This is a genomic window from Pseudomonas sp. GM18 (assembly GCF_000282195.1).
Lineage (GTDB): Bacteria > Pseudomonadota > Gammaproteobacteria > Pseudomonadales > Pseudomonadaceae > Aquipseudomonas.
Genome location: NZ_AKJT01000075.1, coordinates 112104 through 169774 on the forward strand (window position 1 = coordinate 112104; position 57671 = coordinate 169774).

General features: G+C 59.7%; 47 protein-coding genes (2 of these 47 cut by a window edge). 19 read left to right on the forward strand and 28 right to left on the reverse strand.

What is annotated here, in order from left to right; all coding sequences use genetic code 11:
- Positions 1 to 116, forward strand: the end of a protein-coding gene (locus PMI21_RS08770; protein WP_007940014.1) for a thiopurine S-methyltransferase. Its footprint begins 541 nt before the window's first position; only the last 116 of its 657 coding nucleotides appear in the window; the start codon falls outside the window, past its left edge; the stop codon is at positions 114 to 116.
- Positions 117 to 227: 111 nt separating this feature from the next.
- On the opposite strand, the gene htpX is transcribed toward PMI21_RS08770, so the two are convergent.
- Positions 228 to 1115: a protease HtpX gene (htpX, locus tag PMI21_RS08765; protein ID WP_007940016.1), complete on the reverse strand. Its 888-nt coding sequence runs from the start codon at positions 1113 to 1115 to the stop codon at positions 228 to 230.
- Between the two features lie 317 nt (positions 1116 to 1432).
- Positions 1433 to 2644 (reverse strand): pyridoxal phosphate-dependent aminotransferase, encoded by a 1212-nt coding sequence (locus PMI21_RS08760; protein ID WP_007940017.1) that lies wholly within the window; start codon positions 2642 to 2644, stop codon positions 1433 to 1435.
- Between the two features lie 226 nt (positions 2645 to 2870).
- Between PMI21_RS08760 and msrB the strand changes: the two genes are divergently transcribed.
- The 3 genes from msrB (at position 2871) to PMI21_RS08745 (ending at position 4351) form a co-directional block, all read left to right on the forward strand.
- Entirely contained in the window at positions 2871 to 3266 is a 396-nt protein-coding gene (msrB, locus tag PMI21_RS08755) for a peptide-methionine (R)-S-oxide reductase MsrB (protein ID WP_007940018.1), read from the forward strand.
- A gap of 141 nt (positions 3267 to 3407) precedes the next feature.
- The gene (locus tag PMI21_RS08750) at positions 3408 to 3893 is read left to right on the forward strand and encodes a glutathione peroxidase (RefSeq protein ID WP_007940019.1); all 486 of its coding nucleotides are present in this window, start codon (positions 3408 to 3410) and stop codon (positions 3891 to 3893) included.
- Entirely contained in the window at positions 3890 to 4351 is a 462-nt protein-coding gene (locus PMI21_RS08745; RefSeq protein WP_007940020.1) for a MarR family winged helix-turn-helix transcriptional regulator, read from the forward strand. Before PMI21_RS08750 ends, PMI21_RS08745 begins: the two co-directional genes overlap by 4 nt.
- Here the strand turns inward: PMI21_RS08745 and PMI21_RS08740 are convergent.
- Positions 4335 to 6656 carry a hybrid sensor histidine kinase/response regulator gene (locus tag PMI21_RS08740; RefSeq protein WP_007940021.1) on the reverse strand — a complete coding sequence of 774 codons (2322 nt, stop codon included), beginning with the start codon at positions 6654 to 6656 and terminating at the stop codon, positions 4335 to 4337. The genes PMI21_RS08745 and PMI21_RS08740 overlap by 17 nt on opposite strands.
- Positions 6657 to 6822: 166 nt before the next feature.
- On the opposite strand from PMI21_RS08740, the gene PMI21_RS08735 reads away from it, so the two are divergent.
- Together PMI21_RS08735 and PMI21_RS08730 are read left to right on the forward strand one after the other, a co-directional pair.
- Complete coding sequence (locus PMI21_RS08735; RefSeq protein WP_007940022.1) at positions 6823 to 7713, forward strand: ATP-binding protein; 891 nt, start codon at positions 6823 to 6825, stop codon at positions 7711 to 7713.
- Positions 7710 to 8192, forward strand: a complete 483-nt coding sequence (locus tag PMI21_RS08730) for a GAF domain-containing protein (protein WP_007940023.1) — start codon at positions 7710 to 7712, stop codon at positions 8190 to 8192. Before PMI21_RS08735 ends, PMI21_RS08730 begins: the two co-directional genes overlap by 4 nt.
- Here the strand turns inward: PMI21_RS08730 and PMI21_RS08725 are convergent, their stop codons facing one another.
- From PMI21_RS08725 to PMI21_RS08685, 9 genes are all read right to left on the reverse strand, one after another.
- A complete protein-coding gene (locus PMI21_RS08725) occupies positions 8193 to 11138 on the reverse strand; it encodes an HD domain-containing phosphohydrolase (RefSeq protein WP_007940024.1) in 2946 nt (981 codons plus the stop codon).
- A gap of 32 nt (positions 11139 to 11170) precedes the next feature.
- A complete protein-coding gene (locus tag PMI21_RS08720; protein WP_007940026.1) occupies positions 11171 to 14431 on the reverse strand; it encodes a transporter substrate-binding domain-containing protein in 3261 nt (1086 codons plus the stop codon).
- Between the two features lie 8 nt (positions 14432 to 14439).
- Complete coding sequence (locus PMI21_RS08715; protein WP_007940027.1) at positions 14440 to 15066, reverse strand: response regulator transcription factor; 627 nt, start codon at positions 15064 to 15066, stop codon at positions 14440 to 14442.
- A gap of 254 nt (positions 15067 to 15320) precedes the next feature.
- The gene (locus PMI21_RS08710) at positions 15321 to 15725 is read right to left on the reverse strand and encodes a response regulator (RefSeq protein WP_007940028.1); all 405 of its coding nucleotides are present in this window, start codon (positions 15723 to 15725) and stop codon (positions 15321 to 15323) included.
- A gap of 171 nt (positions 15726 to 15896) precedes the next feature.
- A complete protein-coding gene (locus PMI21_RS08705) occupies positions 15897 to 17228 on the reverse strand; it encodes a deoxyguanosinetriphosphate triphosphohydrolase (RefSeq protein WP_007940029.1) in 1332 nt (443 codons plus the stop codon).
- 67 nt (positions 17229 to 17295) lie between these two features.
- Complete coding sequence (locus PMI21_RS08700) at positions 17296 to 18459, reverse strand: EAL domain-containing protein (RefSeq protein ID WP_007940030.1); 1164 nt, start codon at positions 18457 to 18459, stop codon at positions 17296 to 17298.
- Positions 18460 to 18583: 124 nt separating this feature from the next.
- Positions 18584 to 18925, reverse strand: coding sequence for a hypothetical protein (locus tag PMI21_RS08695; RefSeq protein ID WP_007940031.1), 342 nt, complete (start codon positions 18923 to 18925; stop codon positions 18584 to 18586).
- Positions 18922 to 19311 carry a phage holin family protein gene (locus PMI21_RS08690; protein ID WP_007940032.1) on the reverse strand — a complete coding sequence of 130 codons (390 nt, stop codon included), beginning with the start codon at positions 19309 to 19311 and terminating at the stop codon, positions 18922 to 18924. Before PMI21_RS08690 ends, PMI21_RS08695 begins: the two co-directional genes overlap by 4 nt.
- A gap of 1 nt (position 19312) precedes the next feature.
- Positions 19313 to 19627, reverse strand: a complete 315-nt coding sequence (locus PMI21_RS08685) for a DUF883 family protein (protein WP_007940034.1) — start codon at positions 19625 to 19627, stop codon at positions 19313 to 19315.
- A 305-nt stretch (positions 19628 to 19932) separates the two neighbouring features.
- Between PMI21_RS08685 and PMI21_RS08680 the strand changes: the two genes are divergently transcribed.
- On the forward strand, positions 19933 to 21141 hold the full coding sequence (locus PMI21_RS08680) for an ammonium transporter (protein ID WP_033064128.1): 1209 nt from the start codon (positions 19933 to 19935) through the stop codon (positions 21139 to 21141).
- Position 21142: 1 nt separating this feature from the next.
- Here the strand turns inward: PMI21_RS08680 and PMI21_RS08675 are convergent, their stop codons facing one another.
- Positions 21143 to 22855, reverse strand: coding sequence for a cation:proton antiporter (locus PMI21_RS08675; protein WP_007940037.1), 1713 nt, complete (start codon positions 22853 to 22855; stop codon positions 21143 to 21145).
- A gap of 198 nt (positions 22856 to 23053) precedes the next feature.
- On the opposite strand from PMI21_RS08675, the gene PMI21_RS08670 reads away from it, so the two are divergent.
- The 3 genes from PMI21_RS08670 to PMI21_RS08660 all read left to right on the forward strand — a co-directional run bounded on the left by PMI21_RS08670 (position 23054) and on the right by PMI21_RS08660 (position 24740).
- Positions 23054 to 23296, forward strand: coding sequence for a glutaredoxin family protein (locus tag PMI21_RS08670; RefSeq protein WP_033064119.1), 243 nt, complete (start codon positions 23054 to 23056; stop codon positions 23294 to 23296).
- Positions 23297 to 23456: 160 nt separating this feature from the next.
- Complete coding sequence (locus tag PMI21_RS08665; RefSeq protein WP_007940039.1) at positions 23457 to 23777, forward strand: hypothetical protein; 321 nt, start codon at positions 23457 to 23459, stop codon at positions 23775 to 23777.
- Positions 23778 to 23849: 72 nt separating this feature from the next.
- A complete protein-coding gene (locus PMI21_RS08660) occupies positions 23850 to 24740 on the forward strand; it encodes a pseudouridine synthase (RefSeq protein WP_007940040.1) in 891 nt (296 codons plus the stop codon).
- An 84-nt stretch (positions 24741 to 24824) separates the two neighbouring features.
- Here the strand turns inward: PMI21_RS08660 and PMI21_RS08655 are convergent, their stop codons facing one another.
- Both PMI21_RS08655 and mobA read right to left on the reverse strand, forming a co-directional pair.
- Positions 24825 to 25046, reverse strand: a complete 222-nt coding sequence (locus PMI21_RS08655; protein WP_007940041.1) for a YgdI/YgdR family lipoprotein — start codon at positions 25044 to 25046, stop codon at positions 24825 to 24827.
- A 76-nt stretch (positions 25047 to 25122) separates the two neighbouring features.
- A complete protein-coding gene (gene mobA, locus PMI21_RS08650) occupies positions 25123 to 25725 on the reverse strand; it encodes a molybdenum cofactor guanylyltransferase MobA (protein WP_007940043.1) in 603 nt (200 codons plus the stop codon).
- 81 nt (positions 25726 to 25806) lie between these two features.
- On the opposite strand from mobA, the gene moaB reads away from it, so the two are divergent.
- Positions 25807 to 26346, forward strand: a complete 540-nt coding sequence (gene moaB, locus PMI21_RS08645) for a molybdenum cofactor biosynthesis protein B (RefSeq protein WP_007940044.1) — start codon at positions 25807 to 25809, stop codon at positions 26344 to 26346.
- Positions 26330 to 27556 (forward strand): molybdopterin molybdotransferase MoeA, encoded by a 1227-nt coding sequence (locus PMI21_RS08640; RefSeq protein WP_007940045.1) that lies wholly within the window; start codon positions 26330 to 26332, stop codon positions 27554 to 27556. The genes moaB and PMI21_RS08640 overlap by 17 nt, the downstream gene beginning before the upstream one ends.
- Positions 27557 to 27623: 67 nt before the next feature.
- Here PMI21_RS08640 and PMI21_RS0128240 read toward each other — a convergent pair whose 3' ends face one another.
- From PMI21_RS0128240 to PMI21_RS08625, 4 genes are all read right to left on the reverse strand, one after another.
- Positions 27624 to 27932, reverse strand: a complete 309-nt coding sequence (locus tag PMI21_RS0128240) for a hypothetical protein (protein WP_033064121.1) — start codon at positions 27930 to 27932, stop codon at positions 27624 to 27626.
- Positions 27933 to 28330: 398 nt separating this feature from the next.
- Complete coding sequence (locus PMI21_RS08635; RefSeq protein ID WP_019582509.1) at positions 28331 to 28990, reverse strand: response regulator; 660 nt, start codon at positions 28988 to 28990, stop codon at positions 28331 to 28333.
- Complete coding sequence (locus PMI21_RS08630) at positions 28987 to 29880, reverse strand: sensor histidine kinase (protein ID WP_033064122.1); 894 nt, start codon at positions 29878 to 29880, stop codon at positions 28987 to 28989. The genes PMI21_RS08635 and PMI21_RS08630 overlap by 4 nt, the downstream gene beginning before the upstream one ends.
- Before the next feature lie 492 nt (positions 29881 to 30372).
- Positions 30373 to 30843, reverse strand: coding sequence for a hypothetical protein (locus PMI21_RS08625; protein ID WP_007940050.1), 471 nt, complete (start codon positions 30841 to 30843; stop codon positions 30373 to 30375).
- 462 nt (positions 30844 to 31305) lie between these two features.
- On the opposite strand from PMI21_RS08625, the gene PMI21_RS08620 reads away from it, so the two are divergent.
- On the forward strand, positions 31306 to 32241 hold the full coding sequence (locus tag PMI21_RS08620; protein WP_007940052.1) for a chemotaxis protein CheV: 936 nt from the start codon (positions 31306 to 31308) through the stop codon (positions 32239 to 32241).
- A 144-nt stretch (positions 32242 to 32385) separates the two neighbouring features.
- Positions 32386 to 33189 (forward strand): MOSC domain-containing protein, encoded by an 804-nt coding sequence (locus PMI21_RS08615; protein WP_007940053.1) that lies wholly within the window; start codon positions 32386 to 32388, stop codon positions 33187 to 33189.
- Between the two features lie 69 nt (positions 33190 to 33258).
- Here the strand turns inward: PMI21_RS08615 and ppnP are convergent, their stop codons facing one another.
- The 8 genes from ppnP to PMI21_RS08575 form a co-directional block, all read right to left on the reverse strand.
- Positions 33259 to 33543, reverse strand: a complete 285-nt coding sequence (gene ppnP / locus PMI21_RS08610; RefSeq protein ID WP_007940055.1) for a pyrimidine/purine nucleoside phosphorylase — start codon at positions 33541 to 33543, stop codon at positions 33259 to 33261.
- A 74-nt stretch (positions 33544 to 33617) separates the two neighbouring features.
- Positions 33618 to 34166, reverse strand: coding sequence for an exonuclease domain-containing protein (locus PMI21_RS08605; protein ID WP_007940056.1), 549 nt, complete (start codon positions 34164 to 34166; stop codon positions 33618 to 33620).
- A 71-nt stretch (positions 34167 to 34237) separates the two neighbouring features.
- Positions 34238 to 36199 (reverse strand): acetyl/propionyl/methylcrotonyl-CoA carboxylase subunit alpha, encoded by a 1962-nt coding sequence (locus tag PMI21_RS08600; RefSeq protein ID WP_007940057.1) that lies wholly within the window; start codon positions 36197 to 36199, stop codon positions 34238 to 34240.
- Between the two features lie 52 nt (positions 36200 to 36251).
- A complete protein-coding gene (locus PMI21_RS08595; RefSeq protein WP_007940058.1) occupies positions 36252 to 37049 on the reverse strand; it encodes an enoyl-CoA hydratase/isomerase family protein in 798 nt (265 codons plus the stop codon).
- Entirely contained in the window at positions 37046 to 38203 is a 1158-nt protein-coding gene (atuD, locus tag PMI21_RS08590) for a citronellyl-CoA dehydrogenase (RefSeq protein WP_007940059.1), read from the reverse strand. The genes PMI21_RS08595 and atuD overlap by 4 nt, the downstream gene beginning before the upstream one ends.
- Positions 38204 to 38338: 135 nt before the next feature.
- The gene (gene atuC / locus PMI21_RS08585) at positions 38339 to 39955 is read right to left on the reverse strand and encodes a geranyl-CoA carboxylase subunit beta (RefSeq protein ID WP_007940060.1); all 1617 of its coding nucleotides are present in this window, start codon (positions 39953 to 39955) and stop codon (positions 38339 to 38341) included.
- A gap of 3 nt (positions 39956 to 39958) precedes the next feature.
- Positions 39959 to 40858: an SDR family oxidoreductase gene (locus PMI21_RS08580; protein ID WP_007940063.1), complete on the reverse strand. Its 900-nt coding sequence runs from the start codon at positions 40856 to 40858 to the stop codon at positions 39959 to 39961.
- Between the two features lie 12 nt (positions 40859 to 40870).
- Complete coding sequence (locus PMI21_RS08575; protein ID WP_162130345.1) at positions 40871 to 42661, reverse strand: acyclic terpene utilization AtuA family protein; 1791 nt, start codon at positions 42659 to 42661, stop codon at positions 40871 to 40873.
- Positions 42662 to 42851: 190 nt separating this feature from the next.
- On the opposite strand from PMI21_RS08575, the gene PMI21_RS08570 reads away from it, so the two are divergent.
- The 4 genes from PMI21_RS08570 (at position 42852) to PMI21_RS08555 (ending at position 46539) form a co-directional block, all read left to right on the forward strand.
- Positions 42852 to 43475: a TetR/AcrR family transcriptional regulator gene (locus PMI21_RS08570; RefSeq protein ID WP_007940066.1), complete on the forward strand. Its 624-nt coding sequence runs from the start codon at positions 42852 to 42854 to the stop codon at positions 43473 to 43475.
- A gap of 95 nt (positions 43476 to 43570) precedes the next feature.
- Positions 43571 to 44365 carry a substrate-binding periplasmic protein gene (locus PMI21_RS08565; RefSeq protein ID WP_007940069.1) on the forward strand — a complete coding sequence of 265 codons (795 nt, stop codon included), beginning with the start codon at positions 43571 to 43573 and terminating at the stop codon, positions 44363 to 44365.
- A 171-nt stretch (positions 44366 to 44536) separates the two neighbouring features.
- Positions 44537 to 45376 (forward strand): hypothetical protein, encoded by an 840-nt coding sequence (locus PMI21_RS08560; RefSeq protein ID WP_007940070.1) that lies wholly within the window; start codon positions 44537 to 44539, stop codon positions 45374 to 45376.
- A 149-nt stretch (positions 45377 to 45525) separates the two neighbouring features.
- Complete coding sequence (locus PMI21_RS08555; RefSeq protein ID WP_007940071.1) at positions 45526 to 46539, forward strand: GNAT family N-acetyltransferase; 1014 nt, start codon at positions 45526 to 45528, stop codon at positions 46537 to 46539.
- A 98-nt stretch (positions 46540 to 46637) separates the two neighbouring features.
- On the opposite strand, the gene PMI21_RS08550 is transcribed toward PMI21_RS08555, so the two are convergent.
- Complete coding sequence (locus tag PMI21_RS08550; RefSeq protein ID WP_007940073.1) at positions 46638 to 47186, reverse strand: RNA polymerase factor sigma-70; 549 nt, start codon at positions 47184 to 47186, stop codon at positions 46638 to 46640.
- A gap of 380 nt (positions 47187 to 47566) precedes the next feature.
- Between PMI21_RS08550 and PMI21_RS08545 the strand changes: the two genes are divergently transcribed.
- Positions 47567 to 57671, forward strand: partial view of a non-ribosomal peptide synthetase gene (locus PMI21_RS08545; RefSeq protein ID WP_007940074.1) — the 5' portion only. Its footprint extends 2879 nt past the window's final position; the window shows 10105 of its 12984 coding nt (coding positions 1–10105); its start codon is at positions 47567 to 47569; its stop codon lies off the right edge, out of view.

A 57671-nucleotide genomic window follows, 5' to 3' on the forward strand; every position in this document is an offset into this window, starting at 1 on the left:
CTTCGTGGGGGCTGAAGATTTTGGAAGATCAGGACGTCCTGGGTGAGAGCTGGAAGTTTCTCGAGGCCGGTGTCACGCGGCTTGAGGAGCGTGTGTATCGGGTTTCCAGCCATTAAGGTGTGTTGAGCTTGCCCGCGAAGAGGGCCTGAAGAGCACCGCATTAATCAAATAGACAAAAAAAGGCCCGCATTTACTGCGGGCCTTTTCTTTTAGTGCTGCGGAACCTGTCAGCCCCGACGACGCAGTGCGTCGATGCGTTCTTCCAGTGGCGGGTGGCTCATGAACATGCGAGCGAACCCTTGTTTGAGACCACCGTTGATGCCGAAGGCATTCAGGGTGTCCGGCATGTGCACCGGCAGCCCTTGTTCTGCACGCAGGCGCTGCAGGGCGCCGATCATTGCGCTGGTACCCGCCAGGCTTGCGCCGGCCTCGTCGGCGCGGAATTCGCGCTTGCGCGAGAACCACATGACGATGGCGCTGGCCAGGATGCCCAGGACCAGTTCAGCGAAGATGGTCGCCACGTAGTAGGCGATGCCCTGGCCTTCTTCGTTCTTGAAGATCACCTTGTCGACAAAGTTGCCGATGATCCGGGCGAAGAACATCACGAAGGTGTTCACCACGCCCTGGATCAGCGCCAGGGTGACCATGTCGCCATTGGCCACGTGACCGATTTCGTGGGCCAGAACGGCTTTCACTTCATCGGGTGAAAAACGTTCGAGCAAGCCCTGGCTGACCGCGACCAGTGCGTCGTTCTTGTTCCAGCCGGTGGCGAAGGCGTTGGCTTCATAGGCCGGGAAAATCCCGACTTCGGGCATCTTGATCCCGGCTTCGCGGGACAGTTGCTCGACGGTTTGCAGCAGCCATTGCTCATGCCGGGTGCGCGGCTGGCTGATGATCTGGGTGCTGGTGCTCATTTTCGCCATCCACTTGGAGATGAATAGCGAGAACAGGGAACCGGCGAAACCAAAGACCGCACAGAAAATCAGCAGCTGATTGAGGTTGAGATCAACCCCGTTGGCCGCCATGAACCCGTTGAAGCCGAAAAGGCTCAGGGTGATGCTGGCAATCAGCACGACCGCCAGGTTAGTGGCCAAAAACAGCAAAATGCGCATCATGGTTGTAGAAATCTCCTCGTGCTAAAGATGTAGCGTACTGCGGGGTATATAAGGTGCTGCACCGGGCTATTCAACCGGGTGACTATTTCAAACTGTGTCCTACGGCAACAGTTTAGCTGCATGAAGGGCATTTCCGACGACGGCATGGGAAACGGTTGTCAGCCAATTAGCGTCGCAGGCCCCCGCCGTTGTTAGGCGTGGGCATGAAACGTGTCGTCAGTCAGCGCTTGAAACAACGATGCAGGGCAGGGCGCACAGATGTGTTGCTGAATTAATCACCGTGCGACTTTTATCCGCGTCGCACGGTGACAGGCCATTTACTGGCGATAGGACTTGAGGAAGTTGCCGATCCGGCCAATGGCCTGATCCAGGTCGTCGACCCGTGGCAGGGTGACCACGCGGAAATGGTCCGGCCATGGCCAGTTGAAGGCCGTGCCTTGTACCACCAGCAGCTTTTCCGAGAGCAGCAGGTCGAGTACGAATTTCTCGTCGTTGTGGATCGGGCAGACTTTCGGATCGATCCGCGGGAACGCATACAGCGCCCCCATTGGCTTGACGCAGCTCACGCCCGGAATGTCGTTGAGCAGTTCCCAGGTACGATTACGCTGTTCCAGCAGGCGCCCTTGGGGCAATACCAGGTCGTTGATGCTCTGATAGCCGCCGAGTGCGGTCTGGATCGCGTGCTGGCTCGGCACGTTGGCACACAGGCGCATGTTGGCCAGCATGTCGATGCCTTCGATGTAGCTCTGGGCGTGGTGTTTCGGGCCGGAAATGGCGATCCAGCCGGAGCGGAAGCCGGCCACGCGATAGGACTTGGACAGGCCGTTGAAGGTCAGGCAAAGCAGGTCCGGTGCCAGCGAGGCGGTGCAGATGTGCACGGCGTCGTCGTACAGGATCTTGTCGTAGATCTCGTCGGAGAACACCACCAGATTGTGCTGACGGGCCAGTTCCAGCATGCCCAGCAGGACTTCCTTCGAATACACAGCGCCAGTCGGGTTGTTCGGGTTGATGATGACCAGGGCCTTGGTGTTCGGGGTGATCTTGGCCTTGATGTCGGCCAGGTCCGGCCACCAGTTGGCCTGCTCGTCGCACAGGTAATGCACCGGGTTGCCGCCCGCCAGGCTTACTGCGGCGGTCCACAGCGGATAGTCGGGGGCTGGCACCAGCACTTCGTCGCCGTTGTTGAGCAGGGCCTGCATCGACATCACGATCAGCTCGGAAACGCCGTTGCCCAGGTAGATGTCTTCAATGCCGACGCCTTCCACCTGCTTTTGCTGGTAGTACTGCATCACGGCTTTACGGGCGCTGAACAGGCCTTTGGAGTCGCTGTAGCCCTGGGCGGTCGGCAGGTTGCGGATCACGTCCTGAAGGATTTCATCCGGCGCTTCGAAACCAAAGGGCGCCGGGTTGCCGATGTTCAGCTTGAGGATGCGATGGCCTTCCTCTTCCAGGCGTTTGGCGTGCTTGAGCACTGGGCCGCGAATGTCGTAGCAGACGTTGGCGAGCTTGTTCGATTTGCTGACCTGCATGGCGATGTGTTCCCGAAAATGAACGATCCAGGCGGCGTATGAACGACCGTGCTGGGAATCCTGCGTATTCACACAGGCCTGACGCCTTGAGTGGCGGCACTCATAAATCCGTTTGAATGCGCGTGGTCCGGCTGCCAGACTGGCGTTTGACGAGGCGCAATCATACGTGCCGCCCGATCCGTGGAAAAGGTACAGATCGGGCTTTTTCAGCTGCTGAGGTGTATCGATGGAAAAGTTGGAAAAAACCCTGGAAGAATGGCGGGCCATGCTTGATCCGGAGCAGTACAACGTTTGCCGCCTCAAGGGCACCGAGCGGCCGTTCTCCGGTAAATACAACGGCACCAAAACCGACGGTGTTTACCACTGCATCTGCTGCAACGCACCGCTGTTCGACTCCAAAACCAAGTTCGATTCCGGCTGCGGCTGGCCGAGCTTCTACGCGCCGATCGGCGACAGCGCGATGGTCGAGATCCGTGATATCAGCCACGGCATGATCCGCACCGAAGTGGTCTGCGCCAAGTGCGATGCACACCTTGGGCATGTGTTCCCGGACGGTCCGCCGCCAACCGGTTTGCGTTATTGCATCAACTCGGTGTGCCTGGACCTCGTTCCCCGCGAATAATCTGCTGATGTCGCGCGCGTAGGAGCTGCCGAAGGCTGCTCCTACAATGATGTTCGCGTGTGGGGCATCTATTGATTTATTAAATTGCACACAATTCAATTGCTCGCTATGTTTGATATTCCTTCATTCGGAGTTCGTGCCATGAGCGACAACCTGCTGAGCATCCCTTGCACCACCATCAAGGGGGAGCAAAAGACCCTGGCCGATTTCGCCGGTAAAGCGGTGCTGGTGGTCAACACCGCCAGCAAATGTGGTTTCACCCCGCAGTACAAAGGCCTCGAAGAGCTCTGGCAGAGCTACAAGGATCAAGGTTTGGTGGTGCTCGGGTTTCCCTGCAATCAATTCGGCCAGCAGGAGCCGGGCAACGAAGGGGCGATTTCCGAGTTCTGCGAGTTGAATTACGGGGTGAGTTTCCCGCTGTTCAAGAAGATCGAAGTCAACGGTGCCGGTGCTCACCCGCTATTCGTTCAGCTGAAAAAACGCGCGCCGGGTGTATTGGGTTCCCAGGGCATCAAGTGGAACTTCACCAAGTTCCTGATCGGCAAGGACGGTCAACTGATCAAGCGCTTTGCTCCGGCCACCAAGCCGCAAGCGCTGCGCCGCGAGATCGAAGCCCTGCTCAAATGAACACGTTGTCAGTCGATTCGCTGAAACTCGACAGTCAGCTCTGCTTCAAACTGTACGCCGCTTCCCGGGCGGTGATCCGTGCCTACAAGCCGATGCTCGATCAGCTGGGCCTGACCTACCCGCAATACCTGGCGATGCTGGTGCTGTGGGAATGGCAGGAGGCGGCACCGGAGCAGCCGACGGTCAAGGCGCTGGGTGAGCGCTTGGCGCTGGATTCCGGGACCCTGACGCCGCTGCTCAAGCGTCTTGAGCAACTGCAATTGGTGCAGCGCCAGCGTTCGGCGCGCGATGAGCGCGAGGTGCACTTGAGCCTGTCGTCCACCGGCAAGGCCTTGCGCGATCAGGTCGGGCCGCTCAAGGCCCGCCTGTTGTGCGATAGCGGGGTCGATCTGGATCGCCTGAATGAGCTGCGAGATGGTCTCGATCACCTGTTGGGGCAAATCAAATCGCTGTCGTAGTGGGTATCCACAAGTCGAGCAGGGCCGCCAGTTCTTCCCGGCGGAAGGGTTTGGCCAGGTAGTCGCTCATGCCCGCCGCACGGCAGCGTTCGCGTTCTTCGGACATGGCGTTGGCGGTCAGGGCGACGATGGGCAGTTGTGGCCAGCGCCCGCTGCGACGGATCTGCCGGCTGGCTTCGTAGCCGTCCATCACCGGCATGTTGCAGTCCATCAGCACCAGGTCGAATTCGCTGTGCTCGAGCTGATCCAGGGCTTCGGCGCCATGGGCCGCGACGCTCACCTCGCAGCCGAGTTTGCCGAGCATGCCCTTGGCCACCAACTGATTGACCGGGTTGTCCTCCACCAGCAGGATGCGCCCGCGTCGCAGGGGTGAGAGCACTTCGACCCGGGCACCGTTGATCGTGTTGAGTTCCGGCTGCAAGATCCGTCGCAATGTCTGGTAAAGCGCATTGCGCGCCAACGGTCGCGCCTGCTGCTGCAAAGGTGCCAGGGCGCTGGCTTGCTCGCTGGGCAGGAAACTGCCGTAAGCGGTCACCAGCAGAATCGGCGCGGTTAAAGTAGGGCGCAGGCCAAACAGGCATTCGGGGCAGTCGGTGATCAACACATCCGGATCCAGGCCGATCAATCGGTCATCGATGGAACGCTGTTGATAGCCGAGCCCCCATTCGGGCAATAGATTCTGTAGCAGTTCCGCCAGTCCGCTGCTGGCGGCCGTGATCGCGACGATGTTGCCTTGCAGAGCTGCTGGCGGGATGGCGCGAGTGTGGCAGGGCAGCGGCAGGTCGGCGCAGAACTGACTGCCGAAGCCAGCTTCGGAGCTGATTGTCAGGCGCCCCTGCATGGCTTCGCAGAGGTTATAAGTCAGCGCCAGGCCCAGCCCGGTACCGCCGAATTGCCGGGTAATGCCGGCACCGGCCTGGGTAAACGGCTGGAAGATTTTGACTTGCGCGTCCTGGGCGATGCCGATGCCGGTGTCGCAGACCTCGATTCGCACGCCGTCTTCGAACGTTGAAAGACGCACATCGACCCTCCCGAAGCGGGTGAACTTGAGGGCGTTGGACAACAGGTTGCTGACGATCTGCCGGACCCGGGTCGGATCGCCGAGCACCAGCGCGGGAAATTGCGGGTCGATCAGGCACGTCAGCTCGACGCTCGGCGCGGCGTTCTGGGACAGCAGGTTGGCGGTGTCTTCGATCAGCGAGCCGAGGTCGAATGGAATGTGTTCGAGTTCCAGCTGGCCGGCATCGAATTTCGACAGGTCGAGAATATCGTTGAGCAGTTCCACCAGCACTTTGCCCGAGTCATGGGCGATGGACAGCTGTTGCTGCTGCTCGGCATTGAGCGGGCCGTCCAGCGAGAGCGCGATCATCCCCAGCAGACCGTTGAGAGGCGTGCGGATTTCATGGCTCATGTTGGCCAGGAACACCGAGCGTGCCTCGGCCATGTCCAGGGCGGTGCGTCGGGCGACTTCCAGTTCCTCGTTGGACAGGCTGAGCCGCGAGTTGATGGCCTTGAGTTCCGCCGTACGGGCCGAGACGATATTTTCCAGTTGCGAGAGGTAGTCGGTCAGACGGTTTTCGGCATTGCGCCGCTGCTGGATCTCGGTGGCAATGTTATCGAACTGTTGATTGGCGACCTTGACCAAGACGCCGATTTCATCGTTTTCATGCCCCGCCGGATACTCCAGCCAGGTCGGCTCCGCGCTGCGCGGATCACGACCACTGAGTTCGCGGATGACCCGCACCAGCGGTTTGGTCAGCATCACGTAAAACAGCGCCAACAGAATGCCCGTGAGGATCAGGCTGCGCGCGAAGCCGTTGAGCAGGGTCACTTCGGCCCGGCGCAGGAAACGACTGCCGAAGGTGTAGGTATCGACATCCAGGTGCAAGGTTCCGAGGGACTCGTCCGGCAAGTGGTCGAGGTAAAGACGGTCTTCAAACTGTCGGTTGGCGCCGAACAGGAAGTCGCTGAGCATCCGGTAATTGTTTTCCAGGCCGGGGCGTTTGACGCTGGCCAGTACGGTATTGTTGTTGTCGGTCAATTTCGCGCCGATGATCGCCGGGGAGCGCAGCAGCCCCAGGATCAGTTCCTGGGCGAGTTCGGCGTCGATGTTGTAGGCGATGCGAGACGCGGGGTTATGGCTGATTTCCAGCAAAGACAGGATTTCGCGGTTGATGGAGGCGTCTTCGCTGGCATAATCGATGCCTATTTGCACAAGGCTGAGCAGCGTGCCCAGAATGAAGCCGACCAGCACCGTAAGCTTGGCTTGCTTGTACGACAGCCGCTGGCTGAACTTGATATCCATGGGATGTTGAACCACTTCCGTTTCCCTTCGCTGCTCAAGCATAGTCGATCATCAATGGATACCGATGTTCTCGCAAAACACCTGTACGGGTTGTTGGCCGGGCATCGGATGCTGTGTTTCGTCGCTGTACCGCCATCATCACTGTGAACGTGCCCGAGGAGAAGACGTGGATTCCCGATTGAATGCTTTTCTTGAACGCGCCGATGCCGTTCTGGCCCGTATCGAACCGCTGCTGCCGGCGCCTCGGCAAACGGTCGACTGGACACACTGCCTGGCCGCACGCTGGCAGCGCGAGGGTCGCAACGGTTTTCTGTTGCCGCTGCAAGTCAGCCTCGACATGCGCCTGTCCGACCTGATCGGCGTTGACCGGCAACTTGAGCAATTGGGCCGCAATACTCAACAGTTCCTCGACGGCATGCCCGCCAACCACGCCTTGCTCTGGGGCTCGCGGGGCACCGGTAAATCGTCGCTGGTGCGCGCCTTGCTGGCCGAACACGCCAGGAACGGCCTGCGGCTGATCGAGATCGAGCGCGATCACCTGGCGGACTTGCCGCGGGTGGTCGAGCAGATCGCCAAGTTGTCCCAACGGTTTGTGCTGTTCTGCGATGACCTGTCGTTCGAGTCGGGCGAGGGCGATTATCGCGTGCTCAAAAGCGTACTCGATGGTTCTCTCGAACAGGCGCCAGACAACGTTCTGCTGTACGCCACCTCCAACCGTCGCCATCTGGTGCCGGAGAAGGAAAGCGATAACGAAAACTGGAAACGGGTCGATGGCGAGCTCCATCCCAATGAGGCGGTGGAAGACAAGATCGCGCTGTCGGACCGTTTTGGCCTGTGGCTGTCGTTCTATCCGTTTACTCAGGAACATTTCCTCAACGTCGTCGAGCACTGGATCGGCCAATTGGCCGACAAGGCCGGTCTCAAGTGGCAGCGTGACGAAGAGTTGGACATCCTCGCGGTGCGCTGGGCCACGGGCCGGGGTAATCGCAACGGACGTTGCGCGTATCAATTTGCCCGCTATTGGGTCGGGCTGAAGCTGTTGGAGCAAAAGGCATGATCGATTTACAAAAGAGCGGCCAGGGCCTTGAGGGCTACGGCATGCTATGGGCACAGCTGGAATCGTTGCTGGCGGACGAGCGTGATTTTATCGCCAACGCCGCGCAATTTTCCGCGTTTCTGTTCAACCAGCTCGATGACCTGAACTGGGCCGGTTTCTACCTTAATCGCAACGAAGAACTGGTGCTTGGCCCGTTTCAGGGGCAGATCGCCTGCGTACGGATTCCATTCGGTCGCGGTGTGTGCGGGGCTGCCGCTGCCACCTTGCAGACCCAGCGGGTCGAAGACGTACACGCATTCCCCGGCCACATCGCTTGCGACAGCGCATCGAACAGTGAACTCGTCGTGCCGTTGGTCAAGGACGGTCGACTGATCGGCGTGCTGGACCTCGACAGCCCTAAGCTGGCGCGTTTTACCGCTGACGATCAGGCCGGTATCGAGCAACTGGCGGCGATTTTCCTGCGTTTGACCGACTGCTGATCAGGCTTTCAAGCCGGCCTTGATCAGCAGGCTTGTCGGGTCAACGGCATCGATCTGTTGTGGCTCCAGGAATTGACTGGCGTACTGCAAGTAGATTTCGTCGTTGATGAACAGCCCGAACAATTCAGCGTCGATGTGGGCGTCACGGCACATGGTGGCCATGATGCCCAGCGCTTCGCTCAACGACTTGGCTTTCTTGTAGGGGCGATCGGCGGCGGTCAGCGCTTCGAAAATGTCGGCAATCGCCATCATCCGCGCCGGCAGGCTCATGTCTTCGCGCTTCAACCGTTTGGGATAACCGGTGCCGTCCATTTTTTCGTGGTGGCCGCCGGCGATCTCCGTGACGTTATTGAGGTGGCCGGGGAAGGGCAGGTGACTGAGCATCAGGATCGTCTGCACCATGTGGTGATTGATGATGTAACGCTCCTCGCGGGTCAGGGTGCCTCGGGTGATGCTCAGGTTGTAGAGTTCGCCCCGGTTGTACTTGTAGCGCGGCACGTCGAGCTTGAATCCCCAGGGATTGTCGGCCGGGATCAGCTCGCTGTCGGCGCGTTCGAGCAGATGCTCGGGTTTATCCGCCAACAGCGGCTCGCTGACCGGCAGGGTCGGCGCCGGGGTCCGGGCCTGGCGCCGGTTCTCTTCCCACGAAACGCCCAGTCGATCATCCAGGGTTCGGGTCCAGGTGCGTTGGGCGATGGTGTTCAACCGTTGTAGATCGGCCTCGGCCATGGCCTCGCTGCCCAGGTTGCAGCGAGCCACAAACGCGAAATCATCGTCCAGCGCCGCCAGGCTCGCATCGCGCAATTGCGCCAGATGCGCCTCGTCGCCGCCCCCGGCGATGGCCTGCCAATAGTTGATCCAGGCATCACGCTTGAGGACTTCGAAACGGGTGCGGATTTCGTGGATGCGGTCGTACAAGGTCTCAAGTTTCGTGGCTTTGTCGACCACGTATTCAGGGGTGGTGACCTTGCCGCAATCATGCAGCCAGGCGGCGATGTGCAGCGCCTCCCATTCATCTTCGCTGGGCTGATAGCTGCTGAAGGCCGGGTCCTGACTGGCGGCGGCCGCCTGCGCCAACATCAGCGTCAGTGCCGGCACCCGCTGGCAGTGCCCACCGGTGTAGGGGCTCTTGGCATCGATTGCGCCGGCCAGCAATTGAATGAATGAGTCCAGCAGCTGCTTTTGCCTGGCTTGCAGGCGCTGACTTTCGATACTCACGGCGGCTGCGCCAGACACTGCCTGGAGAAACGCGATGCGATCCGGGCGCAGTTTTTCCAGGTCGTTTTGCGTGCCGGTGTCGGCCAGCAGCAGGACCAGCAGGCCCACGGTTTCGTTATGGCGATTGTGCAGCCGAATACCGATCAGATGAACCCGCGGACACTCCATCGCGAGCAAGACTTTCTGCAGATCCCCCGCCTGTTCGAAGCCCAGAGAGGTGACGACATTGTCGGCGGTCGACAGTGTTTGCATCCACTGAGGGCTCTGCGAATCCTGGGGTACATGCCCTTGAATGTCGAATGACGGCAAGGCCTGTGAACTGCCGTTGATGACCAGCGCATGAGGTTCCACGCGATTTTCATCACCTTCGCGAAGGTAGATCAGACCGGCCTGGGCCTGGCCGATCTGCACGGTTTCAAACAACACCCGTTGCAGCAAGGGGGCGAAACGGGTTTCGGCGCTCAGGCTGTCGGTGATCCGGAAAAAACTCGCCAGGGTGTCTTTCATCCGCGCCATCGACACGCTCAGTTGGTCGACTTCCAGCACCGGCGAGCGACGGCTGGCCGGAAAATTGAAATCGAAACTACGAATCGCATCGGCTTCCTGCACCAGGGCGCGCAAGGGTTTGACCAGGATTCTGGAGGTCAGCCAACCCATGGGCAGGCACAACAGCAGCGTTGCCAGGGTAATCAGCGCGCCTTGCCAGCGCATGCGGTAGGCATCGACGAGCAATTCGTCCTCTGGCACCAGCAGCGCCAGTTGCAGCCCCTGGGGCCCACCCTCTTGCATGCTGCTGCGCGCCACGATCCATTGACGACCCGCGGCGTTCAGGCGATTGATCTCAGGGGGACTGGTGAGCAGGGCCGCGAGGCTGGGGCTCAGGTCGGCGGCTTTGATCAGCCGGGCCGTCTGGTCATCGACGATCAGTTTGCTGCTGTCGGGGTAGGCGACGGCATTACCCTCGGCATCGAGCAGCACAATTTCAGTGCCGGGCGTCACCACATGTTTGGCCAGGGTCGCCGACAGTTCCGCCAGCGTAAGGTCGGCCCCCATCACCGCTTGCTCACCACTGCGCCGCGCCAGGGTCGTGCCGACATTGTGGGTGGAGAAAAACAGGTAGGGCTCGGTGGTGATCTGATCACGGTCGCTGCGGGCGCTGGAGAACCAGGTGCGGGTGCGTGGGTCGTAGATTTCGTCGGGGTTCTCCAGACGGCTGATGAGGGCCAGGTTCTGATCGAAAAACAAGGATTGGGAGCGGACCTGACCACTGCCTGGATGCTCGATACTCCATACCTGATACGCCGCGGTGTCCGGTGCCTTGAGCTGTGTTTTCAGGGCGACGCTGCGCAGGGGGCGAACCATGAAAAAGTCGCCATTGCCGTAGCCCAGGTACAGCGAGGCCAGGTCGGGGTTGTCCGTGAGCGATTGACTGAAGGGCTTGAGCAACGCCAGGCGTTGCTCAAGGTCGGGCGCCTGGGTTGCGGGATTGTCCGCCAGCAGACTCAGCAGATGACGAATCGGCTCATAGGTGCGATGCAGGTCCAGACGGACATCCTGCTCGATGCGGTTGAAGAGCTTTTCACTGCTGGAAAGAATGATCCGGGTGGTTTGCCGATAGTTGAAAATGCCCAGCACCATCCCGGTCAGCAACAGCAGGAACGTGAACATCACGCTGATATGGATGTGCAGGGGAAACCGGCGTTGGTCCGGGCGCAGTGGGCTGGGCATTGCAGCTTTCTCCATGACGATGAACACACTGCTCAGCCTTCCAGCATAGTTAACGCTCCGTCATTCTGCTTTTTGTCGTGGCATGCAAGCTGTTGTTGCAACGCGTGATCCAGTTCGAGCATGGCGCGCTCCATGGACTTGCTGCAATCGGCCACTTGATCGTGGTGGGGCCTGTTATTGCAGGCCTTTTCGAGCGCCTCGCAACTGTCGATCAGTCGGGAGGCCTGGACGATTCGCGCCGCTCCCTTGATTTTGTGGGCAATGTCGAGGAGTGACTGCCGGTCGTTTGACCGGGACAACGTCAGCAGCGTTTGCCGATCCAAGCGGTTGCTATTCAGCAGCTCAGTCAACAATCGCCGGTTCAGTGCCGGGTTGCCACCGGTCAACAGGTGCAGCCCCTCCAGACTGAACGCCGGGTCGCGGACCGTCGGTGCCATGCCTTCGATCCATTGGCTCAAGGCCGTCAGGCTGAGGGGTTTGAACAGGCAATCGTCCATCCCGGCTTGTTTGCAGCGTTGTCTTTCCTCCGGTTGTGCATTGGCGGTGAAACCCAGAACGGTACAGGCAGGGCGCTGCATGCGCCGTTCATGTTGGCGAATGGTACGGGCCATCTCATATCCGTTCATGATCGGCATGTTGCAATCGGCAATCACCAGGTCGAATGGCTGATCTTTCCACGCCTCCAATCCCGCCTCGCCATCCGCTGCGACCTTGAACCGATGCCCCAGAAACTCCAGTTGCTGGCACATGAGCAAGCGATTGGCCGGGTGATCGTCGACCACCAGAACGTTCAAGGGGGCAGCGCTCTGGTGAATCTGTGGCTCGGCAATTTCCGGCATCTGTAAAGGCGGCAGGGTCGGCAGGTTCAGCGAAACCCGAACCTGAGTGCCGACCCCCAGCTGGCTGCTCAATTGCAGGCTGCCGCCCATCATTTCGCACAGATTGCGGCTGATCACCAGGCCCAACCCCGCACCGCCCCTGGGTAACTGGCCGGAGTTATCGGCCTGGACGAAAGGCTCGAACAGTCGCTGCTGATCCTGCTCGCTGATCCCGGCGCCACTGTCCTCAACCAACAATTGCAGCTGCACACGGTCGGGCTCGTCGGTCGGTTGCAACTCGAGGCTGATCCTGACCTGACCCTGTTGCGTAAACTTGATTGCATTGCTGACCAGGTTGGACAGCACCTGTTTGAAACGCATCGGGTCCAACAGGACATCGGTCGCAGGTTTTGCAGGGTTGAGTGCCAGGTGCAGTCCGAGATTTTTTTGCCGGGCCAGCCCGTCGAAGATCCGCACCACCGAGGCTACGGTTTCAGCCAGATTGACGCGCTCCGGGCTCAGGCTCAGACGTCCGGATTCGATGCGCGCAATGTCGAGAATGTCCCCGATCAGTTCCAACAGGTCTTTTGCCGAGTGATACGCGACGTCGATGGCCGGTCGATCCGGGTGGTCGTGATCGATACGTTTGAGTGTCAGTTCGAGCATGCCGATGATCGCATTCATCGGCGTGCGGATCTCATGGCTCATGGTTGCCAGAAAGGTGCTTTTAGCCCGGTTGGCTTCATCGGCGCGTTCTTTCGCCGCCTGCCGCTGTTTTATCTGGCGTCTCATATAGGCATTCCAGGCAACGGATATCAGCAGCAGTACGCCAGCGCCGGTAACGATCTGATAGAACACTCGGTGATAGTTGCGCCAGGTACTTTGCGAGGCCGCCGAATAGCCACGCCAGCGGTTATTGATGATGCCCAGCTCTTCCGGTGCGATGCTCAATAGCGCCTTGTCGAGGATGGCATTCAGTTCTTTGGCGTCGCGCCCGGTCGCCAGGGAAAATGCCGCCTGTCGGGTGCCGATGGTGGCGGTGATCTGAAGTGTCTGTTCGAAGATCCGCGATGAGATGAAGTAATTGGCGATCACCAATGAGTTCACCGCACCTTCTGCTTTGCCCTCGGCGAGCAACTCCACGGCACTGAACGTGTCTGGAGTTTCAACCAGGTTGATTCGCGGAAACTCGCTACGCAGGTAATCCACCAGTGGATTGCCCTGGGCAATGGCCAGGCGTTTGTCCTGCAGCTGGTTGAGGTTTGTCGGGCTGTCGGCCGCTTTGCGTGTCAGCAGGACAAAGGAGTTTTCCAGATAAGGGCGGCTGAAGTTCAATATCATTTCACGCTGTGCGCTGGGGAGCAGGGCAGCGATCAGGTCGGCTTGCTGGTTAGCGATCTGCTCGACCATCTCGTCATCGCTTCGGCTGCGCTGGATCTCGAAGCGCAAACCGGTGCGCAATCTGATCAGTTCGAGCAGGTCAGCCGTGACACCCCGAAAGTTACCGTCGCTGTCAAAAAACGTCAGCGGCGCAAATGCTTCATTAACCACCACCCGCACAACCGGATGTTGCGCCAGCCAGCGTTCTTCGTGGTGGGTGAGTTGCAGTTTTTGATCGGTGAGAAGAATGTCGCTGCCGGCACTCCAGCGTTTAGCGATGTTTTCCCGTTCGCTGGTGGGGATGGCCTTGAGTACCGCGTTAATGATCCTGAGCAGGTCCGGGTTGCCCTTCTGTACGGCAAAGCTGAAGCCATGGGCTTCGTGTTTACCGAAGTTGGCCATGCGGATGTTGTTCAGATACCCCTTATTGATCATGTAATGAGTTGAAATGGTGTCGCCGAGAAAAACGTCGGCCTGGTCGAAGGCAACCGCGTTGATTGCATTTTGGTAGGACGGGTAGGAGGTGATGATTGCCTTCGGATACAGCGCCCTGACTTCGTCCAGAGGCAGATAGTGATACACCATGCTAAGCCGCAGGCCGGCAAGACCATCGGTCAGAGACCTGGTTTCTCCTTCCCGTGTCACCAGCACAGGTTGATCCACGGCGTAAGGTGTGGACAGCGTAATGTCGGCATTGTCGGCCTCGAACCCATTGGCGGTGCCGAGCATGTCGACCTGACCCTTTTCCAGCGCCTCGATCGCAGCTCCTCGGGACGCGAAGCGCTGAACCTTGATGGGCAACCCCGTAACCTTGCCGAGGATGCCGGCGTAGTCGGCGGTGAAACCTTCGTAGTCGTGGCCGCTAAGGGTCAGGTCGAAGGGCGGATAATCCGGGCCTGACGTGCCGAGGATCAATTCACGTTTGTCTTTGACCCATTGCCGTTGTGAGGTATCCAGCTGGACTTCCATGTGCCCGGTCGTTGAGCGACTGAGCAGGGTGTAGTTTTCGCTGGCCGTCTGCGCCGCGAGCACCGGGGTACTCAGGCATAAAGCCGCGACCATGAGTCTTGGATAATCCTTCAAACGACTGGGCATCCTGTTCCTCACACTAACGCGTTACGTTTTGCCATATCGATGAGTTCAACCAGTGATTTGGCTTTGAGTTTCTGCATCAGTCGTTTTTTATAGGTGCTGACTGTCTTGTTACTGAGGAACATGCCCTTGGCAATTTCCTTGTTGGTGCGACCTTGGGCAAAAAGTTGTAATACCATCAACTCTCGATCATTAACGGACTTGAACAAGTCCAGGTCTGCCCACTGTGCGTCGTCACAACGAACTGGGTTCAAGGCCTCGCTGGGGAAATAGTTGTAACCTGATAATACTGCTTTGATCGCACTCACCAGTTCACTGAGCTCTTCCTGTTTGCATACATATCCTGATGCACCTGACTGCATGCAGCGAATACCAAAAAGTTTTGGGCATTGTGCAGTTAACACCAGTGTTTTTAATGGCGTGCTCATTGCGTTGAAACGGGAGAGCACTTCCAGCCCGTCCAGTTTGGGAATGCTGATGTCGAGGATGATCAGGTCGGGCATGCATTCGCGCACCATCTGCATGGCATCGACGCCATTGTCAGTTTCGCCGACGACTTTGTAACCTTCATGTTCCAGCAGCATTCGAACAGCAAGGCGGATGACAGGGTGATCGTCGACAATAAAAACGGAGTTCATAATCAAATCCCATACGTGCACAAATAAAGCGCGCACCTTAGCTCAGTAGTTGAGGGGGTGCATGAACTGACAAGCCGATAGCAGCAATATAGGAAAAGTCCTACAATTGAAAAAGAAATGGACTACGTACCAACTAGGTTCTGAATGAGGAAGGGGTAAGGTTTGGATGGTGCAGTCAAGAGGGTAAAAGCGTTGGGTTATAAGTTTTAATCTGTGTTTTGGGTGTGGTTTTAGTGTGTGGGGATTGGTGTGTTTTATTGTGAGGCTAAGGTCAACAAGTTTCTAAAGTCTGATTGTTTCAATGGCTTGATCAAGTAACCCAACAAGGGAAGTCCATGTTCGTAGGCTACTGTTTTAAGTTTTTCCAGTTCGGCGGATGTCAGGCTGCTCAGCAGTATTGCCTGTCTGATCATTCCCCGGTGGCTGGCGAACTCGATCAAATCAAGACCGGGAAGGTCGGGCAGGCATTGGTCGCACAGAAGAATATCGAACGGTTGCGCAGCCTTGAGCATTTGTTGCAAGGCGCCTTCGGCACTGTCAGTGGTGGTCAGCTGGGTGAAGCCGTAACTCTCGAGCAGGTATTGAGTCGCTCTCAGCTGAAACGGATGATCTTCCACCAGCAATATGTGCCAATCGTGTTTGAGCGTAGGAGTTTTCATGCTTCATCTGTCGAGCAGTGGGTGTGCAATTGTTTCGCGAGATGGCCGAACAATCGATCAGTCAGCTCTGCACAAGGTGTAGGGCGATTCTGTCGATGTTGAAATACAGATGAATGTCGAGACATTCGATCAGCCGTTCAGACGTCGCTGAAGCGGCTGATCGATGTGCTGTTATCCGTGGCTTGAACGACCGGTCATTTCCAGCGCCATTTCACCGGCATAGCTGTCGGTCATGCCGGCGATGAAATCAATCATGCGCAAGAAAGAGGTGTGCAAAGGGCCATGGGGATCGGGTGCATTGTTGCCCAACAGGTCGAGTATGCGCCGGTTCTTGAAGGAGGGCGTACGACCGTTGTGCTGCTCCAGTGCTGCGCCGCAAAAAGCATTGAGCAGGATTTCCAGGGTGGTGTAGGCGCCGATTTCGTGGAGCGTCTTGCGCTTGTCCTGGAAGATTTTTTTGCGTGCCATGTCCTTGGCATTCAAGACGCAGCGTTTGGCCGGGCCATGCATGTGTTCGACAAGGTCGCCCGGCAGCGTGCCGGACAGCAACGCGTCCTGTTGCTCGACAAAGGCTCGGGCTGCTGCGTTGGTCAGGTGTTCGATGGCTTTGCCCCGCAGAATTGCCAGTTTGCGCCGCCGCGAATCCTGTGGACCGAGCTGGCGATAGGTTTCCGGGAGATCGTCGCCCACCAGGTCCAGCAGCAGGGACTCGACTTCGGCGTACTCCAGCAGCTCCATCTCCAGGCCATCTTCCAGATCGATCAGCGCGTAGCAGATGTCGTCAGCGGCCTCCATCAGATACACCAACGGATGGCGTGCCCAGCGCTGTTCTTCCAGTTGAGGCAGCCCGAGTTTATGCGCAATCTGTTCCAGCAGCGGCAGTTCGCTCTGGTAGCAGCCGAACTTGTGCTTCTTGTAGCCCAGTGAGTCGGCGTGCCGGGCCGTCCACGGGTATTTCAGGTAGGTGCCCAGGGTGGCATAGGTCAGCCGGGTGCCGCCTTCGAACTGATGGTATTCAAGCTGGGTGAGCACCCGGAAACCTTGGGCATTGCCTTCGAAGTTGAGGAAGTCGTTGCGTTCGGCTTCGCTCATGGCATCCAGCCAGCCACGGCCGGCGGCCTGCTGGAACCAGTGGCGGATCGCGTCTTCGCCAGAGTGGCCGAAGGGTGGATTGCCGATGTCATGGGCCAGGCAAGCCGATTGCACCACCATCCCCAGGTCGCTTGGTTCACACCAGTCGGGCAGCGCGCTGCGGATGGTTTCACCGACGCGCATCCCCAGCGAACGGCCGACGCAGCTGACTTCCAGCGAGTGGGTCAGGCGCGTATGAATGTGATCGTTGCTGGAGACCGGATGGACCTGGGTCTTGCGCCCGAGACGGCGAAACGCGCCCGAGAAAATGATCCGGTCGTGGTCTTTATGGAAAGGACTGCGGCCGAGTTCTTCCGGGCTGTGCACAGGTTTTCCGAGGCGTTCGCGGGTAAGCAGGGTGTGCCAATCCAAGGCTGGTTTCTCCGTCAGGTGACTGATCCCCTAGCTTCCCGTTTCGCGCCGGTACCTGCAAGGAGAACTACAACCCCGCAGCGTCGATATCGATGAGCAGTAGCCGTTCGCCGTTATCGAAAAACTGCCCTGCAGTGAGGCAGTACTGATTGCTGGTGGCATCGCGGTAAGTGTTGGAAAGCGTCAGACGGCGCTCATCCCAACCTTCGGCCAGCAAGTGATAAAAATAGGGGCGCCATGACCAGTTATGGCCCAGATAGCGGTTATCGGCTTCCCAGCCGTTGTTGCGCCATTCCAGGTTGGGGGTCAGTTGTGTGCCGTGGCGGTCGCACTGATAAAAACGCAGCAGCCAGGGAAACGCCTGCAATTGCGGCAAGGCGCTGAGGGGCGCGCCGGCTTGAGCCCAGGCTTGCAGGATGGTCATCAGTTCGCTGAGTTGCTGGCGCATGATCATCAAGCGAGCGCGTTCAGTCAGCTTTTGCTGAACGTAACGCTGGCGCAGTTGCGCGAAGCGCTCGACAAAGGCGTCGGTGGCGAAGAAATCCGCTTGCGCTCGGGCGAACAGAAAACCCTGTACGTAGCGTGAGCCGCACTCCAGGGCAAAATTCAGTTGCGCTTCGGTTTCCACGCCTTCGGCGATGATCCAGCAACCGGTTTTTTCCGCCATTTGTGCCAGTGCCTTGACCACATCGCTGCTGGGACCGCCCAACGCGGCGGCCTGGAACAGCCGCATGTCGAGCTTGAGAATGTCCGGTTGCAGGGCCAGCACGCGATCGAGTTGAGAGTAACCGGCACCGAAATCGTCGATGGCGATCCGCGCCCCGGCTTGCCGGTAGCGGGCCACGACTTCAGCCAGACGTTGGCTGTCGCCGCCCAGTTCGGTGATCTCGAAGACGATTCGCTGCGCATCGACACCATGCCTGCTCAGTTGCTTGAGGCTCGGCAGTACCTGGTCCCGGCGCAAGCGGCTGATCCAGCGGGGGGAGATGTTCAGGCTGAGAAACCAGTCCGCGGGCGCTTCATGCAGACGGCTCAGGGCGTTGTCGCGAATCTGGCGATCGAGACGTCGCAGGGCGATGGCCGGGGTTCGCGGATCGGCGAACAGCGCACCTACCGAGGTCAGTTGACCATCGGCCTGGCGCAGTCGGCCCAGCGCTTCGACACCAGCAATACGGCCTGTGGCGGTATCGATGAATGGCTGAAAACAGGCGAGCGGTTGCCCGTCGATCACGAGGCCTCCTTAGTAAGGTGTTGTTCTGGATAAAACCTGGTCGCCAGGTAGGCACGCAGGATCAACCTCTCGATAAAGAGGTTAATCCCGGTGGTATTGCAAGAATGCAGCCAGACAAGACTGCTTAGTCTTTGCGCGAAGCGCTCTGCATGACCAGCTTGATCAGTGGCCCCAATGCAGCGCCCAGGCTAACCAGCTTGGTCAGGCTGCCGATACCGCTGCCCTTGGCACCCTTGCCGGTCAGAAAGCCTAACCCGATCACGGCAGCGATGCCCCAGAGCGGGGCGTGTTTGATGCCGAAACTGTCTTGCAGGTTTTGCGTCATGCCACGTACCCGTTGCAGGGGCTGCAGCAGATGTTGGGATTCGTGGCGAATTTCCTGGCGATGCATTTCCATGCGCAGGCGGATCAGCGCCTTGCGCATTTCCGTGCGTGAACTGTTACTGGGAAGTTCAGGCAGGTTCATGGCAACAGGCGCTCCCGATCGTTGGCCAGCTCTTCCAGAGTGCCATGGAAGGGCGAGGATTCATCGAAAATCGCCGCCCTCAAGCGCATCGCGCAGAACAACGCAGCGAAGGTGTAGAACACACAGAGCCCGATGATCGCCGCCAGGCGATAGGTGTCCCAAAACAGGATCAACACCAGCGTCGACAACCCCACCAGCAACAACAAGGCAAAGACCAGCGTCAGGCCCGCAAACAGCAACAGGCTTACGGTGCGTGCTTTTTGCTCCTGCAGTTCGATGCCGAACAGTTCGACATGGCTGTGCAGCAATCCAAGAAACGCAGCACCCAGGCGCCGCGATGAAGAGCGGGTGCCCGTCGTGGACGAGCCGGATTCATCGATTGCCATATCAGCGCCGAGTGGCCAGCAGACCAATCAGGAAACCCACGCCGGCTGCAATCCCGACCGATTGCCATGGGTTGGCCTGGACGTAATCTTCCGTGGCGGCGACAGCCGCTTTGCCGCGCTCTTGCAGGGCGTCTTCGGTCAGCTTCAGGGTTTCCCGGGCACGCAGCAGGCTGTCGCGGATCTGTTCGCGCAGCTCATCGGCCTGATCACCGGCCAGGGAGGCGGTGTGTTCCAGCAACCGCTCGGTGTCGCTGACCAGTGTCTGAAAATCTTCCATCAGAATTTCTTGAGCAGTCTTTGCCTTGATGCGTGCCATTGGTGATCTCCGTAAGTGGCTTCTGAAGCGTTCGAGTATGAGCCTTGCGCGAAGGTTCAGTACAAATGAGTGGTACAACTTTTGCTACGTCGTGGTGCGTCAGCCGGCGCTATTGCGCTGTTGCCGGGCATGATTTCAGGAAACCCCTGACTCAAACAATTAAAACTCGCGCAGAGGCGGCGGTCTTGTGCGCCAAAGTGGTTCGTCCGAGTCAGCGTTGCGGTCCGGGTGAGCTGCAACTTGGTGCGCCGGCCATCTGCGCGAACTGCTTTGGTGCTTTTTTCAGCCTTCAGGTCTGCCAATCCATGGAAAATCTGCAAAGTGCTGTGGACAGTCTGGTCCATAGCTCCAACACGTTGTTCATCCTTATCGGTGCGGTCATGGTCCTGGCCATGCACGCCGGTTTCGCCTTTCTTGAGGTCGGTACGGTTCGCCAAAAGAACCAGGTCAACGCCTTGTCGAAGATCCTCAGCGACTTCGCCATTTCGACCCTGGCCTACTTCTTTATAGGCTATTGGATTTCCTACGGGGTCAGTTTCATGCAACCGGCGGCGGTGATCACCGCCGACCATGGCTATGGGCTGGTGAAGTTTTTCTTTCTGCTGACCTTTGCCGCAGCGATACCGGCGATCATTTCCGGAGGCATCGCCGAGCGCGCCCGGTTCGTCCCGCAGTTGTGCGCGACGGCGCTGATCGTGGCGTTTATCTACCCCTTCTTCGAAGGTGTGGTCTGGAACGGCAACTTCGGTCTGCAAGCCTGGTTGCTGGAACGTTTTGGCGCCAGTTTCCATGACTTCGCCGGCTCTGTGGTGGTTCACGCCATGGGCGGCTGGCTGGCACTCGCGGCGGTGTTGCTGCTGGGGCCGAGGCAAGGTCGTTATCGCGACGGACGACTGGTGGCATTCGCGCCGTCGAGCATTCCCTTTCTGGCGTTGGGGTCGTGGATCCTGATCGTCGGCTGGTTCGGCTTCAACGTGATGAGCGCCCAAACCCTGCAAGGGGTCAGCGGGTTGGTGGCGGTGAATTCGTTGATGGCCATGGTCGGCGGCACGGTGGCGGCATTGATCGTCGGGCGCAATGACCCGGGCTTTCTGCATAACGGCCCGTTGGCCGGGCTGGTGGCGATCTGCGCCGGCTCGGATCTGATGCACCCGGTGGGCGCATTGGTGACCGGCGCCATCGCCGGGGCACTGTTTGTCTGGTGCTTTACCGCGGCTCAAGGCAAATGGCGTATCGACGATGTGCTGGGTGTCTGGCCTTTGCATGGGCTGTGTGGTGTCTGGGGCGGGATCGCTTGCGGCATCTTCGGGCAAACCGCTTTGGGTGGTTTGGGGGGCGTGAGCCTGATCAGTCAGTTGATCGGCACTTCTTTGGGGGTAGTCGTGGCGCTGGCCGGTGGTTTTGCCGTGTATGGCGCGATCAAGGCGGTCCATGGTCTACGCCTGAGTCAGGAAGAAGAGTATTACGGCGCGGACTTGTCGGTGCACAAGATCGGCGCCGTGAGCCAGGATTGAATCAGCGTTCTTCATCGTCGGTGCCGGGGTAAAAATCGTGCAGCAGGCGATAGCGGTCATGCCGTACCTGGTCGACCCGGTCCTGTACCTGCTGGCCGGGTATGCCCAGCATGATCAGCGCATGGGAGGCGAGCATCAGGCTGGACTCCAGCAACTCGGGTACGACTTCGCTGGCACCGGCCGCCTTCAACTCGGCCAACTGGCTGTCATCCCGGGTGCGCACCAGGATCGGCACGGTCGGGTTGAACCGCCGTGCTTCCTTGAGTATCAGCAGGGCGATGTCCGTTTTGTCCACGGCGACTACCAGCAGCCTGGCGCGCTCCAGCCCTATCGCGATCAGCAGCTCGCCGCGGCGTGAGTCGCCGTAATGCACACTGCTTTCATTGATGACGGCTTCCTGGACCCGCACCGGGTCGGTGTCCAGCGCAATGTACGGTTGCTGTACATGACGCAGGAAGCGCCCGATGGACTGACCGACGCGGCCGTAGCCACAGATCACTACGTGATTGTGCAAGCCGGCGTTGAGCGCGCTGATTTCTTCGAGCTCGGCTGCTTTGTTGGGTTTGCGGTGCAGACGCATGGCGATGCGGGGAGCGGCGCGCAGCAGTAAAGGCGTTACCAGCATCGAGCAGAACGTGGCGGCCAGCAGCAGGCCGCCGAGGTCGGCGGGCATCAGTTTGTTCTGTTGCATCTGCGCCATCAGGGCAAAGCAGAATTCGCCGCCCTGAGCCAATGCCAGGCCGCTGCGCCAAGCGGTTTCACCATCGCTGCCGCGCCATTTGACCAGCAGCGCAACCACGGTGCCTTTGATTAGCAGCAACCCCAGCGTCAGACCGAGAATCAGCAGGCCGTGGCTGGCAAACAGGCGCAAGTCGATCAGCATGCCGATACTGACAAAGAACACCCCGAGCAGGATGTCGCGGAATGGACGGATGTCGGCCTCGATCTGATGTCGGTAGTGGCTTTCGCCCAGCAGCATGCCGGCGAGAAAGGCGCCCAGGGCAGGGGAGAGGCCGAGCAAGTGAGTCAGCCAGGCCGTCAGCAGAACAATCACCAGCGCCAACAGCACGAACAGCTCCGCGGACCGGGCCGCGGCGACTTCATGGAACAGTCGTGGCAGAAACCAGCGACTGACCAGCAGCAGACCAACGAACAGCACCAGGGTCTTGGCCAGCGTCAGCGGCAGCGCCCAATACCAGGCCTGGTCGCTGCTGCCGGCGAACACCGGCACCAGGGTGAGAAGCAACACCGCAATCACGTCCTGGAACAACAGCACGGCGATGGCATTCTGGCCGTGCCGGCTGAATATTTCGCCGAGGCTGCTCAACTCCTTGCTGACTATGGCGGTAGACGACAGCGCCAGGCCGGCGCCGAGTAACAGGGCCGGTGTGATCGGCATGCCGAACAGCATCAACAATGCCCCCAGCAAGATCCCGGACCCCAGCACTTGCAGGCTGCCCAGGCCAAACACCACCTGGCGCAGAGCGAGCATCTTCGACAGGGAAAACTCAAGCCCCAGGGAGAACAACAGGAACACCACGCCCAATTCAGCCAGATCGGGCAAATCTTCGTTTTCATTCACCCAATTGAACGCTGTCGGCCCGATCATCAGCCCTACGCACAAGTAGCCCAGCACCGGTGGCAAACGCAGGCGCTGGAACAGTGCAATCACCACCAGGGAGGAGGCGAGGATGATCAACAGGTTGGCGAACACAAAAAACTCCGGTGAGGGTTTTGGCTACTCAAGCGTAGAGGTAAAAAAGACGCGAGCATCGCGCAAATGACCGGCGACGCAAATGATTTGCGTCAGAATTTTGCCGAAATCTCTTGAAATCACCGTTGCTCGGACGTCGGCTCGACTGCGTTTGATGGCGGGCCTAGAATGAGCGCTTACTCGCTTGGTCTTGTCGTCATGCCTCCTGAATGTCAGCTGTTCGGCACCGTTGGTTGCCATCTTTGTGAAGTCGCCGAAGCCATGCTAATGGAGTTTGTCGAGCGTGGTCTGTTGGTGGAGCTGATGGATATCGCTGACGATGAAACCTGGTTCGAAGCTTACAGCCTGCGTATTCCGGTGTTGCGACGGGTCGATACCGGCGCTGAGCTGGGTTGGCCGTTTAGTGCCGAGCAAGTGGTGGCGTTCCTGCGCGAATCCTGACGCTGCTGGCGATGCCCCACCTGTCGCGATCCTCGTTTCATCCATTGGCGAAAGGCCGGTTATTCGGTTACTGTATGCGCATACAGTTATTCGGATTGCCTGCCATGCTTCTCCCTGTTCGGGTTTGGGCAGCCGATCCCGGACGTCAGAGGGATGAAATGTGGTCAATGTCGAACAATTGAAGAGCAGCGTGAACCGGATGTCGGCAGACGTGGTGCGCGAGGCAGTCCTCGAGTTGCGTCTGGATGGCTTGGTGACGGAAGGGAAAACGCCTTTCAACAAACTGCATTTCAATACCTGTTTCGCCGAAATCGAAGCCTTGTTCCAGCGTGCGGGTTATCACCGGCAGCTCGATGTCGTGGGCTATCAGGGGTTGTTGTATGCGCTTTATGATCCGGGTCGCTGGGAAGCGGTCGATGTGCTGCGCTGGCTCAAGGAGTTCACCGAAGCGGCCGCTCGAACGCAGTCAATAACGGCCTGAGGATTCTCTTCTAGGTTCGTTCCGGCCACTGTTGGATAATGCTGCCCTGTATTGAGGGTTAGAGCTTTTCGTATGTCCACTTCATCTTTTTCTGCTGCGCACAACCAGGCCAGCACGCTCTATCTGCCGCCTGGTCCGTGGCAGACCGTATTCGATTGCCTGTGTGAACACTTCAGCGCCATCGGTCGTGAGCAATGGCTGGACAGAATTGCTCGCGGTCGTGTCCTCGATGGGCAAGGCATGCCGATCGCCCTGGATCTGCCTTACAAGGAAGGTCTGCGGATTCATTATTTTCGTGAAGTGCCGGACGAAAAACCGATCCCTGTGGTGGAGTCGATCCTCTATGCCGACGAGCATCTGGTGGTAGCAGACAAACCGCACTTTCTACCGGTGACGCCGGCTGGGGAGTATGTGGAGCAGACATTGTTGCGACGACTGATCCGGCGACTGGATAACCCGCATCTGGTGCCTTTGCATCGTATTGACCGGCATACGGCAGGGCTGGTGCTGTTCTCAGCCAATCCTCAAAGTCGGTCGGCGTATCAGTCATTGTTTCCTACACGCCAGATCGAAAAACGCTACGAAGCAATCGCCCGGGCATTACCTGAATTGACCTTTCCGATGGTTCATAAAAGTCGACTCATCGATGGCGAGCCGTTCTTTCGCATGCAGGAAGGTCCGGGCGTCAGCAATACCGAAACGGCTGTCGAGGTCAGGGAAAAAAACGGTGAGTTCTGGCGCTATGCGCTTTACCCGGTAACGGGCAAGAAACATCAGTTGCGAGTGCACATGGCGGCCCTGGGGGCTGGCATCTGCAATGACCCGTTCTATCCGCGGGTGCTCAAGAACGTAGAAGACGACTATGCCAACCCCTTGAAGCTGCTGGCCCAGGGATTGCGATTTGTCGATCCGGTCACGGGGCAGGGAAGAGAGTTCGAAAGCACGATCACCCTGGAGTGGTGATTACAGGCAAACCTGCTTTTCTTCAGCCACGAAAAAGCCCGCTTTAAAAGCGGGCTTTTCTGTATCCGATGGTCGTCGCTAAGATTACAACTCTTTAACGGTACGGACCTGATCCTTGTTGATACGGATGTGTTTGCCATCCAGCTGTTCGAACTCGTAAAAGCCCGATTCCTGATCGTACTTAGGCGCGTCGACGGCCTGGATTTCTCGACCGTCATTCAAGGTGATCACTGAAGGCGATGCACAACCGGCGAGGGTTGCAAGGCCCAGTGCGAGCATGAAAGTGGCGAGGGTCCGTTGGGTCATGGGTGTGTCTCCGAATGGAAAATCTTTTGATTGCTGAGCTTGAGACGTATGCAGCGCGCGCAAGTTCCTTCGAGTGTCAGTCTGACACAGTGTGATGTGTGCTTAACAGTTCCGGCGTATTGAGGTTGGCCAGGCGAGGGTCGTTGTCGGGGCACTGCAGGGCTGTAGCGCCCAATGCGCGCATCAGTCGGCCCGGGCTGCGCTCGCCTTCGTTCCAGGCTGTCTCGAAAGCCGCTGAAAGAATAACGGGAATCATGCACAGCAAAGGTTCCCAGTGTTCGCCATGGCGCAGCATCAGTGGTTTGTCCGGATGCTGCGCGGCGGTTTCACGCATGTTCTGGAGCAACGCGGCATCGATGCGTGGCACATCGCAGGGCAATACCAGCAGGTGCGTGTGGCGGGCGGCCTTCAGGCCTGCGCGAATACCCGCCAATGGTCCCGGAAAGTCGCCTTGGTCGTCATGGACCAACTGATCCGCATAAGGCGCATATTTCTCCAGGTTTCTGTTGCAGGAGATGATCAGATCATCACTCAGCGGACGGGTCTTGCGGTGCAAATGTGCGATCAACGGCTCGCCGTGCCATTCCAGCAACCCCTTGTCCCGACCGCCCATGCGTTGGCCACGCCCGCCCGCCAAGAGCAGAATGGAGCACGGCGCCAAAGGTGTATTCGAGGTCATCGCACTTCTCCATGGGGGCGGCGAAAAAATGAGGCGCTGTGATATAACACCGGGCTGTTTCTCCTACAACTGGACGAGCCTATGAAAGCCAAGGCTGATGTACCTTTCGCACCGCTCAACATCGCGGTGCTGACTGTCAGCGATACCCGTACCCTGGAAACCGATACCTCAGGCCAGGTCTTCGTTGACCGCTTGAGTGCTGCCGGTCATAACCTGGCGGCCCGTGTATTGCTCAAAGATGACCTCTATAAAATTCGTGCGCAAGTCGCCAACTGGATTGCCGATGAGGTCGTGCAAGTGGTGCTGATCACTGGCGGTACCGGGTTTACCGGTCGTGACAGCACGCCCGAAGCGGTGAGTTGCCTGCTGGACAAGCAGGTCGATGGTTTTGGTGAACTGTTCCGGCAAATATCGGTAGCGGATATCGGTACTTCCACGGTTCAGTCCCGGGCCCTGGCCGGTCTGGCCAATGGCACGCTGGTTTGCTGCTTGCCGGGTTCGACCAATGCTGTGCGCACCGGTTGGGACGGCATTCTCGCCGAACAACTGGATTCCCGGCACCGTCCGTGCAATTTCGTGACCCATCTGAAACAGGCGGCACCCTGTGAATCCCGCGGGTAAGCCAGGCAAGACTGGCAGCCTGATGGCTGTCGAGGTGGCGCTCGCGCGGTTACTGGAAATGGCCGACGCCTCGAGAATTCATGAGCACGAACGCTTGCCGTTGGCGCAGGTCCAGGGGCGTGTACTGGCCGCTGATCTGGTCTCGACACTTGATCTGCCGCCCTGGCCCAACAGTGCCATGGACGGATATGCCTTGCGCGTCGCCGACTGGACGGGAGAACCGTTGCCGGTCAGCCAGAAGATTTTTGCGGGTCAGGCTCCGGAGCCCTTGAAGCCGGGGACTTGTGCGCGGATCTTCACCGGTGCGCCTGTGCCCGCGGGCGCCGACTGTGTCGAGATGCAGGAGAACGCCGAGGTTCAGGCGGATGAGCGGGTACGTTTCACCGAGACCATGACCTCGGGACAGAACATCCGTCCACAAGGCCAGGAAACCACCGTCGGTGAGTTGATCTTGCCCGCCGGTACACGCCTGGGCCCCATCGAACAGGGGCTGGCGGCATCGCTGGGATGCGCTGAGCTGGACGTGGTTCGCAAGGTTCGTGTTGCGGTCCTGTCTACCGGGGATGAGCTGATTGAACCGGGTCAGGCCCTTGGACCGGGACAGATTTACAACAGCAATCGAGTGTTGCTCTGCAGCTGGTTGCAGCGCTTGGGCTGTGAGGTGATCGATGCCGGCATTCTTCCCGATGATTTAGCGACCACTCGTGCTCGCCTCGGCGACTTGAAGGATGTCGACCTGATTCTCTCGACCGGTGGCGTATCGGTGGGAGAAGCCGACTTTCTGGGCATTGCCTTGCGAGAAGAGGGCGAGTTGACCCTGTGGAAGCTTGCCATCAAGCCAGGCAAGCCGCTGACGTTCGGGCATTTTCGCGGCGTGCCTGTCATTGGTTTGCCCGGCAATCCGGCGTCGACCCTGGTGACTTTTGCTCTGTTGGCGAGGCCCTACCTCTTGCGCCGCCAAGGCGTAAAAGAGATCGAACCCCTGAAGTTTCAGGTCCCGGCAGGGTTTGTCTGGCCAAAGGCCGGTAACCGACGTGAGTACTTGCGCGGGCGACTGGAGAATGGCCGGGCAATCATCTACAAGAATCAGAGCTCTGGCGTACTGCGCAGTGCCGCCTGGGCGGACGGTCTGGTTGAAGTGTTGGAGGACCGTACGCTGATCGAGGGTGATTGTGTGAGCTTCATCCCGTTGAGTGAAGTCCTGGGCTGATGCAGGTCCTGGTTCTGCCACGCAAGCCCGGTCGAAAGCGTTGGAGCTTGCGTGCATGGACCGTTCCTTAATTTGCCAGAAGTGTCACGACCTGATCGAAGCGACTGTTGGAGATCCAGCTCAAAAGCCCCAGGACCACAGCTGTTCCGCCAGCTGAATAGGCAAGCCTGTGCTTGATGGATTTGACGTCGCCGCGGACTTCATCCAGGTCTCTGCGGATGTACTTGAGATGTGTCTCCAGTTCAGTGACGCGAGGTTCCATATCAACTTCTCCGGTGGGCTTTGCGCTGCTTTTGAATTCAGCCTGCTGATTGGCGTGATTGTCTGAGAACGGCGTGACCGGAGTTACCGGTAGTCTGAGGTCATGGCTTTGCATGGAATAATTGGCTCCTTGCGTTCAAACCATTCAGGTGGCCGATACTGTTATTACTTACGATTTTTGAGGACCTTAAAGGGGTTCCATTCATTGTTTGCACGTCCCTGTGTAATTTACGGGTGATGACTGATAACCGCTGACACAACGGTGTACCAATTGCCCTGATGGGTCAATTGAGCCGATTCCTCACGTTTTGTAAGAAAAATTACCGCTCTGTAGGACTCAAGTGTCCTTCCCCTGGAAATAATTGAAATCCTTGCGACTTTTATGAGGGGCTGCGAAGTCAGCATCTCTCATACGGATTCGGAAAGGGGGGGATCAAAATGAGCGAGTGCAAGGCGCTGTTGATTCTGCATGGCAAGCAGGCACTCAATGAGCAGGTCCGTTCAGCTGTCGAGCTAATCGTCCAGACTGATGATTTGTTCGCGTACGGCGAACAACACCAGGCCGGCCACATCGTAGATCTGCAAGCGTTTCATGATCTGCGAGCGGTGGGTTTCGACAGTCTTGATGCTCAGGCCCAGGCCATTGGCGATTTCCCGGGTGGATTTTCCGCGAACAATCAATCGCAGGATTTCCAGCTGGCGTGCCGTCAGGTTGTGCGAGTCCTGGGTTGGCGCCTGATTTTTCTGGGTTCGGGTCAGCGCTTGGTTGATGACGGTGTGGGCAATGGCCGGGCTCAGGTAGCGTTCGTTATTGCGCAAGGCATCCAGGGCATGTTCGAGCTCGGTGGCCGTGGTGTCTTTGAGCAGGTAGCCATGAGCCCCGGATTCGAGTGCCTGCATGATGAGCGCCGGGTCGGTGTGCATCGACAGGATCAGCACTTTGCACTGCGGACGTACTCGTTTGAGTCGCTGCAAGGCTTCAAGGCCACCGGTTTTCCTCATGGAGATATCCAGCAGGATGATGTCCGGGGACAGTTGCTCGACCATCTCGAGTAACTGCGAGCCGTCACTGGCCTCCCCAATGACCGCATAGCCGGGAATATCCAGCACCAGAGCGCGCACGCCAGCCCTGATAAGCGAGTGGTCGTCCACCAGAAGTAAGTTACAAGTCAACGCATAACCTTATTCGTACTGGCCCGTTCCAGCGCACGGGGCGCCCAAGGGAAGAGTGCTTCGATTTGAGTGCCGTTGCCCGGCTCGCTGGTCACAGTCAACGTGCCGCCTAATTGATCGATCCGTTCCGACATTCCGGCCATTCCGCGTTGCCCCTCGCGAGCGGGGTCTGCCGCTGGCTCGAAACCCAGGCCATCGTCACTGATTAACAACGTCAGGCCTTGGGGCAGACGTTGCAGGCGGACCAACAGATTCCTGGCTTCGGCATGGCGCAGCATATTGGTAACCGCTTCTTGAGTGATGCGAAAGGCCGCCACCGCCATTTCTTCCGGTATGCCAGTCAAACGTTGATGGCATTCCAGGCTCCAGTTCACGGACGTATTGGCCAGGGTTCTGAGTAAATGCGCACGCAGACTGGCTTCCAGCCCGAGACTGGTCAACTGTCGTGGGTTCAGGATGGCTGATACATCACGAACCTTGGTCAGGGTTTCATCCAGCGTATCGCAGAGGACCGAACATTGACCCTGCAGTTCTTCAGGCAATCGACGTTTGAGCCATTCACTTTGAAGTTTTGCGGCGGTCAGCAATTGGCCAATATCATCATGCAGTTCCCGACTGAGCCGGTGACGTTCATTTTCCTGAACTTCCAGCAGACGGTCGGCCAATTCTTGAGGCTGAAACTTTATCGATTTGAGCGAGAGGCGATGCCCCACCCAGACGCAGGTCAGCGCCGCACCATTGAGCACCAGCAGACTCACCGGCAGAGGCATGGACAAGCTGTAGACCAACAGGCTGCCAAGCGCCGAGCAGGTGCACACGAAAAGCGTGAACCGGCGCGCGCTTTTTCGGGAGGGTGGCCACTGGGCGATTGACTTGAGGCTGGCGTACATAGCGGATGGAGCCAATGGAATGTTCGCTGCGGGCAGACCGGCCATAAGGGCTGACGGGTCTCTGTGTGAAAATAGGTTGTATGAGTCGCCTTTAATGACTGCAGTGCAATGCTCGAAATAAAGCCTTCAATGTTATGGGCTTATTCGCGCCTGGAGTCACTCTGCCATTAATTGACGTCAACGAATGGGCGGCATAATACCACTTAAGATACCGTTGGTCGCGTTCGGTATATAGGTAGGCACCTTCAGGAAATAAGGTATTTGGACGATGGTTCCACAATGGAAAAACTTTTGATTTTTATCTTCAAAAGATATCGAGTGTGCCAGGCGTTTTGTTTTTATTGACAGGCACTATCTGAAGTCGGGGCCGGGGTAACTATTTGTTTTGAGCTGCCATCGACGGGTATGAAATATTCAACTGCGGCATGCACACACTCAAGTTACAGGGCGGCATCATTGCAATAAAAAATGCGCAACATGGGGGCGGTGAATTTAAGCCTGCCGCTCGGAGAACGAAACGAGCCTGAACTGCTTGGAGTGGCTGGGCGGCTGAAACTGACTTTGTCCCACTTGAAATGCAAACGCTTCGATCAGGGACGTCTGTTCACTGTCATCGAGGCCGAGTTGGCCGGTGGTCTGGTCGATGAGTTCGAGTTGCCAGGCCATTAACGTGAAGCAATCCTTGAGCGCATCCAGGGCCTGATCGTGCAGGTCCATGTGATTCTGGGCATGGCTCAGCAATCCATGAATGTGCAGCGAGAATTCCGAAACCGTTGCCAGTGCCAGGGCATCGGCCTTGCTCGCCAGCTTGAGAAGGGTGCTGAGCATGCAATCGATTGCATCCTTGTCATTGCTGATCAACTGCAAATGACTCAGGCACTCCTCGGACTTGGCCAGGAGTGTTTCAGCCTCGACGAGAAACTCCGGAAATCGCTGGGCCCACTCTTTAGGGTTGTTCGCCATGCTTATCTCCACAACGTCATGTCAGATGAGGGAATGTCGTGTGTGTCGACGAGAACCTTACGTGTCCCGGCGCTGCCATGCCTTGATGAGATCGCGCTCTGGCAGGCTTGGGCACCGACTGGGGAACTCGAGAGGGTGGATGGCCACTGACCTGCGATCGCACACAAAAGCCTGACTCCGTTCATGCAATGAGAATGGCGTCACATTAATGGCTATTGGATATTGCGAATATCAGGTTGGGCCTGATTGTACCTAGGGGAATCCCTTACACACGGGAACCTAACGTGCAAACCGAGGTCGCGCCGCAAGGGATGAAGCAGATGGAATCACAGGGGCAGTAAAGCATGATGTTAATGTGACATCAATGCTTGGGCATGGCATTTTGTCCGGGGGTCAAGATTCGGCAAAAACTGCCGATAACTCTCTTTAGTGAATTCATCAGAACAAGCCCAGGAGTCATTAATGGCCGGCATTCTCGACACGGTAGACCAACGCACGCAACTGGTGGGTGAGAATCGCCTGGAAATTCTCATGTTCCGGCTGGCCGGACGGCAATTGTTCGCGATCAACGTCTTCAAGGTCCAGGAAGTGCTGCAGCTGCCGAAGCTGACCCTGATGCCGCAGCGCCACCCCTTTGTTTGTGGCGTGGTCAACCTGCGTGGCCAGACGCTGCCGGTGATCGACCTGTCCCAGGCCATCGGCATGCGTCCGCTGGTGCCAAGCCCCACCAGTACGATCATCGTCACCGAGTACAACCGCTCGGTGCAGGCATTTCTGGTCGGCGGCGTGGACCGCATCGTCAACATGAACTGGGAAGCCATTCTGCCGCCGCCGACCAGCGCCGGTCGCCAGCATTACCTGACCGCCATCAGCAAGGTCGACGATCAGCTGGTGGAAATCATTGACGTCGAAAAAGTCCTGGCCGAAATCGTGCCGTACAACGCCAAGGTCTCGCGCGACAAACTCGACGATCCGGTTCTGGAGCGCGCCCGTGGCCGTGAAGTGCTGCTGGTGGATGACTCGAACGTGGCCCTGTCGCAATTGCGCGACACCTTGGGTCAGTTGGGCGTGAAAATGCACATCGCCAGCGATGGCTTGAAGGCGCTGAACATGCTCAAGGCCTGGGCCGATACCGGTGTGAACATGACCGACAAACTGTTGATGATCTTCACCGATGCGGAAATGCCGGAGATGGACGGCTATCGCCTGACCACCGAGATCCGCAACGACCCCCGTTTGCGCGGCCTTTATGTGGTCCTGCACACCTCGCTGTCGGGTAGCTTCAACGACTCAATGGTCAAGAAGGTCGGCTGCGACAACTTCCTCTCCAAATTCCAGCCCGACAAACTCGTCGACGTGGTGCGTCAGCGCCTGATGCTCGATGCGGTTCCGGCCTGATAACGATCTGGAAAAGCGCGGTGGCAGTGTTCGGGGCCGCCGCGCAGCCCTGTGTCTTAACTTTTGCCCCCTCGTCACAGGCCCTTTGATTCGGCGATCAAGCTCGTATAGGGTGGCGTTTTTGCCCACCAGGGAGCTGTGGCCATGCGTCTGAGCGCGCTTTATCGTTTTCCGTTGAAATCCGGCAAGGGCGAGACCTTGAATCAGGTCAGCCTGGACAAACTGGGGCTGGACGGCGACCGACGCTGGATGCTGGTGGACGAGGCCAGCGGGCGCTTTCTGACCCAGCGCGCGGTGGCGAAAATGAGTCAGCTGTCGGCGTTGTGGAATGCAAGCGGCGGCTTGACCCTCAGTGCCCAAGGTCATTCGCCGATCGATATCGCCTTGCCCTCCAGCGACGCAGAACTACGTGGCGTGACCATCTGGCGCGACACGTTGCGCGTGCCCGATGCCGGTATTGCTGCGGCTGCCTGGGTCAGTGAGTTCATTGGCAAGCCGACGCGTCTGGTGCACGTGCCGCTCGATCGTGCGCGGACCACCCAGGCCGGCTACGGCAAGGACGACGATCAGGTTGCTTTTGCCGACGGTTTTCCGTTGTTGCTGATTGGCCAGGCGTCGCTGGAAGACTTGTCGCAGCGGGTCGGGCGACCGCTGGAGATGTTGCGCTTTCGGCCCAATCTGGTGATCGAGGGCAGCGAGGCGTACGCCGAAGATGGCTGGAAGCGCATCCGCATTGGCGATGTCGAGTTCCGCGTGGTCAAATTCTGCTCACGTTGCATTCTGACCACCATCGATCCGCAGACCGGCGAACGCAGCGACGACCGTGAACCTCTGGCGACCTTGCAGCAATATCGGGCTCAGGAGGACGGCGCGATGTTCGGGCAGAACCTGGTCAATGACGGTAACGGTCGGCTCGAAGTCGGCATGCCGGTGACGGTCCTCGAATAGCAGCCCTCAATAAAAAATGCCCGTGTCCTTGGACACGGGCATTTTTTGTCGCAGTGAAAACCCAGGGGTTTAGCCGCGGTATTCGCACAGGTAAGCGGTGTCGACGGCCACTTTCAGCTGGAACTTGCTGTTGGCGGGCACGTTGAACTGGCTGCCGGCGGCGAAGGTTTCCCAGTCGCTGCTGTCAGGCAGTTTGACGGTCAGGGCGCCGGACACCACGTGCATGATTTCACGCTGGCTGGTGCCGAATTCGTATTCGCCCGGTGCCATGACGCCGATGGTGGCCGGACCTTCAGCGGTGCCAAAGGCGATCGACTTGACGGTGCCGTCGAAGTACTCGTTGACTTTAAACATGGGCGATTCCTCGAAAAGGGCTAAAAAGGGCCGGCCAGTATGCACAAGGTGTCGATAGGCGTCACCTCCTGCACTCAAGGATTGGCGGGGAAAATCAGCGGTAACAGGCGCGCGGTATTGCGCGCATCCTCCAGCGCCCGATGTTGTTGACCATTGAACTGCAAGCCCGCCAGTTGCAGGGCGCCATTAAGCCCCAGCGGGCGCTCCAGTCGACAGGCCTTGGCGAAACGTTGCTTGAGATTCATGTGCGACACCCGGCTCAGGGCGCTGTCGAGTTGCAGCCGCTGCCACTCCTGAAGCAGTTGTTTGCGGTCGTAATCACCCCAACTGGCCCAGCCTTCCAGGTGCGAGAGATGCTGGCCGAGCCAGTGTTCGAACGAAACCCAGACGTCGCTCAGAGGCTGGGCGGCATCGACATTGGCCTGGGTGATGTGGGTCAGTTCGCGGCAAAACGGAGTCAGCAGGGGCCGACGCAACGGGCGCACGAAACACTGGAAGTGATCCAGTTCCCGACCTTTGCGGTCCACGAGGGTGGCACCGATTTCGATGATTTCCATTTCGGTTACTGGCCAGCCGCCCTCATCGGTGGTGGCTTCCAGATCAATGACCAGCCAGTGAGGCATTGCAGGTTTCCTGGTATCCGCATCCTGATAGGGCTTGAGCGTAGCCAAACCCGGCGGATCCGCCTAGCGGCTTATTCGACCTCCAACAAAATCTGACGATTTTTTACCTGGTCGCCGACCCTGACCTGTAAGCGTTTGAGCACGCCGTCGATACCCGATTTGAGCGGATGTTCCATTTTCATCGCTTCAAGCACCACCAGCAGCTGCCCTTTGCTGACCGGGCTGCCCTCACTGACCAATACGTCGACGATCGCCCCGTCCATCGGTGCCTTGAGCGTGCCGGAGCTGACACTGGCCTGGCCGCTGACCCGCGCCTGAGTCCGATCGACCAGTCGCAGGCTGCCGGGACGCGTGAACAGCCAGAGTTGCCCGGCTTCGAGGCGGTAGGCATGGTGTTGGCGGATGCCGTCGATTTGCAGTGTGGCCCAGCGTCCGTCGCACTGGATGACCTTCAGTTCGAGGATCCGGGCTCCGACTTGAACACGGTAGGGTTCACCAGGTTCAGCGTGCAGTTCTAGCGGCCAGGCTTGATCCTCCAGGCCGATCCGATAGTGCAGAGGCACGCTGGCATTGTTGCGCCAACCGGCCAGCGGGGCACGGTGAGCCTGCGCGCAAGCCTGATAAAACAGCGCCGCGGCGATGGCCAGCTCCTCGGCGCTGGGTACAGGGGGATGGAGGCAGGGGTGGTCGGCGAAGTTCATCGGGATGAACCCGGTGCTGAACTCGCCACGGATGAACTGCGGGTGTTCCAGCAGATTGGCGAGCAAGTGCTGATTGCTCTGCACGCCCAGCAGCACGCTGTCCTGCACTGCCCGCAGCAGTTTGCGCCGGGCTTCTTCACGGGTGGCACCGTAGGCGATGAGCTTGCCCAGCAGCGGGTCATAGAACGGGCTGACAGACTGGCCTTCGATCAGGCCATGGTCGATCCGTACGCTGCCCTGCATCGCTGGCTCCCAGGCCATGATTCGCCCGGTTTGTGGCAGAAACCCCTGGGCCGGATCTTCGGCGTACAGGCGCACTTCCATGGCATGCCCGTTGAGCTGCACCTGTTCCTGTCGTAGCGGCAGCGGTTGCCCTTCGGCAATGTGTAACTGCCAGGCCACCAGATCGAGGCCGGTGATCAGTTCAGTCACCGGGTGCTCCACTTGCAACCGGGTGTTCATCTCCAGGAAGTAAAACTGGCCGTGAGCATCCAGCAGGAATTCCACGGTGCCAGCCCCCACGTAATTCACCGAGCGACCCGCCTTGAGCGCCGCCTCGCCCATGGCCCGGCGCAACTCGGTGGTCATCACCGGGCAGGGCGCTTCTTCGATGATTTTCTGGTGGCGACGCTGGATCGAACAGTCGCGTTCGCCGAGATAAATCAGGTTGCCGTGCTGGTCGCCGAACACCTGAACTTCAACGTGACGCGGATCGATCAGGGCTTGTTCGAGAATCAGTTCGTCGCTGCCAAACCCGTGCAAGGCTTCGGAGCGTGCGGTGCGAATTTGCTCCAGCAACTCCCCCGCGCTATGCACCAGGCGCATGCCGCGACCGCCACCGCCGGCACTGGCCTTGATCATCAGCGGATAGCCGATGCGCTCGGCTTCGCGGCGCAGGGTGGCGTTGTCCTGTTCGCTGCCCTGATAGCCTTTGATGCAAGGCACGCCGGCTTTGATCATGGCGAGTTTCGACAGCCGTTTACTGCCCATCAGCTCGATGGCTTCGGGGCTGGGGCCGATGAACGTGATGCCGGCCTGTTGGCAGGCGAGAGCGAATTTGGCGTTTTCCGAGAGGAAGCCGTAACCGGGGTGGATCGCATCGGCACCGGTGCGCCGGGCGGCGTCGATGATGGCCGGGATGTTCAGATAAGACTGCTGCACCGGGGGCGGGCCGATGTTCACGGCTTCGTCGGCCATCTGCACATGCAGCGCTTCGGCGTCGGCATCGCTGAATACGGCGACGGTGCGGTAGCCCAGGTTTTGCGCGGTACGCTGGACGCGGCAGGCGATTTCACCGCGGTTGGCGATCAGGATTTTTTTGAGGGCGGGCATGGGTTATTCCCTTGGTTTTTGCGGTGAATGTAAGGGCTTGTTCGCGAAGCTCTTAAACGGCCCACCCCGGTTTACGCTTCTGCACAAAAGCCAGGGTCCCCTCGACCCCTTCAGCCCCGGTCACCGCTTCGCTGAACCACTCGGCCGCCTGATCCAGCAGATCATCCGAGGGTTGTCCGGCACTCGCCAGCAACAGTTTTTTGGTCGCCGCATTTGCCCCCGGCGCACAACACAACACATGGGCCAGCACCTCATCGAGGCGCTCGGCCAACGCTTGCGCGTCATGCTCGACAAAATGCACCAGGCCCATGCGCCGTGCCTGAGTGCCATCGAAGCGTGCGGCGGTCAGGGCCAGTCGACGGGCCTGGGTCAGGCCGATGCGCTGCACCACGAACGGCGCGATCTGCGCCGGCAACAGGCCGAGGCTGGTTTCCGGCAGGCCGAATTGCGCCTGATGATCGGCCATCGCGATGTCGCTGACGCAGGCCAGGCCGAAGCCGCCACCAAGCACCGCGCCTTGCAGCACGGTGATCACTACTTGTGGCGCGTGCTGGGTTTCTTCCAGCAGGGCGCCGAACGCCCGGTTCAACTCGCGGTAGGCAGTCGAGCCCTGAGCGCGGGCGTTGGCCATGTCCTTGATGTCGGCACCAGCACAAAAATGCCCGCCGGCGCCGCCGATCACCAGCGCGCGAATCTGTCGGTCATCGCGCACCGCCGCCAGTACAGCGCGCAGTTCGGCGACCATCTGCAAGCTCATGGCATTACGGCTGTCGGGGCGATTGAGGGTGATGTGCAGCACGCCGTTATGCCGTTCGAGCAACAGGGTCTGACAATCGGGGAGGGTGCTCATTTGTTTTTCCCCGGCAGGATGCCCATGAGTTTGCAGATGATCCCCAGCATGATTTCGTCGGCACCACCGCCGATCGATACCAGCCGCACGTCGCGGTAAGCCCGGGCCACCGGGTTGTCCCACATGAAGCCCATGCCGCCCCAATATTGCAGGCAACTGTCGCTGACTTCCCGACCGAGTCGCCCGGCCTTGAGTTTGGCCATGGAGGCCAGACGGGTGACGTCCTGGCCTTTGATGTATTGCTCGGTGGCTTGGTAGACCAGCGCCCGCAGGCATTCGATTTCGGTTTGCAGTTCGGCCAGGCGAAAGTGGATGACCTGGTTGTCGATCAGCGCGTTGCCGAAGGTTTTGCGCTCCTTGCAGTACTCGATGGTGCTGTCGACGCAGTACTCCAGGCCTTTGATCATGTTCGCCGCGCCGAACAGCCGTTCTTCCTGGAACTGCAGCATCTGCATCATGAACCCCGCACCTTCGTGGCCGATGCGGTTGCGTTGTGGCACGCGCACGTTGTCGAAAAACACCTGGGCGGTTTCCGAGCTGCGCATGCCGAGCTTGTCCAGGTGCGAGCTGAGGCTGATGCCGGGGCTGTTCATCGGCACCATGATCAGCGATTTGTTGATGTGCGGTTTGTCGTCCGAGGTGTTGGCCAGCAGGCAGATGAAATCGGCGCTCGGCGAGTTGGTGATCCACATCTTGCTGCCGTTGATCACGTAGTCGTCGCCGTCCTTGCGGGCCGTGGTTTTCAGCCCGGCGACGTCGGAGCCGGCGCCGACTTCGGAAACACCGATGCAGCCGACCTGCTCGCCGGTGATCGCCGGTCGCAGGAACTCTTCGCGCAGTTCATCGGAGCCGAAACGCGCCAGGGCCGGGGTGCACATGTCGGTCTGCACGCCGATGGACATCGGAATGCCGCCGCAATGAATGGTGCCGAACTCTTCGGCCGCCACAATCGAATAGCTGTAATCGAGGCCCATGCCGCCGAATTTTTCCGGTTTGGAAATCCCCAGCAGACCGAGCTCACCGGCCTTGCGGAAGATCTCATGGATCGGAAAGCGCCCGGCCTTTTCCCATTCCTCGACGTGAGGATTGATTTCATGATCGACAAATTGGCGGACGGTGCGGCGCAGTGCTTCGTGTTCCTGGGTGAAGATCATTTTTATTGTTCTCCTGTCGAACCCGATCGTTCCCACGCTCTGCGTGGTAACGCCTCTATGGACGCTCCGCGTCCGCTTTTGGGACGCGGAGCGTCCGGGGCTGCATTCTCACGCGGAGCGTGGGAACGATCAAAATCAAAACCGTGCGACACCAAAGCTGTTGGGTTGCAGCGCACGAACCTCGGCCTCATGGCAGATGTCCAGCAAGTATCCAAGCAACGTGCGGGTATCCCGTGGATCGATCAACCCGTCGTCCCACAGGTTGGCGCTGCCGTATAGCGCGGTGGACTGGCTGTCGAGTTTCTGCGCGGTGACCTGTTCCAGCATGTCGAGCATTTTCGCGTCGGGCACCAATCCGTCCTTGAGTTGTTTGGCTTCGGTGACGATCCGTAGAACTTTGCCGGCCTGGGCACCGCCCATCACCGCGGTGCGGCTGTTGGGCCAGGCGAAGATGAAGCGCGGGTCGAGACCGCGGCCGCACATCGCGTAATTGCCGGCACCGTAGGAACCGCCGACGACAATCGTCAGTTTAGGCACCCGGGCATTGGCCACCGCTTGAATCATTTTCGCGCCGTGCTTGATCACGCCTTGCTGTTCCGACTCGGTGCCGACCATGAAGCCGGTGGTGTTGTGGAAAAACAGCAGCGGCGTCTGGCTCTGGTCGCAGAGTTGAATGAACTGCGCGGCCTTGCTCGCGCCTTTGGGCGTGATCGGGCCGTTGTTGCCGATGAAACCGCAGGCTCGACCCTGGATCTGCAAATGCCCGCATACCGTCTGCTGATCGAACTCGCTTTTGAATTCGAGGAAATTTGAAGCGTCGGCAATCCGCGCGATGATTTCACGCACGTCGTAAGGCTTTTTCGGGTCATCCGGGATCAACCCCAGCAGTTCGTCGATGGGGTAGAGCGGCTCTTCCCATTGACGTTCCGGTAACCACGGCAACTGATCGTTCCACGGCAACAGGCTCATGATCTCGCGCACCTGGCGCACGCCATCGGCATCGTTTTCGGCCAGGTATTCGGCGGTGCCGGCGATTTGCGCGTGCATCTCGGCGCCTCCCAATTCTTCATCGGTAGCGACTTCACCGGTCGCTGCCTTGAGCAGCGGGGGACCGGCGAGAAACAACTTGGCCTTGCCGCGCACCACCACCACGTAATCCGACAACCCCGGTTGATACGCGCCGCCCGCCGTGGCCGAGCCATGGACCACGGTGATCTGCGGCAGGCCCATGGCCGACATACGCGCCTGATTGGCAAAACTGCGCGCGCCTTCGACGAAAATCTCCGCCGCGTAATTGAGGTTGGCGCCCCCGCTTTCGGCGAGGGTGATCACCGGCAGTTTGTTTTCCATGGCGATCTGTTGCAGGCGCAGGGACTTTTTCAGGCCGCAGGGGGAAATGGTGCCGCCCTTGATTGCGCTGTTGTTCGCCACCACCAGCACCCGCACGCCGGACACGTAACCGATCCCGGCGATCAAGCCGCCGCCGGCCGCGCTGCCGTCCTTGTCATCGTGCAACTTGTAGCCAGCCAGGCTTGCCAGTTCGAGGAACGGCGCGCCGGGGTCGAGCAGCAGGTTCAGCCGCTCCCGGGGCAGCAATTGCCCGCGCTTGTCGAACCTCGGTTTGGCTTCAGCGGCTTTATTCAGCAAGTTCTGTTCGAGCTGGCGGACCTGCTCGATGCCGGCCAGCATGGCCGCATGGTTGCAGGCGAACGGTTCGCTGAACGGATCGACTTGGGACTGGATGACCGGCATGGGTTATTCCTTGTCCTTGAGCTCGTCTGGTTTGGAGGCGTCGGGTCTGAGCACGTTGGGTAAATAGGCGCGGTGAAAGCCGTTGTACGACTGACTGTTCTGCGCCTTGTGCATTGGCCAGGCCCGCCCGCCGAGGCTGGCGGCACCATCGATGCGCAACGTGCTGCCGCTGACAAACGCCGCTGCCGGGCTGAGCAGGAAAACAATTGCCGCGCTGATTTCCGATTCAGTGCCGATACGCTTGAGCGGCACGTGTTCACACAGGGTCGGAATCACCGCCCGGAACGCGCCTTCGTAGGTGTCCATACCGCTGGAGGCGACCCAGCCCGGCGCGACGGCGTTGACTCGCACGCCGGCGTAGCCCCATTCGAACGCTGCGGTCTTGGTAAAGTTGTCCATGCCCGAGCGCGCCGCGCCCGAATGGCCCATGCCGGGCATGCCGCCCCACATGTCGGCGAGCATGTTGACGATGGCGCCGCCGTGCTTGCTCATGGACTGATTGAACACTTCCCGGGCCATCAGAAAACCACCCACCAGGTTGGTGCGCAGGATGGTTTCGAAACCTTTCTGATTGATCGACGCCAGCGGCGACGGGTACTGCCCGCCGGCATTGTTGACCAACCCATGAATCGGCCCGTGTTCGCGGATCAGCTCGCTGACCAGTTGCGTGACGGCGTCTTCGTTGCGGATATCGCAGACCTGCCAACTGGCTTTACCGCCGTCTTCGGTGATTTCGGCGCAGACCTTTTTCAGTTTCTCGGCATTGCGCCCCACCAGCAGCACCTGCGCGCCGAGGGCGGCGAGCTCATGGGCGGTGCAACGGCCAATGCCACTGCCGCCACCAGTGACGATGATGTTTTGGCCGGCGAACAGGTCGGGTTTGAAAATCGAGTCGTAAGCCATGGCGACAGTCCTCTAGTTGAACCGGTCGGCGATGCGCTGGGGCACCGGGATCTGGATGTCCAGCAGTTGTTGGGCGAACGCCTTGCCTTGCGGGTCGATCCGCAGGCTGGCCACGCCACCGCCGCCGAGTGCGTTTTCCAGAAGAAAATTAAAGCTCTGAGTGCCGGGTAAATACCAGCGTTCGACGCGTCCGTGGATCGGGTCGAGGACATGGCTCATCCAGTCGACCATCACCTCGGGTGTCAGCGCTTCGGCGATCCACGGCAGGTAGTCGGGGTGCCGGGCCATGACGCCGATGTTGCTGTGATTACCCTTGTCGCCGGAGCGCGCCACGGCGAGTTTGATCAAGGCCACGCTGGCGTCGGCGCGTTCTTTGGTTTTCGGCGGGTCGAACGGCAGCGGCAAGTCAGCCGGGTCGAGGGCATCGAGGGCGGGCAGGGCACACGGATGGCGCTCACCGGCGAGGTCGATTTCCAGGGTGCAGGCGGTTTTGTCGATCAGGAACGAAAACAGCCGGATCACCGGGTACACCGTCGGCCGTCCGCCGACGATCCCGGTCAACCCCGGCGCCATGCCGGTGGCGGCCTGGGCGATTTCCCGGGAGAACAGAATCAAGGCCTGCTTGCTCGGATGGCGCACGGCGAGTTTGATCACCACTTCGCGGCTGTCCTGGCGCTGGCCGTGGGGGCCGTAGGTGGCCTCGCTGCCCAGCAGTTCGATGTTCACTTCACTGTAGGGCGCCCAGCCGCGCTGGCTGAACATTTCCGAGGTCTTGTTGATGATCGCCTGGCTGACCCGTCGAGCCTTGGCCACGGCATCGATCCCGGCGATCAGGCAACTGGCGGTGCAGCGGAAACCGTCCGGATAAGTGGCGCTGACCTTGTACTGAGCGGTCGGCGGCAAGCCTTTCGCGCCATGCACCTGAACTGCGTTTTTGCCTTGTTGCACGAGTTTGACCTGGCTGAAATCACACACCACATCGGGCAGCAAATAGGCTTGCGGGTCGCCGATCTCATAGAGCATCTGCTCGCCAACCGTCAGCGGTGTGACCAGACCGCCGGAGCCGTCGGGTTTGCTGACGATGAACTGGCTGTCGGCGCCGACTTCGACGATCGGAAAACCGATGTGTTCGTAGTCGGGCACGTCGCGCCAATCGGTGAAATTACCGCCGGTGCACTGGGCGCCACATTCGATGAGATGCCCGGCCAATGCGGCCTGGGCGAGTTTGTCGTAGTCGTGCCACGACCAGCCGAACTCATGCACCAGCGCGGCGCTGACCACGGCGCTGTCGACCACACGCCCGGTAATCACAATGTCGGCGCCCAGGCGCAGGGCTTCGACGATGCCCGGTGCGCCGAGGTAGGCGTTGGTCGACACGCACATTGGTGGCAGGGGCGCGCCACTGAACATCTCGTAGAGACCAAGACTGCTCAGGTGTTTGAACTGCGGTTGCAGGTCGTCACCCGACAGCACGGCGATCTTCAGCGCCACCCCGGCCTTGTCGCAGGCCGCTTGCAGGGCGGCGGCGCAGGCCTGTGGATTGACCCCGCCGGCGTTGCTGATCACCCGGATCTGTTGTTTCGCGAGATGCTCGAGGAGGGGGCTGAGGACTTCGATGAAGTCGCTGGCGTAGCCGGTTGCGGGATCTTTCATCCGCGCCCCGGCCATGATCGACATCGTGATTTCGGCCAGATAATCGAACACCAGATAGTCCAGCCGCCCGCCCTCCACCAGTTGCGCGGCGGCGGTCGAGGTGTCGCCCCAGAATGCACTGGCACAACCGATGCGAATTGTTTTAGGCACAGTCAACTCCATAGCCACCTGCGACAGAAGTGCTTCGAGACTACCAAGCAAGCGCTTGGTTTGTAAACGCCTTGATTATCTTCTTCCCGAGCGCTTGCTTGGTCGCCCCCGCCAGCTTAAATTGCCCGCGCAACCCTGCTGTTTTAACGGGCAGCGGCGCATTTGATTGATCGACTGTAGGAGAGAACGGGTGGACGAGCAAAAAGCCCTGAGGGTGATGCGCGAATTGGTCGACAGCGGCCAATTGACCGACCCCGACAGCGCCCGCGGCAAACTGCTGCAAGTGGCCGCTCACCTGTTTCGCAACAAAGGTTATGAACGCACCACCGTGCGCGATCTGGCCGGTGCGGTGGGCATTCAGTCAGGCAGCATTTTTCATCACTTCAAAAGCAAGGACGAGATCCTGCGGGCGGTGATGGAGGAGACCATTCGCTACAACACCGCGTTGATGCGCGCAGCGCTGGCTGAGGCCGGCAGTGTGCGCGAGCGGGTGCTGGCGCTGATTCGTTGCGAATTGCAGTCGATCATGGGCGGCAGTGGCGAGGCCATGGCGGTGCTGGTGTATGAGTGGCGTTCGCTGTCTGAGGAAGGCCAGGCGCAGGTTCTGGCGCTGCGCGATATTTATGAAGCCATCTGGCTGCAGGTGCTGGGAGAAGCCAAGGACGCCGGTTTTATCCGTGGCGATGTGTTCATCACCCGCCGTTTCCTGACGGGCGCGCTATCCTGGACCACCACCTGGTTTCGCGCCGATGGCAGCATGAGCCTCGATCAATTGGCAGATGAAGCGCTGATTCTGGTGCTTGAAGAACGGTAATGAGCCGTCTATCTCGGCAAGAAACTGGCTAAGTTGACGAAACCGCCTAGTTTGTATGCATTGATGAGTATTTTTTTGGGGAGTGTGCTGTTTTGATGTCTTCGTCAATTCGAATGGCGTCGCGGCTTTTGCTGGCGGCGCTTGCGGTGTGCTGGATGTTGCCATCTCAGGCCGCGCAACAGGTGCGGGTCGGTGCCGCCCATTTTCCACCCTATACCGTGCGCCCGGAGTCCGGTGCCGACACCGGTCTGCTGCCGCAACTGGTGGAAGCGCTGAACCAGCTGCAGACCGATTATCAGTTTGTGCTGGTACCCACCTCCATTCCCAGGCGTTTCAACGACTTCAAGGAAGGCCGGGTCGATATGGCAATTTTCGAGAACCCGGACTGGGGCTGGAAGGACATTCCGCATACCGACGTCGACATGGGCCTGGAAGATGCAGAAATCTTTGTCGCGCAGAAGCAACCCGGTCGCGATGAGAATTACTTCAAGGACCTGGCGAGCAAGCGCCTGGCGCTGTACAGCGGCTATCACTACGAGTTTGCCAATTTCAACGCCGATCCCAAGTATCTGGCCGACACCTACAACGCCACGCTGACCTATTCCCACGACAGCAACCTGCTGATGGTGCTGCGCGGGCGAGCGGACATTGCCCTGGTGACACGCTCTTATCTGAGCGATTACCTGCTGCGCAACGAGAAAGTCGGCGAGCAGTTGCTGGTGTCGCAACGCATCGATCAGGTCTATCACCATTACGCGCTGATTCGTCCAGAGGCGCCGATTACGGGTGAAGCATTCGGCAAGTTGCTGCAAGGCCTGCGAAACAACGGCCAGATGCTGAAGATTTTCGATCCCTACAAAATTGCCCTGGTGCCGGTGGGCAAGCACTGACAGATAGAGTTTCCGGGGGCAGGGGGGGCGGACGACCATTCATCTGGTATTTATGTTCTGCTGTTCGAATGGTCGAATTGACAGTAGACGCTTCGCCTAACGTGGTCTTAGCTCCTTTCCTGTGTCCGACCCCATGGAGGGGTTGGCGCTCATTCAGAAAGGATTTCTGTCATGACAAACCCTTCGTCGGTTTCTCTCTCCTGTGTACCCTCTCCTGTAGTGCCACAAGCCGTCAACCATGTACTCACTCTGAAAAAACCTGATGATTCGGCCGGTGTCACGGTCGAGGTGGCGCGTTGGCCGTTCATGGTGGTCAATCAAAAGACAACGCTGCATGTCTGTGGTCAACAGGCCGACGGCTCGTCAGTGATGCTGCGAGTGGCCGACGCCGAGCCCGTCACGCAACAAGAGTTCCAAGAGGGCTGGCGTCGCAATATTGCCTGGGCGTCTTTGCAAAATCTGAAAGACGGGAGCCATCTCGCGTTTGTTTTTCAGGCGGCACTGGATGGAGGCAGTTGTGCTAGTCCGGTGCTGTTCCCGACATTGTGTCTTGAGGTTCAGGTGCCTTTTGACAATACAACGACCTTCTCGGCAACAGACGGTACCAATAACTGGAATGGTTGGATGAGGGGCGACGCTGCGACTGATCCACGGGATCTCACCATCACCAAAGATGGAGATATCTACGTATTATTCGACAACACCTACACCAACAACTCTGCCGGGACAGTGTTGAAAAAGACCTTTCAGGGGCTGGAGGTGGGTCGGTCCTATGAGTTCGGGCTGACCGTGCGCAGGTGGAATGACAAATATTCAGTTCCGGTGTTGTCACTCAACAGCGGAGCGCAAGTCATTGCCCCCGCGACGGAAATTCCATCAATGGCCTGGGCGCCGCTCAAAGGCACGTTTACCGCGAGTGCATCACAGATGGAGTTGCAGATCGTTAACCATGTCGCCACCGGAAACGGCAATGACTATGCCTTCCGCGAAATCTGGGTCAGGTCGATCTAGCACCTGCGTAACGTCAATGGCCTGGAGCTGATCCAGGCTGTGCATGCCACCGCGAATGCTGATTAAGGTTCGCGGTTTTTTTCGTTAAATTTCCATGCCCGGCTCACGTCACCTCAGTTAACTGTCGACGATTACCGTGAGCCCGATCCATGTCCAATCTGAATGACCTGACCGCCCTGGCCTTGCCGTCAGGCAACCGTCTTGTAGCCGATGAAACCGCAAGTCGCCTGAGTCTCAGCCTGGAAGGTCAGCCGCTGATCGAACTGCGGCTGACCCGCGAGCCCGAGTTGCATCTGACGTTGGAGGAGCGTTTCGGCCGTCCTGACGGTCAAGCATTCTGGGCGGCCTGTTATTGGCTGTTTGCCCGTGATGCGCAGTGTCAGCGTCTGACCTGGCATCTCGATCAAGTGCCCACCGAAGCCTTGCTCAGCGGGTTGCTGATCGCCACCGACGTCAACGGTCAGTATCGCTGTGAACGCACGCTGTTCTGGCAATTGCCTCAGCCTTGGCTGGGTGAGTCGTTGACTGGCAGTTATCCACAGCAGATGGTCATCAGTGACGGCAAGCGCCATCCCCTGCGTGCGGTGAAACCCCGTGGTGAAGTGTATCGCCGCTTCGATGCACGACTCGGTGCCTGGGTTTCCCTGCGCACGGTGGAAATCGAGCATGACCTGGCGCGTTTCAACCGCTGGCAGAACAGCCCGCGGGTCGCGAGTTTCTGGCAGGAGGAGGGCAGTCTGGAGCAGCATCGGGAATACCTGAGCAAGCTTGAAGCCGCCCCGCACACCTTGACGCTGATCGGTTGCTTCGATGATCAGCCGTTTGCCTACTTTGAAGCCTACTGGGCCAAGGAAGATCGCATTGCGCCGTTCTATGACGCCGGCGATTACGACCGTGGCATTCACATGCTGGTGGGTGAGGAAGATCACCGTGGCCCGCACAAGGTGGCGAGCTGGTTATCGGCGCTGGTGCACTACCTGTTTCTCGATGACCCGCGCACTCAACGGGTGGTCGCCGAACCTCGCGCCGACAACGCGAAGATGATCGGGCATATGCACAATCAGTGTTTTCACTGCGAAAAAGAGTTCGACTTCCCGCACAAGCGCGCGGCGCTGATGATGCTGGGGCGTGAGCGGTTTTTTGATCGGTGCAAGTTGGCCTGAAAAAAAGATCGCAGCCTTCGGCAGCTCCTACAGGGTTTACGCCATCCCAAGTAGGAGCTGCCGAAGGCTGCGATCTTTTTTATCGACACGACGCCGTCTTAACGACGGGCGAAGGTATCCGCACGATTGCCCGACACCTTGCGGCAATGCACCAGCGCATCACGAATCATGAAGTTCACCAGGGTGGGCGAGACGCCAAGTTCCTTGGCGATGTCTTTTTGCGGCACGCCGTGCAGGCGGTACATCTCGAAGGCGTAACGGGTGCGGCTGGGCAGCTCCGTCAGCGCATCGGCAATGTTTTCCAGGGTCGAGAAATTGATATGCGAGGTTTCCGGCGAAGCGCCCTGGATCACCACGTTCAGACCTTCCTCTTCCGGGCCGGAATACTTCTGCTCCAGCGCCTGCTTGCGGTAGTGATCGATCGCCAGGTTGCGCACGATCTGAAACAGGTAACTGAGCTGTGCCTTGATGGACGACGTGATCTGCGGCGCCGATTGCAACCGGAAAAACGCATCCTGCACCACGTCTTCGGCACGGGATCGGCAGCCGGTAATGCGGGCGGCAATCTTGACCAGAATCAGTCGGTTGTCGACGAAGGCCTGAAGTAGCGGTGAATCGCACCTGCTTGTGGATACTTGTTCCGTCATGGAAATCACCTTGCTGCATATAGGGTCGTGGGACGACAGGGGGATCGGAGCCGTCCTACATATCGAGCGACAAATTATTCTGAATGATAATGATTGTCAATTGAGAAAGAGAATTAATGCTCCACGAAGGTGCGCAGTGAGAAAGGCGACACGCTGACTCACCCACTGACCGCAAGCCTGCCGGCGCTCAAGCCCGGCGACTAATTATTTCAAGACCTCATCCGTTCTCATTGGTGAATGGCAGCGGGCGAAATCCCCCGGCCAAAACAGCATTCCCAAGCCTTGCGCGGTCGGTAAAGACCGCGTCCTGCATGCCCGTGAACGGGCGTGACGTACGAAAACCGATTCCACTTGCAAGCCGAATTCAGGCAGGAAACCTCATGACCGACGCGTTCGAACTCCCCAGCACACTGGTCCAAGCCCTCCAGCGCCGCGCGGCCCTGACGCCGGACCGGGTGGCCTTGCGTTTTCTTGCCGAAACCCAGGATCAGGCTGTGGTGCTAAGTTATCGTGAGCTGGATCAGCGGGCGCGAACCATTGCCGGTGCGTTGCAGGCCCAAGCGTCGTTCGGCGATCGCGCGGTGCTGCTGTTTCCCAGCGGCCCGGATTACGTCGCGGCGTTCTTTGGTTGCCTGTACGCCGGGGTGATTGCGGTGCCGGCCTATCCGCCGGAATCGACCCGTCGTCATCATCAGGAACGTCTGCTGTCGATCATCAGCGATGCCGAGCCGCGCCTGCTATTGACCAGCGCCGACCTGCGCGACGCCTTGCTGCAAATCAACGGGGCGCCGCCGCTGCTGTGTGTCGACACCCTCGACAGCGCCCTGGCCGAACGCTGGGTTGCGCCGGACTTGCAAGGCGAGCACATCGCTTTCCTGCAATACACCTCCGGCTCCACCGCGTTGCCTAAAGGTGTGCAAGTCAGCCACGGCAACCTGGTGGCCAACGAACTATTGATTCGTCACGGCTTTGGCATCGACCTCAACCCTGACGACGTGATCGTCAGCTGGTTGCCGCTGTACCACGACATGGGCCTGATCGGCGGCCTGCTGCAACCGATTTTCAGTGGAGTGCCGTGCGTGTTGATGTCGCCGGCGTACTTCCTCGGCCGCCCGTTGCGCTGGCTGGAAGCGATCAGCGAATACGGCGGCACCATCAGCGGTGGGCCGGATTTCGCCTATCGACTGTGCAGCGAGCGCGTCAGCGAGTCGGCGCTGGAACGCCTCGACCTGAGCGGCTGGCGCGTGGCGTATTCCGGTTCTGAACCGATTCGTCTCGACACCCTGGAGCGCTTCGCCGAGAAGTTCGCGGCCTGTGGTTTTACCTCGGACAGCTTCATGGCCTCTTACGGCCTTGCGGAAGCCACGCTGTTCGTGGCCGGCAGCCCGCGCGGTCAGGGTATTCCGGCATTGCGCGTGGACGATCAGGCGCTGGCGCAAAACCGTGCCGAACCGGGCGACGGCAGTCCGATCATGAGTTGTGGCATCAGCCAGCCGGATCATGCGGTGCTGATTGTCGATTCGGTAACGCTCGAAGAACTCGCCGACAACGTGGTCGGTGAAGTCTGGGCCGCCGGGCCGAGCATCGCCCATGGCTACTGGCGCAACCCCGAGGCCACGGCCAAGACCTTCGTCCAGTACGCGGGCCGTACCTGGTTGCGCACCGGCGACCTGGGCTTTTTGCGTGACGGTGAACTGTTCATCACCGGGCGCCTGAAAGACATGCTGATCGTTCGTGGTCACAACCTCTATCCGCAGGACATCGAGCAGACCATCGAGCGCGAAGTGGAGGTGGTGCGCAAAGGTCGCGTGGCCGCGTTCGCGGTCAACCTCGAGGGGCAGGAAGGCATCGGCATCGCCGCGGAAATCAGCCGCAGCGTGCAGAAAATCCTGCCACCGGAGGCGCTGATCAATGCCATTCGCCAAGCGGTGGCCGAGGCGTATCAGGAGGCGCCGAGCGTGGTGGTGCTGCTCAATCCGGGGGCGCTGCCCAAGACCTCCAGCGGCAAACTGCAACGTTCGGCCTGCCGCAATCGTCTGGCCGATGGCAGCCTCGACAGCTATGCGGTTTTCCCGTCGGCAGCGAATGAAAGTGAAGGCAGCACCGAGTCGGGTTCCGAACTGCAAACCCTGATCGGTCAGATCTGGTGCGAACAGCTCAGCATCAAACAAGTCAGTGCCGATGACCATTTTTTCCTGCTCGGCGGCAACTCCATCGCCGCCACTCAAGTGGTTGCTCGACTGCGTGAAACGTTGGGTCTGGAGCTGAATCTGCGTCTGTTGTTCGAAGCGCCGACCCTCGGCGCATTCGCCGCCGCAGTCGCTCGGCAACAACAGGATGGCGGCCTCGCCCAAGGCGCGATCACTCAGCTGTCGCGCAGCGAAGCCATGCCACAATCCCTGGCGCAAAACCGTTTGTGGATCACCTGGCAACTCGACCCGCAGAGCAGCGCCTACAACATTCCCGGCGCCTTGCGCCTGCGTGGCGAACTGGACGAAGACGCCTTGCGCGCCAGTTTCCAGCAGCTGATCGAACGTCACGAATCCCTGCGCACACGGTTTTTCGAGCGCGACGGTGTGGCCCTGCAACAGGTCATGGCGGCCGGTGAATTCAACTTGCAAGTGATCGACATCAGCGACATGCCAACCGCCGAGCGTGAAGCCCGTGCGCAGCAGATCCGCGAGGAGGAAGCCCGCACCCAGTTCGATCTGGAGAAAGGCCCGCTGCTGTGGGTGACCCTGGTGCGCCTCGACGACGAGGATCATCAACTGCTGGTGACGATGCACCACATCATCGCCGACGGCTGGTCGCTGAACGTATTGATCGACGAATTCTCGCGGCTGTACGCGGCCGCTTCTCAGGGCCAGACCGCCAGCCTCCCAACCTTGCCGACGCAATACGCCGACTACGGCAGTTGGCAGCGCCAGTGGCTGGCGCAAGGGGAGGGCGAGCGTCAACTGGCGTACTGGAAAGCGCAGTTGGGTGATGAGCATCCAACACTGAGCCTGGCCACCGACCACCCACGTTCGGCGCAACACACGCACTGCGCCGAACGTCACACGCTGCGGTTGGACGCGAGCCTGAGCAACGCCATTCGCCAGACCGCCCAGGCCCATGAATCGACGCCGTTCATGCTGTTGCTCGCGGCGTTCCAGAGCCTGCTGCATCGCTACAGCGGCCAGCGCGACATCCGCATCGGCGTGCCGAATGCCAACCGTCCACGTCTGGAAACCCAGGGGTTGATCGGCTTCTTCATCAACACCCAGGTGCTGCGTGCCGAAGTGGATTCGCGACTGCCATTCGTGGAGTTGCTGGCGCAAACCCGTCAAGCCGCCTTGGGTGCGCAAGCGCATCAGGACCTGCCGTTCGAGCAACTGCTCGAAGCTTTCCCGCAGGCCCGCGAACAAGGTCTGTTCCAGGTCATGTTCAACCATCAGCAACGGGATCTCAGCGCTCTGCGTCGTCTGCCGGGGCTGCTCGCCGAAGAGCTGCCGTGGCACAGCCGCGAAGCCAAGTTCGCCCTGCAACTGCACAGCGAAGAAGACCGCAACGGACGTTTGAGCCTGTCATTCGACTACGCCAGCGAGCTGTTCGACGCAACGACCATCGAGCGTCTGGCCGAGCATTTCGCCAACCTGCTGCGAGCCATCTGCCAGCGCCCACAACAAACGATCGGCGACCTGCAACTGCTGACCGCCGCCGAACACGCTCAGCAGAATGACTGGAGCGTTGCCCCCTGCAACCCGGCGCAACAGTGGCTGCCGGAACTGCTCAACGAACAAGCGCGCCAGACCCCGGAACTCACCGCGCTGCTGTGGGATGGCGGCAGCCTGGACTTCGCTGAACTGCATACTCAGGCCAACCGCTTGGCGCATTACCTGCGCGACAAAGGCGTCGGCCCGGACGTGTGCGTGGCCATCGCCGCCGAGCGTTCGCCGCAGTTGCTGATCGGCTTGCTGGCGATCATCAAGGCCGGCGGCGCTTATGTGCCGCTGGACCCGGAATACCCGGCAGAGCGTCTGGCTTACATGCTCAGCGACAGTGGCGTCGAGTTGCTGCTGACCCAAACCGAATTGCTCGAGCGCTTGCCGGCTACCGACGGTGTCAGCGTGATTGCCATGGACGCCCTGCACCTGGAGAACTGGCCAAGCCATTCGCCGGGTTTGCACCTGCACGGCGACAACCTGGCCTACGTGATTTACACCTCCGGTTCCACCGGCCAGCCCAAAGGCGTGGGCAACACCCACGCCGCATTGGCCGAACGTCTGCAATGGATGCAGAACACTTATCACCTGAACGAAACCGACGTGCTGATGCAAAAAGCCCCGATCAGTTTCGATGTGTCGGTGTGGGAGTGCTTCTGGCCGTTGATCACCGGGTGCCGCTTGTTGATTGCCGGCCCCGGTGAACATCGTGATCCGCACCGCATCGCACAACTGGTTCAGCAGTACGGCGTGACCACGCTGCACTTTGTGCCGCCGCTGCTTGCGTTGTTCATCGACGAACCGCTGACCGCCGAATGCACCAGCCTGCGCCGGGTATTCTCCGGCGGCGAAGCCTTGCCTGCCGAATTGCGCAACCGCGTGCTGGCGCAATTGCCGGCGGTGCAACTGCACAACCGCTACGGCCCGACCGAAACCGCGATCAACGTCACCCATTGGCATTGCACAACGGCTGATGGCGAACGCTCGCCGATTGGCCGGCCATTGGGCAACGTGCTGTGCCGTGTGCTCGACAGTGACCTCAACCCGGTTCCGGCCGGCGTGCCGGGTGAACTGTGCATCAGTGGTATCGGTTTGGCCCGAGGTTATCTGGGGCGTCCGGGGCTGACCGCCGAACGTTTCGTGGTCGATCCACTGGGCGAGCAGGGCGCGCGTCTGTACCGCACCGGCGACCGTGCGCGCTGGACCGCTGATGGCGTAATCGAATACCTCGGTCGTCTCGATCAGCAGGTCAAACTGCGTGGTTTTCGTGTCGAGCCGGAAGAAATCGAAGCGCGGCTATTGGCACAATCCGGCGTCGCCCAAGCGGTGGTGCTGGTGCGCGAAACGGCGGCCGGCGGTCAGTTGATCGGTTACTACACCGCCACTGATTCCACTGAAGATGTTGATGCTCAAACCACACGCCTGAAAGCCGCGCTAGCCGCTGAGCTGCCGGAATACATGGTCCCGGCGCAACTCATGCGTCTGGACGAAATGCCCCTGAGCCCAAGCGGTAAGCTCGACCGTCGTGCCTTGCCCGAGCCTCAGTGGCAAGTCCGTGAACACGTCGAACCGGTCACTGCCCTTGAGCAACAGATCGCCGGCATCTGGCGTGAAGTGCTGGGCCAGACCCGGATCGGTTTGCGCGACGACTTCTTCGCCCTCGGCGGTCACTCGCTACTGGCCACGCAAATCATCTCCCGCACCCGCCAGGCCTGCGACGTCGAGTTGCCGTTGCGGGTGCTGTTCGAGGCCAGTGAGTTGGGCGCGTTTGCCGAACAGGTTCGCTTGATCCAGGCCAGCGGCAAAACCAACCAGCAGCCACCGATCGAGAAGGTCGACCGTAGCCAACCGGTGCCGTTGTCCTATTCCCAGCAACGCATGTGGTTTTTGTGGCAGATGGAACCGGACAGCCCGGCCTACAACGTCGGCGGCATGGCGCGGTTGCGCGGCGTGCTGGATGTCGGGCGTTTCGAAGCGGCGCTGCAAGCGTTGATCATGCGTCACGAAACCCTGCGCACGACGTTCCCGAGCGTCGACGGTGTGGCCCGGCAACAGGTGCATCCGGACACCGGCCTGCGCATGGACTGGAAGGATTTCTCCGCACTGGCGGCCGATACCCGTGAGCAGCGAGTCCAGCAACTGGCCGACAGCGAGGCGCACACGCCTTTCGATCTGGAAACCGGACCGTTGCTGCGCGCCTGCCTGGTCAAGACCGCCGAGCACGAGCATTACCTGGTGCTGACCCTGCACCACATCGTCACCGAAGGCTGGGCGATGGACATCTTCGCCCGGGAACTGAGCGCGCTCTACGAAGCGTTCGTCGATGACCGCGAATCACCGCTGCAACCATTGCCGGTGCAGTATCTGGATTACAGCGTCTGGCAGCGTCAGTGGCTGGAATCCGGCGAACGTCAGCGCCAGCTCGATTACTGGACCGCGCAACTGGGCCGCGAACATCCGCTGCTGGAATTGCCTGCCGATCGTCCGCGTCCTCCGGTGCAAAGCCATCAGGGCGAACTGTTCCGCTTCGACCTCAGCGATGACCTCGCGGCGCGGGTTCGTGCCTTCAACGCAGACAACGGTCTGACCCTGTTCATGACCATGACCGCGGCCCTGGCCGTGCTGCTTTACCGCTACAGCGGCCAGACCGATCTGCGGATCGGGGCGCCGGTGGCCAACCGCATTCGCCCGGAAAGCGAAGGGCTGATCGGCGCGTTCCTCAACACCCAAGTGCTGCGTTGCCAGCTCGATGGGCAGATGTCCGTCGGCGAGTTGTTCGAGCAGGTTCGCCACACCGTGATCGAAGGCCAGTCCCATCAGGACCTGCCGTTCGATCACTTGGTCGAAGCCTTGCAGCCACCGCGCAGCGCTGCTTACAACCCGCTGTTCCAGGTGATGTGCAACGTGCAACGGTGGGAGTTCCAGCAGAGCCGCACCCTGGCCGGGATGACCGTCGAGTACCTGGCCAACGATGCGCGCGCGACCAAGTTTGACCTCAACCTGGAAGTCACTGACCTCGACCATCGCCTCGGTTGCTGCCTGACTTACAGCACCGATTTGTTCGATGAGCCGCGCATCGCGCGCATGGCCGGGCACTGGCGCAATCTGCTGGAAGCGTTGCTCGCCGATCCGCAACAGCGCTTGAGTGAACTGCCGTTGCTCGACGCCACTGAACAGCAAAACCTGCTCGACAGCCTTGGCATCGAGCCGGGTGAGCATCGCCTCGATCAATGCATCCATCACTTGTTCAGCGAACAGGCGCTGGTGCGCAAGGACGCGCCGGCCCTGACGTTCGCCGGGCAAACCCTGAGTTACGCCGAGCTCGACAGCCGCGCCAATCGCCTGGCCTGGATGCTCCGCGAGCGGGGTGTCGGGCCGCAGGTGCGGGTCGGCCTGGCGTTGGAACGTTCGCTGGAGATGGTCATCGGCCTGTTGGCGATCCTCAAGGCAGGCGGCGCCTATGTGCCGCTGGACCCGGAATACCCGCTGGATCGCCTGCACTACATGATCGAAGACAGCGGCATCGGTTTGCTGCTCAGCGATGCGGCGATGTTCGCGGCGCTCGGTGAATTGCCGGCCAGCGTTGGCCGCTGGTGCCTGGAAGACGATGCCGCGGACCTGGCCAATTACCCGGCCAGCGAACTGCCGTTTATCAGCCTGCCGCAGCATCAGGCGTACCTGATTTACACCTCGGGCTCCACCGGCAAACCGAAAGGCGTGGTGGTGTCCCACGGTGAAATCGCCATGCACTGCCGCGCCGTGATCGAACGCTTCGGCATGCGCCCGGATGACTGCGAACTGCACTTTTATTCGATCAACTTCGATGCCGCGACCGAGCGTCTGCTGGTGCCGTTGTTGAGCGGTGCGCAGGTGGTCCTGCGTGCCCAAGGACAGTGGGATGCGCAAGAAATCTGCGGGTTGATTCGCCAGCACCACATCAACATTCTCGGGTTCACCCCGAGCTATGGCAGCCAGTTGGCGCAATGGCTGGCGACCCAGGGCGAAACCCTGCCGGTGCGCATGTGCATCACCGGTGGCGAAGCCCTGACTGGCGAACACTTGCAGCGGATTCGCGCGGCGTTCAAGCCGAGCCTGTTTTTCAACGCGTACGGCCCGACCGAAACCGTGGTCATGCCGCTCGCCAGCCTGGCACCCGAGCAACTGGAAGAAGGGCTGGGCAGCGTGCCGATCGGCAGCGTAATTGGTGCGCGCGTGGCGTACATCCTCGACGCCGATCTGGCGTTGGTGCCGCAAGGTGCGACGGGGGAATTGTATGTTGGCGGTACCGGTCTGGCGCAGGGTTATCACCAGCGTCCGGGCATGACCGCCGAACGGTTTGTCGCCGATCCTTTTGCCGCGAACGGCGGACGTTTGTACCGTACCGGCGACCTTGTCCGTCAGCGCGCCGATGGTCTGGTCGAGTACCTCGGCCGCATCGACCATCAAGTGAAGATCCGTGGTTTCCGTATCGAACTGGGCGAGATCGAAACCCGTCTGCTGGAACATGAATCAATCCGTGAAACGGTCGTGCTGGCACTCGATGCACCGAGCGGCAAACAACTGGTGGGTTATCTGGTCACTGACGTGGCCGAGCAGGACGAAGCGCAACAAACCGAATTGCGCGAAGCCCTCAAGGTTCACTTGAAGGCTCAGCTGCCGGACTACATGGTGCCCACGCACCTGATCCTGCTGGCGAGCATGCCGCTGACCGCCAACGGCAAACTCGACCGCCGCGCACTGCCGGCACCGGACCCGGAACTGAATCGTCAGCAGTACGTGGCGCCGAGCAACGAACTTGAGCTGACCCTGGCCGGCATCTGGTGCGAAGTGCTCAACGTGCAGCAAGTCGGCCTTAACGACAACTTCTTCGAACTGGGCGGCGATTCGATTCTGTCGATCCAGGTGGTCAGCCGGGCGCGGCAGCAGGGCATTCACTTCACCCCGCGCGACCTGTTCCAGCACCAGACCGTGCAGACGCTGGCTGCGGTGGCGACCCGCACCGAGCAGGTCACCGCCGAGCAAGGTTTGCTCACGGGGGAATCGCGTTTGACGCCGATTCAGCACTGGTTCTTCGACACTGAGATCCCGCAGCGTCAACACTGGAACCAGGCGTTGCTGCTGGAACCGACCGTCGCGCTGGAGCCGCATCGTCTGGAGCAAGCGCTGCTGGCGGTGATCGAACAGCATGACGCCTTGCGCCTGCGTTTCACTGAGGTCACGGGTCATTGGCAGGCCGAGCATCAGGCAGTTTCCGATGCCGCCGTGCTGTGGCAGGTGCAAGTGCCGACCCTGGACACATGCGCGGCGCTGTTCGCCGATGCCCAGCGCAGCCTCGACCTTGAGCAAGGGCCGCTGATGCGGGCGCTGCTGGTCGATGATCCCGAGGGGCAACAACGGTTGTTCATTGCCATTCACCACTTGGTGGTGGACGGGGTGTCGTGGCGGGTGCTGCTGGACGATCTGCAAACGGTTTATCGTCAACTCGAATCCCGACAGTCAGTAACACTGCCAGCGAAAACCAGTGCCTTCAGGGACTGGGCTGCACGGTTGCAGGCTTATGCCGGCAGCGAATCCCTGCGGGAAGAATTGAGCTGGTGGCAGTCGCAACTGGCCGGCCCAAGCGCCGAATTGCCGTGTGATCGTCCGCAGGGTGGGCAGCAGAATCGCCACGCGCAAACCGTCAGCGTGCGCCTCGACAGCGAACGCACCCGCCAACTGCTGCAACAGGCGCCGACGGCCTATCGCACTCAGGTCAACGATTTGCTGCTGACCGCGTTGGCCCGTGTGTTGTGTCGCTGGAGCGGTCATGAATCGGCGCTGATTCAACTCGAAGGCCACGGCCGCGAAACCCTGTTCGACGAGATCGACCTGACCCGCACCGTCGGCTGGTTCACCAGTGCGTATCCGCTGCGCCTCACTCCGGTGAGTGAGCAGGGTGCGTCGATCAAGGCGATCAAGGAGCAACTGCGCGCGGTGCCGCATAAAGGCCTGGGGTATGGCGTGCTGCGTTACCTGGCCGATGGCCTGTGTCGGCAGACCATGGCTGCTCTGCCGGTGGCGCCGATCACCTTCAACTACCTTGGCCAGTTCGACCAGAGCTTCGGCAGTGACGCGTTGTTCCGTCCGCTCGATGAGCCGGTCGGCGCTGCCCATGATCCGCAGGCGCCGCTGCCCAACGAACTGAGCGTCGACAGTCAGGTGTATGGCGGTGAACTGGTGCTGCGCTGGACCTTCAGCGCCGAACGCCACGACCGGCAAACCATCACCGATCTGGCAGAGGCGTATCTGGATGAATTGCACAGCCTGATCCAGCACTGCCTGAGCGACAACGCGGGCGGCCTGACACCGTCGGACTTCCCGTTGGCCAGACTGACTCAGCTGCAACTTGACGCACTGCCAGTCCCGGCGGCGATGATCGAAGACGTCTACCCGCTGACCCCGATGCAGGAAGGCATGCTGCTGCACACCTTGCTCGAACCGGGCACCGGCCTCTATTACATGCAGGACCGCTACCGCATCAACAGTGAGCTCGACCCTGAGCGTTTCGCCCACGCCTGGCAAGCGGTGATCGCCCGTCACGAAGCCTTGCGCGCCTCGTTCTGCTGGAACGTCGGCGAAGACATGCTGCAAGTGATCCATAAACCGGGCAGCACGCCGATCGAGTATCTGGACTGGAGCGCGGTTGCCGAAGCCGAGCAAGAGCCGAAGTTGCAGGCGCTGCTGAAAAGCGAGCGCGAGGCCGGGTTCGATCTGCTCAATCAGGCGCCGTTCCACCTGCGCT

Excerpts from the sequence above, each read along its gene's own strand:
- htpX (WP_007940016.1), bottom strand. The coding sequence starts at position 1,115 with ATGATGCGCATTTTGCTGTTTTTGGCCACTAACCTGGCGGTCGTGCTG.
- PMI21_RS08760 (WP_007940017.1), bottom strand. The coding sequence starts at position 2,644 with ATGCAGGTCAGCAAATCGAACAAGCTCGCCAACGTCTGCTACGACATT.
- msrB (WP_007940018.1), top strand. The coding sequence starts at position 2,871 with ATGGAAAAGTTGGAAAAAACCCTGGAAGAATGGCGGGCCATGCTTGAT.
- PMI21_RS08750 (WP_007940019.1), top strand. The coding sequence starts at position 3,408 with ATGAGCGACAACCTGCTGAGCATCCCTTGCACCACCATCAAGGGGGAG.
- PMI21_RS08745 (WP_007940020.1), top strand. The coding sequence starts at position 3,890 with ATGAACACGTTGTCAGTCGATTCGCTGAAACTCGACAGTCAGCTCTGC.
- PMI21_RS08740 (WP_007940021.1), bottom strand. The coding sequence starts at position 6,656 with ATGGATATCAAGTTCAGCCAGCGGCTGTCGTACAAGCAAGCCAAGCTT.
- PMI21_RS08730 (WP_007940023.1), top strand. The coding sequence starts at position 7,710 with ATGATCGATTTACAAAAGAGCGGCCAGGGCCTTGAGGGCTACGGCATG.
- PMI21_RS08725 (WP_007940024.1), bottom strand. The coding sequence starts at position 11,138 with ATGCCCAGCCCACTGCGCCCGGACCAACGCCGGTTTCCCCTGCACATC.
- PMI21_RS08720 (WP_007940026.1), bottom strand. The coding sequence starts at position 14,431 with ATGCCCAGTCGTTTGAAGGATTATCCAAGACTCATGGTCGCGGCTTTA.
- PMI21_RS08715 (WP_007940027.1), bottom strand. The coding sequence starts at position 15,066 with ATGAACTCCGTTTTTATTGTCGACGATCACCCTGTCATCCGCCTTGCT.
- PMI21_RS08710 (WP_007940028.1), bottom strand. The coding sequence starts at position 15,725 with ATGAAAACTCCTACGCTCAAACACGATTGGCACATATTGCTGGTGGAA.
- PMI21_RS08695 (WP_007940031.1), bottom strand. The coding sequence starts at position 18,925 with ATGAACCTGCCTGAACTTCCCAGTAACAGTTCACGCACGGAAATGCGC.
- PMI21_RS08690 (WP_007940032.1), bottom strand. The coding sequence starts at position 19,311 with ATGGCAATCGATGAATCCGGCTCGTCCACGACGGGCACCCGCTCTTCA.
- PMI21_RS08685 (WP_007940034.1), bottom strand. The coding sequence starts at position 19,627 with ATGGCACGCATCAAGGCAAAGACTGCTCAAGAAATTCTGATGGAAGAT.
- PMI21_RS08680 (WP_033064128.1), top strand. The coding sequence starts at position 19,933 with ATGGAAAATCTGCAAAGTGCTGTGGACAGTCTGGTCCATAGCTCCAAC.
- PMI21_RS08670 (WP_033064119.1), top strand. The coding sequence starts at position 23,054 with ATGCCTCCTGAATGTCAGCTGTTCGGCACCGTTGGTTGCCATCTTTGT.
- PMI21_RS08660 (WP_007940040.1), top strand. The coding sequence starts at position 23,850 with ATGTCCACTTCATCTTTTTCTGCTGCGCACAACCAGGCCAGCACGCTC.
- PMI21_RS08655 (WP_007940041.1), bottom strand. The coding sequence starts at position 25,046 with ATGACCCAACGGACCCTCGCCACTTTCATGCTCGCACTGGGCCTTGCA.
- mobA (WP_007940043.1), bottom strand. The coding sequence starts at position 25,725 with ATGACCTCGAATACACCTTTGGCGCCGTGCTCCATTCTGCTCTTGGCG.
- moaB (WP_007940044.1), top strand. The coding sequence starts at position 25,807 with ATGAAAGCCAAGGCTGATGTACCTTTCGCACCGCTCAACATCGCGGTG.
- PMI21_RS0128240 (WP_033064121.1), bottom strand. The coding sequence starts at position 27,932 with ATGCAAAGCCATGACCTCAGACTACCGGTAACTCCGGTCACGCCGTTC.
- PMI21_RS08630 (WP_033064122.1), bottom strand. The coding sequence starts at position 29,880 with ATGTACGCCAGCCTCAAGTCAATCGCCCAGTGGCCACCCTCCCGAAAA.
- PMI21_RS08625 (WP_007940050.1), bottom strand. The coding sequence starts at position 30,843 with ATGGCGAACAACCCTAAAGAGTGGGCCCAGCGATTTCCGGAGTTTCTC.
- PMI21_RS08620 (WP_007940052.1), top strand. The coding sequence starts at position 31,306 with ATGGCCGGCATTCTCGACACGGTAGACCAACGCACGCAACTGGTGGGT.
- PMI21_RS08615 (WP_007940053.1), top strand. The coding sequence starts at position 32,386 with ATGCGTCTGAGCGCGCTTTATCGTTTTCCGTTGAAATCCGGCAAGGGC.
- ppnP (WP_007940055.1), bottom strand. The coding sequence starts at position 33,543 with ATGTTTAAAGTCAACGAGTACTTCGACGGCACCGTCAAGTCGATCGCC.
- PMI21_RS08605 (WP_007940056.1), bottom strand. The coding sequence starts at position 34,166 with ATGCCTCACTGGCTGGTCATTGATCTGGAAGCCACCACCGATGAGGGC.
- PMI21_RS08600 (WP_007940057.1), bottom strand. The coding sequence starts at position 36,199 with ATGCCCGCCCTCAAAAAAATCCTGATCGCCAACCGCGGTGAAATCGCC.
- PMI21_RS08595 (WP_007940058.1), bottom strand. The coding sequence starts at position 37,049 with ATGAGCACCCTCCCCGATTGTCAGACCCTGTTGCTCGAACGGCATAAC.
- atuD (WP_007940059.1), bottom strand. The coding sequence starts at position 38,203 with ATGATCTTCACCCAGGAACACGAAGCACTGCGCCGCACCGTCCGCCAA.
- atuC (WP_007940060.1), bottom strand. The coding sequence starts at position 39,955 with ATGCCGGTCATCCAGTCCCAAGTCGATCCGTTCAGCGAACCGTTCGCC.
- PMI21_RS08580 (WP_007940063.1), bottom strand. The coding sequence starts at position 40,858 with ATGGCTTACGACTCGATTTTCAAACCCGACCTGTTCGCCGGCCAAAAC.
- PMI21_RS08565 (WP_007940069.1), top strand. The coding sequence starts at position 43,571 with ATGTCTTCGTCAATTCGAATGGCGTCGCGGCTTTTGCTGGCGGCGCTT.
- PMI21_RS08560 (WP_007940070.1), top strand. The coding sequence starts at position 44,537 with ATGACAAACCCTTCGTCGGTTTCTCTCTCCTGTGTACCCTCTCCTGTA.
- PMI21_RS08555 (WP_007940071.1), top strand. The coding sequence starts at position 45,526 with ATGTCCAATCTGAATGACCTGACCGCCCTGGCCTTGCCGTCAGGCAAC.
- PMI21_RS08550 (WP_007940073.1), bottom strand. The coding sequence starts at position 47,186 with ATGACGGAACAAGTATCCACAAGCAGGTGCGATTCACCGCTACTTCAG.